Source organism: Pseudomonas sp. A1230, assembly GCF_044218825.1.
In the GTDB taxonomy this organism is placed as follows: Bacteria; Pseudomonadota; Gammaproteobacteria; order Pseudomonadales; family Pseudomonadaceae; genus Aquipseudomonas; species Aquipseudomonas iridis.
Genome location: NZ_CP162582.1, coordinates 2,043,316 through 2,100,986, shown reverse-complemented (window position 1 = coordinate 2,100,986; position 57,671 = coordinate 2,043,316). Strand labels below are relative to the sequence as shown.

The window sequence follows — 57,671 nt, the reverse complement described above, 5'->3', positions numbered from 1 at the left end:
CGGTGGTCAGAAGCAACGAGTGGCGCTGGCGCGCGCCATGTACGGGACGCCAAGCCTGGTGGTGCTGGATGAGCCCAACTCCAACCTCGACACCGTGGGCGAAGCGGCGTTGGCCAGCGCGATTGCGCAACTCAAGGCCCAGGGCACCACAGTGGTGCTGGTGACACATCGCTCTTCGGTGCTGGCTCAGGCCGACAAACTGCTGGTGCTCAACGAGGGTCGTCTGCAGGCCTTCGGCCCGAGTCAGGACGTGCTCAAGGCGCTGTCCGGCGCCGCCAATGAACAACCACGCGAGAAACCTGCGCAAGCACCGGGCGGGCTCAGCATGAGCCGGCAGTATCAGCCCACGACAAGGAATTCGGGTGTATGAGCAGCGCAAACATGAACACTGAAAACGAAGCGAGCATGGAGCACGCTTACATCGCTGAACGTCCGGAACGTGACGCGAAATTCTTCGCACGCATGGGCTGGCTTCTGGCGATTGTCGGCGCGGGCAGTTTCTTCACCTGGGCGGCATTGGCGCCGCTGGATCAAGGCATTCCGGTACAGGGCACGGTGGTCGTGTCGGGTAAACGCAAAGCCGTGCAGTCGATGAGCAGCGGGGTGGTCAGCCGGATTCTGGTACGCGAAGGCGAGATCGTTAAGCAGGGCCAGCCGCTGTTCCGCCTCGACCAGACGCAAGTCGCGGCCGATGTGCAATCGTTGCAGGCGCAATACCGCATGGCATGGGCCAGTCTGGCGCGTTGGCAGGCCGAGCGCGACAACCTCAAGCAAGTGACCTTTCCGGCGGAGTTGAGCAATGACCCGGACCCGCGCCTGGCGTTGGTTCTGGAAGGTCAGCGCCAGTTGTTCAGCAGCCGCCGCGAAGCGTTCTATCGCGAGCAGGCCGGATCGCGCGCCAGCATCGAAGGCGCCACCGCGCAACTGGCCGGCATGCGCCGCGCGCGCACCGACCTCAATGCCCAGGCCGACTCGCTGCAACAACAGTTGAGCAACCTGCAACCGCTGGCCGACAACGGTTACATCCCGCGCAACCGCTTGATGGAATATCAGCGCCAGCTCTCGCAGGTCCAGCAGCAACTGGCAGAAAACACCGGTGAAAGCGGGCGTGTCGAGCAGGGCATTCTTGAGTCGCGCCTGAAGCTGCAGCAGCACAGCGAGGAATATCAGAAGGAAGTTCGTACGCAACTGGCCGAGGCGCAGCTCAAAAGCGTCACGCTGTCAGAGCAACTGACCTCCGCCGGTTTCGACCTGCAACACAGCGAGATTGTCGCCACCGCCGACGGCGTGGCGGTCAATCTTGGCGTGCACACCGAAGGCGCCGTGGTGCGTCAGGGCGAAACCCTGCTGGAGATCGTTCCGCAAGGCACCACCCTGGAAGTGGAAGGGCACCTGCCGATCAATCTGATCGACAAGGTCGGCCCGCATCTGCCGGTGGACATCCTGTTTACCGCGTTCAACCAGAGCAAAACCCCGCGTGTGCCGGGCGAAGTCAGCCTGATTTCCGCCGACCAGATGGTCGATGAAAAAACCGGCGTGCCGTACTACGTGTTGCGCAGCAGCGTCAGCGATCAGGCCATGGAAAAACTCCACGGCCTGGTGATCAAACCGGGCATGCCGGCAGAAATGTTTGTGCGTACCGGCGAGCGATCGCTCCTCAACTATCTGTTCAAACCGCTGCTCGACCGGGCCAACTCTGCGTTGACCGAAGAATAAGGATGTTCAGCTGTATGAATAAGCTTTGCATGCTCGGGGCAGCATTGACGCTGTTCGCGAGTCACTCAGTCGTAGCGGCCATGGGGCCGTTTGAGATCTACGAACAGGCGTTGCGCAATGACCCTGTGTTCCTCGGCGCGATCAAGGAGCGGGATGCTGGCCTGGAAAACCGCGCCATTGGCCGTGCCGGGCTGCTGCCGCGAATCGGTTACACCTACAACAAGGGCCGCAACTCCTCGAAGGCAACGTCCCTTGATGAGCGTGCGCGCAATAAAACCGATGACCGCAATTACAGCAGTTACGGCTCGGCCCTGACCCTGCAACAACCCTTGCTCGATTACGAAGCCTATGCGGCGTATCGCAAGGGCGTGGCGCAGTCGCTGTTTGCCGACGAAAGCTTTCGCGGCAAGAGCCAGGAATTGCTGGTGCGCGTGCTGGATAACTACACCAAAGCCTTGTTTGCCCAGGACCAGATTGATATCGCACAGGCGAAGAAGAAGGCTTACGAGCAGCAGTTCCAGCAAAACGAACACATGTTCAAGCAGGGTGAAGGCACGCGCACCGACATTCTTGAAGCCGAGTCGCGTTATGAGCTGGCGACCGCCGAGGAGATCGAGGCACGCAACGAACAGGACGCGGCGCTGCGCGAACTGGGCGCACTGGTCGGCGTGCCGGCCGTGGATATCGGTGATCTGGCGCCGCTGGATCAGAATTTCCAGACCTTCGTACTGCAGCCAGCCAATTTCGATACCTGGCATGAGATGGCGGTCAGCAACAACCCGAACCTGGCCTCGCAACGCCAGGCTGTGGAAGTGGCGCGCTACGAGGTCGAACGCAACCGTGCCGGGCACTTGCCGAAAATCAATGCTTACGCCTCGATGCGCCAGAACGAATCGGAAAGCGGCAACACCTACAACCAGCGTTACGAAACCAACACCATCGGTCTCGAAGTGAGCGTGCCGTTGTACGCCGGTGGCGGCGTGTCGGCCTCCACCCGTCAGGCCAGCCGCACCATGGAACAGGCCGAGTACGAACTGGACGGCAAGACCCGCGAGACACTGATCGAACTGCGTCGCCAGTTCAGCGCCTGCCTGTCGGGGGTGAACAAACTGCGCGCGTATCAAAAGGCCCTGAGCTCGGCGGAAGCGTTGGTGGTGTCGACCAAGCAAAGCATCCTCGGCGGTGAACGCACCAACCTCGACGCGTTGAATGCCGAGCAACAACTGTTCACCACCCGCCGCGATCTGGCGCAGGCGCGGTACGACTATTTGATGGCGTGGACCAAGTTGCATTACTACGCCGGCACGTTGAATGAGCAGGATCTGGCGCGGGTGGATGAGGCGTTTGGACAAGGCCCAAAAACTCGATAACACCGAAGATCAAAAGATCGCAGCCTTCGGCAGCTCCTACGCAGAGCAGGAAAGTGATTAATCCAGAAATATGCATGCCCCTGTAGGAGCTGCCGGAGGCTGCGATCTTTTGATCTGGCTTTTTGGTTCGCAGCTTTCGGCAGCTCCTGAATAAAACAATAAAAGTGAGTAGTGAACATGGAAGTACGCATCAAGCCAATTTCGGTCGGCACGCTGTTGCTCGCAGTTTCTATATCCCAGGCCCACGCCCAGTACTTGGAGGCCGGTAAACCCGGTGATCCCGCCAGTTGGCGCAGCGCCGAGTTTCTGCGTGATTGGGGCCTTGCGCGCATGCAGGCCGATCAAGCCTACGCTGCCGGCATTACCGGCAAAGGTGTGAAGATCGGCGCGCTCGATTCCGGTTTCGACGCCGCCCATCCCGAATTCGCCACTGAGCGTTACCACCCGGTTCTGGCCAACGGCAGCTATGTCGACGGCTCGCCGTTCAACGTCGATGGCACCCTCAACGCCAACAACGATTCCCACGGCACCCATGTGGTCGGCACCATGGGCGCCTCGCGTGACGGCACGGGCATGCACGGCGTGGCCTATAACGCGCAAATCTTTGTCGGCAACACCAACAACAACGACAGCTTCCTGTTCGGCCCCAAGCCCGATCCGCGTTATTTCAAAGCGGTATACGACGCTTTGGCCGATGCCGGCGTGCGCGCCATCAACAACAGTTGGGGCAGTCAGCCGCCGGATGTCAGCTACCGGACTCTGGCTGATCTGCACGCTGCCTACGCGCAGCATTGGAACAAAGGCACCTGGCTCGACGCCGCTGCCGATGTTTCGCGACGCGGGGTGATCAACGTGTTCAGCGCCGGCAACAGCGGTTATCCGAATGCCAGCGTGCGTTCGGCGCTGCCGTACTTTCAGCCGGATCTCGAAGGTCACTGGCTGGCGGTCTCCGGTCTCGATCAGAGCAATCAGCAGAAGTACAACCAGTGCGGCCTCGCCAAATACTGGTGCATCACCACGCCGGGCGCGAAGATCGACAGCACCATTCCCGGTGGCGGTTACGCGATCAAGTCCGGCACATCGATGTCGGCACCGCACGCCACCGGCGCCTTGGCTCTGGTGATGGAACGCTACCCGTACATGAACAACCAGCAGGCGCTCGAAGTGCTGCTGACCACCGCCACCCAGCTCGATGGTTCGGTGACGGATGCGCCGACCGAGCGGCTCGGCTGGGGCGTGGCCAACCTGAACCGGGCGATGCGCGGGCCCGGGCAATTACTCGGGGCGTTCGACGCCAATCTGGCGGCCGGGCAGAGCGATGTCTGGAGTAACGACATCTCCGACAAAGCGCTGATCCAGCGTCAGGGCGAAGACTTCGCTGAACACGTTACCTGGCAGCAAACCCTGCAAGACAAGGGTTGGCAGAACGGCATTGCGCCCGGCGCCAGCCAGCAAGATCAGACCGACTACGCGGTGGGCATGGCCCGTGATGCCGCCGCCGCGGCGCGGGTTTATCAGGGCAGCCTGATCAAGTCCGGAGACGGACGCCTGTTTCTCACCGGGGACAATACCTATCGCGGCCCGACCACAGTCAATGGCGGCCTGCTGAGCGTCAATGGTTCGCTGGCTTCAGCAGTGACCGTCAACGATGGCGGCACCCTTGGCGGCTCCGGGCGAATCGGCTCGCTGATCGCCAACAACGGCAGCCGTGTGGCGCCGGGCAACTCCATCGGCACCTTGAATGTGGCCGGTGACGTGACCTTCGCGCCGGGTTCGACCTACGCGGTGGAGCTGTCACCGAGCCGCAGCGACCAGATTGTTGCCGGCGGCACAGCCACGGTCAGCGGCGCGACCGTCAGCCTGGCGCTGGAAAACAGCCCGACCTTGCTCAGTGCCTCCGAGGCGCAAAGCCTGCTCGGTCGCCAGTACAACATCCTGCAAGCGGCGGGTGGTGTTCAAGGCCAGTTTGGCGCCGTGGTGCCGAACTACCTGTTCATTGGCGGCAGCCTCGATTACGCCGCCAGCGCTATCCAACTCAATATTGAACGCAACGCGACCGCGTTCTCCAGCGTCGGCCAAACCCCGAATCAGCGTTCGGTGGCCACGGCTGTCGAAGGCCTGGGCGCAGGCAATTCGGTTTACGAAAGCGTGCTGCTGTCGGCAGACGCCGCGTCTGCGCAACGGGCCTTTCAGCAACTGAGCGGCGAAATCTACCCGGCCCTCGGTTCGATGCTGATCAACGACAGCCGCCAATTGCGCGATGCCGTCGGTGAGCGCCTGCACGATGCCTCCGCGACGCCAAGCAACGGCTGGATCAAGGCGCTCGGCGCGTGGGGCAGCACCGATTCGAGCCATGACACGGCGGGCTACAACACGTCGATTGGCGGTCTGTTGGCCGGTGTCGACGGCGCGCTGGACGAGCAGACCCGCATCGGTCTGGTCACTGGCTACAGCGACAGCTCGCTGAGCATGGGCTCGGGCACGCACTCGTCGGCCAAGGTCGACAGCTATCACCTCGGTGCTTACGCCGGGCATGAAATCGGCGCCTGGCGTCTGAGCACCGGCGCGGCCTACAGCTGGCATCGCGCCGATGTGAAACGCGATCTGCAGTACGGCAACGTCAGCGCCAAACAAAAAACCAAGGTTGATGCGGCGACGACTCAGGTGTTCGGTGAAGCGGCTTATCGACTGCACCTGCAACCGCTGGCGCTGGAGCCGTTCGCCAATCTGGCTTACTTGCATCTGGACACCGAAGGCTTCACCGAGAAGGGCGACGCTGCGGCGCTGAAAAGCTCGGGCGATCAGCGTGATGCAGTGCTGAGCACCCTCGGTGTGCGGGCGATCAAAACGTTCAATCTGTCGACTCGGCAAACACTGGATGTGAGCGGCCATCTGGGCTGGCAGCACAGCCTTACCGACATCGAATCTGAACAGCATCTGCGCTTTGCCAGTGGCGGCACGCCGTATAGCGTCGAGAGTTCGGCGCTGGTGCGCGATGCCGCGTTGGTCGGCGTGCAGGCCAGTCTGGCGTTGAGCAAGGACGTGCGCGTGAACCTTGATTACAACGGGCAGTTGGCTAGCCGCGAGAAGAGCCATGGCGTTGGCCTGAGCCTTAACTGGCAGTTCTGACCGAGGCCCTCAAAAACAGGCAACCCTCTGTAGGAGCTGCCGCAGGCTCGGGCCGCGATCGGACGATCTTTTGACTTTGATTTTTATAAGCAAGATCAAAAGATCGCAGCCTGCGGCAGCTCCTACAGGGGGCGCTAGCTGAACATAGACGGATTTTTCGTAACACAACTAAGGAAGGTCGCAGGATGAAAAACAATAAAACCCCCGCGCAAACGGGTGGCTGCTTTGCCCTGAAAACGTTGACTGGCGCGGTGTTGTGCGCACTCGCCACCTGGGGCACGGCACACGCCGCGCCCTATGTGGAAAACGGTCGCACGGGCGATGTCGCCAGTTGGCGCAGTGCCGAATTCAAGGCTGACTGGGGCCTGGGCGCAATCGGGGCCGAACACGCCTACGCCGCTGGTTACACCGGTAAAGGGGTAAAACTGGGGATCTTCGATCAGCCGGTGTACGCCGCACACCCGGAGTTTTCCGGCAGTAATAAAGTCGTCACTCTGGTCACCAGTGGCATCCGCGAATACACCGACCCGTATATCCCTGTCAAAGCCGGGGATGCGTTCCGTTATGATGGTTCGCCCTCGGTCGGTTCCGACGGCAAACTCGGTGCGCACGGCACCCACGTCGGCGGCATTGCGGCTGGCAGTCGTGACGGCGGGCCGATGCATGGCGTCGCGTTCGGCGCACAAATCATCAGTGCCGACAACGGCGACCCCGGCCCTGAAGACGGCATCGTCCGCGGTAACGACGGCGCCGTGTACAAGGCCGGCTGGGATGCGCTGATCGCCAGTGGTGCGCGGATCATCAACAACAGCTGGGGCATTGGCATCACCGATCGCTTCGACCTCGGTGGCCGCGATCCGGCGTATCCGCACTTCACCGTCAACGACGCACAGGTGCAATTCAACGAAATCCGCACGCTGCTCGGCACCAAACCCGGCGGCGCCTACGACGGTGCGATTGCCGCGGCACGCAGCGGCATCGTGACGATTTTCGCCGCCGGTAACGACTACAACCTGAACAACCCGGATGCCATCGCCGGCCTCGGTTACTTCGTCCCGGACATCGCGCCGAGCTGGATCACCGTCGCCGCGTTACAGCAGAATCCGGACCTGACCAGCGCCAATCCTTACATCATGAGTACGTTCTCATCGCGTTGCGGCTACACCGCAAGCTTCTGCGTTTCGGCGCCCGGCACGAAGATCTTCAGTGCGATCATCGAGGGCACCAACGCCGACAATCTGACCACCGCCTACAAAAACTACAACGGCACCTCGATGGCCGCACCGCATGTGGCCGGCTCGATGGCCGTGCTGATGGAGCGCTTCCCGTACATGTCCGGCGATCAGGTCGCCAGCGTGTTGCGCACAACCGCGACCGACCTCGGCGCGCCGGGCATCGACGCGTTGTATGGCTGGGGCATGATCAACCTGCGCAAAGGCATTGATGGCCCGGCGATGTTCGTCACCGAGCAGGACATTCCGAGCGAGTTCCGCATCGACGGCGCTTACGGCTCCGGCCAGTTTGTCGCGGATTTGCCGGGCATCGGCGCGATCATCGACCAGGGCAAGCCCACCGAGCGCGTGTGCAACGACATCACCTGTGGCCTCGATACCTGGCGCAACGACATTTCCGGCCATGGCGGTCTGACCAAGCAGGGTATCGGCACACTGGTGCTGACCGGCAACAACAGCTACAGCGGCCCGACCCTGGTCAATCAGGGCCGACTCGCTATCAACGGCTCGCTGGCCTCTGCGGTCACGGTGAATGACGGCGGCATCCTCGGCGGCAATGGCCGGATCGGCGCGTTGTCGGTGAACAGTGGCGGTACAGTGGCGCCGGGCAATTCGATCGGCACAATGAATGTCGCCGGTGACGTGAACTTCGCGTCGGGCTCGACCTACGCGGTGGAACTCTCGCCGACCAGCAGTGACCAGATCATCGCCACCGGTAAAGCCGTGATTGAAGGCGCCACAGTGACCATGGCGCTGGAAAACAGCCCGACACTGCTGACCACGGGCGAAGTGAAAAGCCTGCTCGGCACGCAGTACAACATCCTGCAAGCGGCGGGCGGTATCGAAGGACGCTTCGGCCAGGTATTGCCGGATTACGCGTTTCTTGGCGGGACGCTCGCTTACTCGGCGAACGGCATTCAACTGGCGGTGGGGCGTAATGACGCTTCGTTCGCCAGCGTGGGTCTGACGCCGAACCAGCGCGCCGTGGGTGCCGCTGCCGAGCGCCTGGGCGCGGGCAATGCGCTGTTCGAAACCCTGCTGGTGTCACCGACTGCCGCCGTAGCGCAGCAAGCGTTCCAACAGTTGTCCGGAGAAATTCACCCGGCCATCGGCACGATGCTGATCAACGACAGCCGTTACCTGCGCGATGCCGTCGGCGAACGTCTGCGCGAACGTGATCTGTTCGACGCCGCAGCGCCGACGGATGACCGCAGCAACGCTTGGGTCAAGGTGCTGGGCGCGTGGGGCAAGAGCGATGGCGGGCATGAAAATGCCGATTCCAACAGCTCCATCGGTGGCTTGCTGGCCGGCGTTGACGGCTTGATTGCTGAAGATACTCGTCTGGGTTTCGTTACCGGTTATAGCGACAGTTCACTGAGCATGGGCAGCGGCACGCATTCGTCGGCATCCGTCGACAGCTACCACTTGGGCGCGTACCTGGGGCATGAAATCGACGCACTGCGTCTGACCGTGGGCGGCGCTTATAGCTGGCACCGTATCGACGTGAAACGTGATCTGCAATTCGCTGATGTCAGCGGCAAGCAGAAAGTCAAACGCGATGCGAGCACCGCGCAATTGTTCACTGAAGCGGCGTATGACCTGGGCTTGCAACCGATGAACCTGGAGCCGTTCGCCAACCTGGCTTACGTGCACCTCAACAGCGACAGCTTCACCGAGAAGGGTGACGCCGCGGCGCTGAAGGGCGGTGAAGACAATCGCGAGGCGGTGCTGTCGACCCTCGGCGTTCGTGCCAAGCGCACGTTTGCCTTGTCCGACAAGCATCAGCTGGAACTGGGCGCGACCCTGGGCTGGCAGCACAACCTGAGCAGCGTCGATGCTGAAAACCATTTGGCGTTCGCCAATGGCAACAGCGCGTTCAACGTGCAGAGCGTGTCGCTGGATCGTGATGCTGCGGTGGTCGGGGTGCGCGCCGGTCTGGCGCTCAACCGCGATGTGCGGGTTAACCTGGATTACAACGGGCTGATCGGCTCGAACGAGAAAGACCACGGCGTAGGTCTGACGCTCGACTGGCAGTTCTGATTTCAAGGAAGAGAGAGCACAACACATGGGACTGTTTGATTACAAAAATGCCGATGGCAAAGCGTTGTACAGCGATGCCATCGCTCTGACGCTGTATGCCTACACCCCGACCGGCAAGCCATTGCCGGCCGGGGGGTGGGCACCGGTTACAGCGACGGCGCTGGGCTATCAAGGCAAGGTCGGGCCGCAAGGCACGTTTTTCGGCGAGAAGGACGGCTTCACCAGCGCCGAGGCCGAAGTGCTCGGCAAGTACGACGCGGCCGGCAAGCTGATCGGCATCGGTATTGCGTTTCGTGGCACCGGGGGGCTGGGTTACAGCGACACCTTCGGCGACATGAAAAACAATCTGCTGGCCGCCATCGGGCCTTCGGACTACGCCAATCAATACGCGAAAAATGCCTTCGATAACTTGCTCAAGGCTGTCGCGGCGTTCTCCATCGCCCATGGCATTGGCGCCAAGGACGTGTTGATCAGCGGCCACAGCCTCGGCGGGCTCGGGGTCAACAGCGTGGCCGAACTGAGCGCCGGCAACTGGGGCGGGTTCTTCAAGGACGCCAACTACATCGCCTTCGCCTCGCCGAGCCAGAGCAGCACTGGCAACAACGTGCTGAACATCGGTTACGAGAACGATCCGGTGTTCCGCGTGCTCGATGGCACCACGTTCAGCAGCGCATCGATGGGCAAGCACGACAAGCCGCACGAATCGACCACTGACAACATCGTCAACTTCACCGACAACTATGCGTCGACCGCGCAGAACCTGGTGCCTTTAAGCATCGTCAATCCGATGAACTGGTCGGCCCACGGTTCCCTGGGGTATGCCGACGGCTTGAATCGGGTGATCGATTCGAAGTTCTACGGCCTGACCCACAAGGACTCGACGATCATCGTCTCCAACCTTGAGGAGTCGTCCCGGGGTAAAACCTGGGTCGAGGATCTGGGCCGCAGTGGCGAGCCGCACACCGGCAGCACCTTCATCATCGGCACCCAGAGCAACGACTGGCTCAAGGGCGGGGCGGGTAACGACTTTCTTGAGGGCCTGGGCGGTGATGATCGTTTTCGCGATGACGGCGGCTTCAACATCCTGCTCGGCGGCCAGGGCCACAACACCTTCGAGCTGCAGAAGCCGTTGCAAAACTTCAGCTTCGCCAACGACGGTGACGGCACGCTGTATGTGCGCGACGCCTACGGCGGCATCAGCATGACCCGCGACATTGGCGCGCTGGTGAGCAAGGAGTCGGGGTCGTGGTGGGGCAGCAAGGAGATCACCTGGGGCGTCACGGCCAAGGGTTTGACCAATGGCAGCGAGCTGACCCAGTACAACCATTCGCTTAGCGGCGATGGCTACGGCAACGCGCTGCACGCCACGGCCGAGGGTGACTGGCTGTTTGGCCTGGGTGGCGACGACACGCTGATCAGCGACAAGGGTCATGTGACCTTCGTCGGTGGCGGGGGGAACGATGTGATGAGCGCGGTGGGTGGCAACAATACCTTCCTGTTCAGCGGCGCGTTCGGTTTCGATGCCATCAATGGTTATCAGGGCAGCGACAAACTGCTGTTCATGGGGGTCGAAGGCGCGGGGCAGGGTTACGACTACAAGCAGCATGCGTCGCAGGCAGGCGGCGATACCGTGCTGAAGATTGGCGAGTTTGCCGTGACGCTGGTTGGGGTAGGAATGGCTAACCTGTCGGACGCAAGTTTCGTCTTCGCCTAGGTCCAAATGTGGGAGCGAGCCTGCTCGCGAAAGCGGTGTGTCAGCAATACAAATGTTGACTGACACTGCTTCTTCGCGAGCAGGCTCGCTCCCACAGTAAAAGCAGCAAGTAGTTTTGAAATACTCCGCGGCGTTCCGCGAGGGGCGCCCCGGCTGTGAGCTATCTCTGACAATTCCAACAAAAAGAGAGGCAATGGCAATGGGTGTGTATGACTACAAAAACTTCGGTACAGCCGATTCCAAGGCGTTGTTCAGTGACGCCATGGCCATCACGCTGTATTCCTATCACAACCTCGATAACGGCTTTGCCAGCGGTTATCAGCACAACGGTTTCGGCCTCGGCCTGCCGGCCACGCTGGTGACCGCGCTGATTGGCGGCACCGATTCGCAAGGTGTCATCCCCGGTATCCCGTGGAATCCCGATTCAGAAAAACTTGCCCTCGAAGCGGTGCAAAAGGCCGGTTGGACGCCGATCACCGCCTCGCAATTGGGCTACGACGGCAAGACTGACGCGCGCGGAACCTTCTTTGGCGAGAAGGCCGGTTACACCAGTGCCCAGGTGGAAATCCTCGGAAAGTACGACGCCCAAGGCCATCTCACTGAACTGGGCATTGCCTTTCGCGGCACCAGCGGCCCGCGAGAAAACCTGATCCTCGACTCCATCGGCGACGTTATCAACGACCTGCTGGCGGCCTTCGGCCCCAAGGACTACGCGAAGAATTACGTCGGTGAAGCCTTCGGCAATCTGCTCAATGACGTGGTCGCGTTCGCCACGGCAAACGGCCTTAGCGGCAAAGACGTGCTGGTCAGCGGTCACAGCCTCGGTGGATTGGCCGTCAACAGCATGGCGGACTTGAGCGGCAGCAAGTGGGGTGGCTTCTTCAGTGACTCCAACTACATCGCCTATGCCTCGCCAACCCAGAGCAGCACCGACAAGGTGCTCAACGTTGGCTACGAAAATGACCCGGTGTTCCGCGCGCTCGATGGCTCGACCTTCACCGGCGCTTCGATTGGCGTACACGATGCGCCCAAGGAATCAGCCACCGACAACATCGTCAGCTTCAACGATCACTACGCCTCTAACGCCTGGAATGTGCTGCCGTATTCGATCCTGAATATTCCAGTCTGGATCTCGCACTTGCCGACTGCGTATGGCGAGGGCATGAACCGGGTGATCGAGTCGAAGTTCTACGACCTGACCAGCAAGGACTCGACGATCATCGTCGCCAACCTGTCGGACCCGGCGCGGGCCAACACCTGGGTGCAGGACCTCAACCGCAACGCCGAAACCCACAAGGGCAGCACGTTCATCATCGGCAGCGACGGCAACGACCTGATCCAGGGCGGCAGTGGTCATGACTACCTCGAAGGTCGCGCCGGTAACGACACCTTTCGTGATGGCGGCGGCTACAACGTCATCCTCGGCGGGCAGGGCAGTAACACTCTCGACTTGCAGAAATCGGTAAACACCTTCGATTTCGCCAATGACGGTGCGGGCAATCTATACATCCGCGATGGCAATGGCGGGATCAGCATTACCCGCGACATCGGCAGCATCGTCACCAAGGAGCCGGGCTTTCTCTGGGGGCTATTCAAGGACGATGTGACCCACAGCGTCACGGCCAGCGGTTTGAAGGCTGGCAGCAATGTGACGGCGTACGAATCCAGTGTGAAGGGCACCCACGGCGCCGATACGCTCAAGGCGCATGCCAGCGGTGAGTGGTTGTTCGGGCTCGATGGCAACGATCATCTGATTGGCGGCGCGGGCAACGACGTGTTTGTCGGTGGCACGGGCAATGACCTGATGACGTCGGGTGGCGGGGCGGACACGTTCCTGTTCAACGGCGCGTTCGGACAGGATCGGGTGGTGGGGTTTACCGCCAACGACAAACTGGTGTTTCTTGGGGTGCAGGGTGTTTTGCCGAGTGATGACTTCCGTGCTCATGCTTCAACGGTGGGGCAGGATACGGTGCTGTCGTTTGGTAATGACTCGGTGACGTTGGTGGGGGTGTCGCTGAACAGCCTGAGTGGCGATGGCATTGTGATCGCCTGATGTTGATGAGGCGTCTGTAAGGACGCTTTCGCGAGCAGGCTCGCTCCCACTGCGGATTTGCGTCGAACACAAAATATGTGGCCGACCAGTAACCGTGTGGGAGCGAGCATGCTCGCGAAGAACGATAACGCGGTATCAGAAGTGACTCGATGGCCATTACCTGACTCTCAACCTGTGCAGAACAGGAAAAGCGGCCTAAAGCCAGCACGTGCGCACACGTTCTATAGCTAGCCGCCACTGAGCACAGGAGATTCAAACGTGAAAGGTTTCAAAGGGTATGTCGGGATTGTGGGATTGGCGCTGCTATCGGCCAACGCCTGGGCCGATCTGCCTCAAAGCTCGATTCTGAGCCGTTACGGCATCACCACCGATGAATTGCCGAGCCCGGCGAAAACCGAAGTGGTAGAGCCGGTCGAAGAGAAAAGCCGCTTTCAGATCCAGCCCGAACAGCCATTCGTGACCATTCGCCTGGGTGACGGCAAACAGCCGCAGACCACCGGCAACCTGAGTATTGACCGCATGGCTCAGCAGGATCAGGAACGTTGCCAGCGTTTGCAGGGCGAACTGGCCCGGCGTGGTGGGCAATATTTGCGTTGCGACGACACCATCCCCGGCATGACCGTGGATCAATAACACCGCGAATCCCCTGTAGGAGCTGCCGGAGGCTGCGATCTTTTGATCTTGATCTTAAAAAAAGATCAAAAGATCGCAGCCTTCGGCAGCTCCTACACAGGTCGTGTTTCGTCAGTCTTCTTCGCGCACGGTAGCCACTTCAGCGGCGCGTACTTTCACCTTGGCGCCGGAAATGTCCTCGAACTCATAGAAGCCGTCCTCGGTTTCGGTCTTCGGCATGTCCTTGGTCAAATACTGGGTGCCGTTTTGCAGGGTGACCACGGTCGGGCTTGCGCAGCCGGCCAGTGTCAGCAAGGTCGCTACCGCGAGGGGGATGCCCAGAGTCTTGATTTTCATACCCATCTCTAATTCCTTAATCCATGTGATTCCGAACGATGTCGGTGTTCTAACGCGGTTGGTGCCATTCAACCAGAAAAAGTTCGATAGGCCGGCGAAAAAATGCCATTGATCCTTTTCCGTTTGCGCCGGGCGGGGCAGAGCTGGTATCTGTACGCATAACCAGTATTCGCTCCCCGTGGCCCAGAATTCCCGTGACTGCCAATCCACTCGACGATCCGTTCTATTACCTCAACAACTTCCGGCAAGTGCTTGAATGGCTTGAGCTTCGCTATGCCGATGTGATGTGTGAAGCAGAGCATGCGTTCATGCGTGACTTCAAGGCGTTGCCGCGTGCTTCGCAGGGTTTGCTGGTGCGGTTGGTGATGCGCAAGGGTGCACATTTTCGTGCCGGCAAACTCAACTACCCGGAAATCGGTGACATCGGCCAAGCGGCGCATCCGCTGCTGGAGCAGGGCTGGATCGACGAGCATGCAGCGCTGGCGATCACAGAGCTGTTCGACGTACTGCTCAAAGCCGAAATCCTGCAAGCCTTCGGCGCTTTCATCGAACAACCCAAGGGGCGCAAGGACGATTGGCTGCCAGCATTGGCCGAGCAGTTCACTGATCCGCGCACGCTGCGTGACTGGGCGCCGGCGCTGCAGGATCGCCTGTTCAGCCTGACCATCATGGACCTGTGCGACCGCTTGCGATTGATGTTCTTCGGCAACCTGTATCAGGACTGGTCGGAGTTCGTGCTGGCCGACCTTGGCATCTTCACCTATGAAAAAGTCGAGTTCTGCGCCGATTCCCGTGGTTTGCGCAGCCGTGAAGACGTCGATGCCTGCCTGTTTCTGCACCAATGCCAACTGCGTTTCGAGGCGGGTGAGCCGCTGGAAACCATTGTTGAACAGGTCAGCGCCTTGCATTTCGACAACCCGTGGCTGGAGCGTCGACGCGCCAAGGTGTTGTTTCAGATCGGCCAGTATTGCGAGCGCATCAGCGAGTTTGCCCTGGCCCTGGACATTTACCGGACGTGCGCCTATCCCGGCGCACGATTGCGCATGATTCGGGTCTTGGAGCGTTGTGGCGAATACGGCTTGGCGCTGGAACTCGGCACGCTGGCCGAACAGGCGCCGCAAAGCGCCACCGAACAGCAAGGCCTGCAACGCATCCTGCCCCGCCTGCGGCGCAAACTCGGCGGCCCGCCGTTGAAACGGCTGGCGCCGCGACCGGTGGAGCGTCTCGATCTGCATTTGCCGCGCATCGATCCGGCGCGGTCTGTGGAGTTTCATGTGCAGGCGCATCTGCACGACGACGAGGGCCCGGTGCATTACGTGGAAAACAGCCTGATCAACTCGTTGTTCGGTCTGTTGTGCTGGCCGGCGATTTTCGCGCCGCTGCCGGGGGCGTTCTTTCACCCATTCCAGCGCGGCCCGGTTGATCTGCTCAACGAAGACTTTCAGCAACGCCGCGCCGAGCTGTTTCAGGCCTGTCTCACCGAGCTGGACGACGGTCGTTATGCCGATACCATCCGCCAGCGATTCGTCGCCAAGTGGGGTGTGCAGTCGCCGTTCGTGTTCTGGGGCGCGTTGAATGAAACGCTGCTGGAGCAAGCACTGGCCTGTTTGCCCGCGGCTCACCTCAAACACTGGTTCAGCCGCTTGCTGCTCGACATCAAGGCCAACCGCGCCGGGATGCCCGACCTCATCCAGTTCTGGCCGCAGCACAAAACCTACCGGATGATCGAAGTCAAAGGCCCGGGTGACCGCTTGCAGGACAACCAGTTGCGTTGGCTGGAGTTCTGCCATGAACATCAGATGCCAGTGGCCGTGTGTTACGTGCAATGGGCGGAGCAGAGCGCTTGAGCTACAGCATTGCGGTGCGGGCGCTGTGCGAGTTCACCGCCAAGACTGGCGATCTCGACTTGCGCTTCACGCCCTCACCGACGGCACTCGAAGGCATTGCCGGCCATCGCACGGTGGCCTCGCGGCGCAGTGACAACTACCAGAGCGAAGTGGCGCTGGAAGGCACGTTCCGCCAACTGAAGGTCAAGGGCAGGGCGGATGGCTACGATCCGGCGCAGAACTGCCTGGAGGAAGTCAAAACCTACCGGGGCGACCTGAGCAAGCAACCGGCCAATCATCGGCAGTTGCACTGGGCGCAGGCGAAGGTCTATGGCTGGCTGATGTGTCGCAAACTTGATCTTGCGCAGATCAACGTGGCGCTGGTGTATTTCGACATCGTCAGCGAGAAGGAAACCTGTCTGGTCGAAGCATTCAGCGTCGAGGCCTTGCAGGTTTTTTTCGAGCAGCAATGCAGCCTGTTTCTGTACTGGGCCGAACAGGAAATGGCCCACCGCGAGGCGCGCAATCTGGCCGCGCAGCAACTGGCCTTTCCCCACGCAGACTTCCGTCCCGGTCAACGCCATCTGGCCGAATCGGTGTTCAAGGCGATCAGCACCGGTCGCTGTCTGATGGCGCAGGCCCCGACCGGGATCGGCAAAACCCTCGGCACGCTGTTTCCAATGCTCAAGGCTCTGGCGCCGCAGCAACTGGACAAGGTGTTCTTCCTCACCGCCAAGACACCCGGGCGCAAACTGGCGCTGGACGCCAGCCAGGTGTTGTTCGACCAATCGCCAACCTTGCCGTTGCGCGTATTGGAGATGGTCGCGCGGGACAAAGCCTGCGAACACCCGGACAAGGCATGCCACGGCGAATCCTGCCCGTTGGCCCAAGGCTTTTATGATCGCTTGCCCGCTGCCCGTGAAGCGGCCAGTCGCATCAACCTGCTCGATCAAGCCGCGATGCGTGAAGTCGCCGCGCAGCATACGGTGTGTCCGTATTACCTGAGTCAGGAGATGGCGCGCTGGGCTGACGTGTTGGTCGCCGACTACAACTATTACTTCGATTTCAGCGCATTGCTGTTCGGCCTGGCGCAGCTCAATCAGTGGAAAGTCGCCGTGCTGGCAGACGAGGCACACAACCTCGTCGAGCGCGGCCGGCAGATGTACAGCGCCAGTCTCGATCAGGCCACGCTGGGCAGTGTGCGCAAAACCGCACCCGCACCGCTGAAGAATTCGCTGCAACGAGTCAATCGCGAATGGAACGCGCTGCATGCGCCGCAACTGGCGGCTTATCAGGCTTACGACAAAGCCCCGGAAAAGCTCTTGCAGGCGATTTCCCTGTGTTGCGCAGCGATTGGCGATTACCTCAATGACCATCCGCAAGGTCTCGACAGCGGTTTGCAGAACTTCTATTTCGACTTGCTGCAATTTGGCCGGGTGGCGGAGCTGTACGACGAGCATTACCTGTTCGACATCAGCAAGCGCGACCTCGACCGCAAACGTCCGCTGTCGCAACTGTGTTTGCGCAATGTGGTCCCGGCGGCGTTCATCGGTCCGCGTCTGAAGGCTGCGCGCAGCAGCGTGCTGTTTTCCGCGACCCTGAGCCCGCGCAACTATTACGCCGACTTGCTCGGTACGCCCGCCGACACCGTGTGTATCGACGTCGAATCGCCGTTCAGCGCCGAGCAGTTGCAGGTGCAGATCGTCAGTCGCATCTCGACGCGCTTCAACCATCGCCAGGCATCGCTTGAGCCGATCGTCGAGCTGATCGCCCGCCAGTTCAGCGAACGGCCGGGCAACTACCTGGCGTTCTTCAGCAGTTTCGATTACCTGCAACAAGTGGCAACTTTGCTGGCCGAACGGCACCCGCACATCACCCTTTGGCAGCAATCGCGGGGCATGGTCGAAGGGGCGCGACAGGCGTTTCTCGACCAGTTCACCGCCGACAGCCAGGGCGTCGGCTTTGCGGTGCTGGGCGGTGCGTTTGGTGAAGGCATCGATTTGCCAGGCGCACGCTTGATCGGCGCATTCATCGCCACCCTTGGGCTGGCGCAGCTCAACCCGGTCAATGAACAACTGAAACGGCGCATGGCGGCGATCTTTGGCGCCGGCTACGACTACACCTATCTCTATCCCGGCGTGCAGAAAGTGGTGCAGGCCGCCGGCCGGGTGATTCGCACACGCGAAGATCGCGGGGTTGTGATGCTGATCGACGACCGCTTTGCCGAGAGCCGCGTCCAGCAACTGCTGCCGCGCTGGTGGGCGATCAATAATGAGGCGCCGGCTTCCCAATTCCCCGGATTGCCGCATACTTCCGCTCATGACAACGGCTGGTGAGTGTGATGAGCGATAACAACAAGTGCGCAGCGATCGAAGAGATGCGTTTCAGGCTTCTGATCGATGCGGTCGTCGACTACGCGATCTACATGATCGACCCCGACGGCATCATCACCAGTTGGAACTCCGGCGCCAAACGCTTCAAGGGTTATGAAGAGGCGGAAATTCTCGGTCAGCACTTTTCGCGGTTCTATACAGCCGATGATCGCGCAGCCGGATTGCCGCAACGGGCACTTGATACGGCGATCCGCGAAGGGCGATTCGAAGGCGAAGGCTGGCGCGTGCGCAAGGACGGCACCAACTTCTGGTCCCATGTGGTGATCGACCCGATCATTGACCCCAATGGCAAACTGCTGGGTTTCGCCAAGATCACTCGTGACCTCACCGACCGCAAGATGGCCGAGGAAACCCTCAAGCAAAGTGAACAGCAGTTTCGTTTGCTGGTGCAGGGTGTAACCGACTATGCGATCTACATGCTCAGCCCCGAAGGTCGGGTGAGCAACTGGAACCAGGGCGCCCAGCGGATCAAAGGTTATCTGCCGGAAGAAATCATCGGTCAGCATTTTTCCATTTTCTATACCCCCGAGGACCGCGAGCGCGGCGAGCCGCAGCGGGCGCTGGCGATAGCCACCGAAACAGGCCGCTTCGAGAGTCGAAGCTGGCGTGTGCGCAAGGACGGTACGCAATTTCTGGCGCACGTGGTGGTCGATGCGATTCGCGGTGAAACCGGCACGTTGCTCGGTTTTGCCAAAATCACCCGCGACGTGACCGAAGCCCATCAGGCCCAGCAGTCGCTGGAAAAGACCCGCGAGGCGCTGGCCCAGGCGCAGAAAATGCAGGCCATTGGTCAGCTCAGTGGCGGCATAGCGCATGACTTCAACAACCTGCTGACGGTGATTCTCGGCAATCTGGAAATCGTCCAGAAACGCATTGGCGACGACCCGAAAATCATCCGCCTGTTGGAAAACGCCACTCAAGGCGCAATGCGCGGCGTGTCACTGACCCAGCGCATGCTGGCATTCGCCCGGCGTCAGGAGCTCAAGACCGAATCGGTAGACATACCGCAACTGGTGCAAGGCATTACCGGCCTGCTTCGCAGCTCGCTGGGGCCGGGCATTCGCATCGATACAGATTTCCCCGAAGACCTGGAACCGGTGTTGGCGGACGTCAACCAACTCGAATTGGCGCTGCTCAACCTGGCTACCAACGCGCGCGACGCCATGCCCGAGGGCGGCAGCGTGACCATTGCTGCGCAACGCGAAGTCGTGCTTGAACTCGGTCATACGGAATTGGCGGCGGGGCGTTACATTTGCCTGAGCATGACTGACACCGGCGACGGCATGGACGCGCAGACGCTCGCTTCGGCCCGCGACCCGTTTTTCACCACCAAAGGCGTGGGCAAAGGCACTGGTCTGGGTTTGTCAATGGTGCATGGCTTCATTGAACAGCTCGGCGGCCGCTTTATCCTCAAAAGTGAAAAGGCCAACGGTACTACCGCCGAACTGTGGATTCCGGTAGCCGGCGAGGGCACAACGGCGAAGGCCTTGTTCCCGCCGGCCGCTCCGATCGTTGTACCGCGGCTAAGCGTGTTGGTGGTGGACGACGACTCGTTGGTGCTGACCAGCACCAGTCTGCTGCTCGAAGACCTCGGTCACCGCGTGGTCAGCGCAACCTCCGGCACTGAGGCGCTGGCGTTGTTCGACCGAGGCGAGGTCATCGACCTGATGATTACCGACATGGCCATGCCGCACATGAGCGGCGCGCAACTGGCCCACGCGGTGCGGGTGCTGAAACCTGATCTGCCGATCGTTCTGGCCACCGGTTACGCCGAGCGCCTGGAAGGCTTTGCCGCGCAGTTGCCGCGCCTGCCGAAACCGTTCACGCAGTTGAATCTTGTGGAGATCATTGCCCTGTCGATGAAATGAGCTTCGGGGATATTCGGCTGAACTAGTGTGAGGCAGGGGGTTTCTAAGTTTTTTACCTGCCCCGGAGCCCGCGTCTCGTGTCTCGCATATTGACCCACCCGACCGCTGAAGAAATCCAGACCGAACATGACGCCAAGATGTTCGGCTCACCCAAGGAACGTCTGGACTTCTATCGGCGCGAAATCCAGTACGAAACCAGCATCCTCGCCAATCGCACCGATGCCTATCTGGCGGCGCAATCGTTCCTGGTGATTGCCTTTGCTTCGTGCATGTCCAACCTCAACCCGGAATGGGGCAAGTTGTTTACCTTGGTGGTGCCACCGTTTCTGGCGCTGTTGGGGCTGCTCAGCTCGCTCAACGCCTGGCCTGGGATTCGCGCGGCGTACGACATCATCGACCACTGGCACTTCAAGCAGAGCCATTTGCTGCACAGCGAGCCTTTGATGGGCCTGGCGTATGACGAATCACCCCTGTTCAGCGAGACGGAGTCGAGCCACAAGGGCTACCGTAAATCGCTGTTGTTCTCGGTGCGCACGCCGTGGATTTTTGCCACGTTCTGGGTGATGTTGGGCAGTTATGCGGTGTTTATTCAGGTAACGAATCCTGGGGGCTAGGTTTTGGCTACCAGAGTCGAAGATCAACAGCCCCTCACCCCAGCCCTCTGACTCGGGAAGAGGGTTAGGGTGAGGGGCTTTTCAGCTTACTCCGCCGTCTCCAACTCCCGACGCAACCCCTGCGAATTCTGCACCGACATCGGAATCGGCGGGAAATCCTCGTTCAGCACGCACAGATGCTCAATCGCATCGGCAAACTTCACATCGGCTTTTCGGCGTAAAGCCCGATAGTGCTCAAACTGTTCGAGATCCAGTTGCCCGCTTTCGAGTAACTGATAAGCCGCGCGATTCAACGCGTGTGCTTCTTCGAACAATTGACGATTGCGTTCCAGGGCCAAAGCCCTGCAAGCCTTGATTTGCGCAGGAGTCGAGCATTCTTTCATGACCGTAACCTTAAATATCGGGATTCCTTTTCAGGGCGCGATGCCGCAGGGGAACCGAACCTGCCGTACCCCGTCGCAGGGTGCGGCAGGGAGTTAAGGTTGTGACCGTCGGCAGTTGCAGAGCGATCCATTTTTTTCATCACAACGTTCAGCAGTTATTGCCGGGAGCGCTTTTTGCGCTGTTCATATCGCGCAAGGATCGGTTGCGTACTGATGCCATGCAGCAAAATGCTCAGCGCCACCACCGACAGCGTCAGGTCGGTACACAGCGTGGCCACCGAATCGCTCAGCCCATGATTCAAGGCATAAAACAGATAGAACAGGCTGCCGATCCCGCGTATGCCGAACCAGCCGATCAGCAACCGTTGCTGTCCCTGCAGCAAAGAACCCCACGGCATCAGCGCAACGCAAAGCGGGCGAATCAGGCAGAACAACACGCCGCCAACCAGTAACGCGCGCCAGTCCCAGTGTGCAATCAGCACAACACCCAACAGTGTGACGAGAAACACTTCCATCGCCCGTTCGACCAGGCCCCCGAACGACAACATGTCACCCATCATGATCCCGGCAGCAACCTGACTGTCTTCCATCCGTTCGGTATCGCCATGCACGGCATGCTGCGGTTCCGCATTCAGGTGACCGACTACCGGTTGCACCAGATGCTCGGCGGGCGGCTGGCTGGCACCGGTGGATTGAACTTCCACCTGACGCAGGCCCAGTCCCGCAGCAAATACCGACAGAAAGCCATAGCCACCGATGGCTTCGGCCACGACATAGGCCAGCGCGATCAATGCCAGCGCCAGATAGTCATTGGGGCTCAGGGTGCTGTCTTCGTTGTGGATGCGTAATGACAATGTCACGCGGCCGATGCCACGGCCCATCCAATAACCGGTCAGCAACCCGGCGGGTACAGCCCATAACACGCTGCGCAAGATCCAGTCCTGCCATAGTCCCGTGTTGCTATCGGCCTGCAGTAATACCAACCCGAGGATTACGAAAGGAAAGGCGATACCGTCATTCAGCCCGGCCTCGCCGGACAGGCCGAAGCGTACGCTGTCGACGTCCCTCGCGTCGTTGACCTGGACCAGCGCCGCGAGCACCGGGTCGGTCGGCGCCAGAATCGCGCCGATCAGCAACGAGGGCCCCCATGCGAGTTGCAAGCCCCAATGCAGCAACAGGCAGACGCCAGCGATGGTCAGCACCATCACCGGGCCGGCCAGGCCGAACGCGATCCGCCAACGCTTGTCACTTAGCGGCAGGCGCAGTTTCAATCCGCAGACAAACAACGAAAAGAGCACCGCGACTTCCGTCAGGTGCTCCATCCACAACGAGGCGTCATCCAGCGACAGTTTCAGCAGATCCAGGCCACTGGGGCCAATTGCAACACCCAGCAGCAAGCACACTGCCGAAGTGGTCACCGGCATCCAGCGCAAATAGGAGGAGGTCAGCGCCAGGGTCAGCAACACGGCGCCGAGCACGGCCACCCACACGGTAAAACTCATGATTCATCTCTCGTACTGGCCGGACCGGGCGTCGTGTTCATTTTTCCCGCCGAATTCCCTGTAGGAGCTGCCGCAGGCTGCGATCTATTGATCTGGTCTTCTAGAGTCAAAAGATCGCAGCCTGCGGCAGCTCCTACACGGGACGGGGCGGCACTGATCAGGGGCGAATGTCAGAGCATCGGTTTACCGCCGGTCACGCCATAGCGTTGGCCGGTGATGTAGCTGGCTTCGTCGGATGCCAGCAGAACGTAGATCGGCGCAACTTCCACCGGCTGGCCGGGACGCCCCAGCGGGGTATTGCCACCGAAGTTCTGCACTTCTTCATCAGGCATGGTCGAGACGATCAGAGGCGTCCAGATTGGCCCCGGCGCCACACAGTTCACGCGAATTTCCTTGGGCCCGAGCATCTGCGCCAGACCACCGGTGAAGTTGGCGATCGCACCTTTGGTGGTGGCGTAAGCCAGCAGGCTCGGCTTCGGCATGTCCGAATTGACTGAGCTGGTATTGATGATCGACGCACCGGGGCGCATGTGTTTGATCGCTGCCTGACACAGGCGGAAAATCGCCGTGATGTTGACGTCGAAGGTCATCACCCATTCGTCATCGGGGATGTCTTCGAAGTTTTCGTGGGTCATCTGGAACGCGGCATTGTTGACCAGCACGTCGATGCGGCCGAAGTGTTCAATGGTTTGATCGACCAGTTCCTGGCAATGGGACTTTTGCGCGAGGTCGCCCGACAGCAACAGGCATTGGCGACCGGCCTGTTCGACCCAGCGTGCGGTTTCCTTCGCGTCTTCGTGTTCATTGAGGTAAGCGACGACAACGTCAGCGCCTTCACGGGCAAAGGCAATGGCCACAGCGCGGCCGATACCGCTGTCGCCGCCAGTGATCAGGGCGATCTTGCCGGCCAGTCGGCCCGAGCCAACGTAACTTTGCTCGCCGCAATCAGGATACGGCTCCATTTTGCGTTGCGAACCGGGAACGGATTGGGCCTGCGCAGGGAAGGGTGGTTTTGGATAATCGGTCATCGTGGGTCTCCGAGTCTCATGGCGGGTATGGCCGGTTGACCCGGCAGGTTTGCCATGAGTTCGATCGGATTTGCGCTGACGGTTCTACATTGAGCAAAACCCAAGTCCCCCTGTAGGAGCTGTCGAGTGAAACGAGGCTGCGATCTTTTGATCTGTTTTTTAAGAGCAAGATCAAAACATCGCAGCGTGCCGCAGCTTCTATAGTTGCGGGTTACAGACCAAGCGCCGACAGTCCCGGATGATCATCCGGGCGACGGCCCAGCGGCCAGTGGAACTTGCGCTCGCTTTCCTGAATCGGCAGGTCGTTGATGCAGGCATAGCGCTGGAACATCAGACCGTTGTCGTCGAACTCCCAGTTCTCGTTCCCGTAGGAGCGGAACCAGTTGCCGGAATCGTCATGCCATTCGTAGGCATAGCGCACCGCAATGCGCGTGTCCGAGTAGGCCCAGAGTTCCTTGATCAGCCGGTAGTCCAGCTCTTTCGCCCATTTACGGGTGAGGAAGGCTTTGGCCTCTTCCCGGTTGTTGGCGAACTCGGCGCGGTTGCGCCATTTCGTCTCGAGGGTGTAGGCCAGCGAGACCCTCTCGGGATCACGGGAATTCCAGCCGTCTTCGGCCAGGCGAACTTTCTCGATGGCCGATTGAAGGTTGAAGGGTGGCAATGGCGGACGTACCTGAGCTGCAGTAGACATGATCAGTCTCCCGATAGATTCAACGTTTAAACAACTTGTCTGGCCTATTAAGGCGTTACAGGTCCAATAACTTGCGCGCCATGCATTGCGCATTATCGGCGGCACTGTGATCACCCATCACAAGCGCTACGGTAATGGCGCCGTCAATCAGGATCAGCAGCTGTTTGGCCAGCAACTGCGGATCCCTGGCGCCATGTTCGGTACACAGCTCGCACACGTAGTCGAGCAGCTTCTGTTTGTGTTCCCTGGCGACCAGACGCACCGGATCTTGCGCGTCGCTGGTCTCGCCGCTGGTGTTGATGAAGGCGCAGCCGCGAAAGCCCTCCGAGGCGAACCAGCCCTTGAGCACGGTAAACAGGTTGAGCAGGCGATCGGCCGGCGTTTCGGCCTGATCGACAGCGCTCCGGTACCAATGCATCCAGCGCACGTCGCGGCGTTGCAGGGCGGCAGCCACCAACTCATCTTTATTGGTGAAGTAGCGGTAGATGCTCTTTCTGGAGACGCCGGCGGTTTTCACCAGAAGATCCATGCCCGTGGCGGCGATGCCACTTCTATAGATCAGCTTTTCGGTGACATCCAGAATGATGTCGCGAGTTGAGGTGTCGGTGATTTCGTTCATGTGGCGAACAGTAGAACGGTCGTTCTTCATTGGCAAGTTATTTTCTAAAGTCAAAGCATCGCAGCCTTCGGCAGCGCCTGCACGGGGATTGTGAACACCTTGTAGGCGCTGCCGAAGGCTGCGATCTTTCGATCTCTTTACAGACCCTCACAAGACCCGCAGGGATCGATGGTGTAAGCTCTCGGGTTCTTCGGATTCGACCCATTGCGAGCCCTATGCCGTTGCTCTTCAAACGCTCTCTGCTGCCTAAACTGCGCAGCTTTCCGCTGACCGCCGAGGCCGTGACCATTTTGTCCGGCGCCGCCGAATTCCGCCGTTGCCTGCTGGAGAAAATCGCTACGGCGACCCAGCGCATCTATGTCGTCGCGCTGTATTTGCAGCAAGACGAAGCCGGTCAGGAAATCCTCGATGCCTTGCACGCCGCCAAACTCGCGCGTCCCGAGCTGGAAATTGCCGTGGTGGTCGACTGGCTGCGCGCCCAGCGCGGGCTGATCGGTGCCGGCAAGCAGCCGGGTAATTCGGCGTGGTATCAGGAAATGACCCGCACCCACCAGAGCGAAGTGCCGGTCTACGGTGTACCGGTGCAAACCCGCGAACTGTTCGGCGTGCTGCATTTGAAGGGCTTCGTGATCGACGATTGCGTGGTCTACAGCGGCGCCAGCCTTAACAACGTTTACCTGCACAAGTTCGACAAGTACCGTTTCGACCGCTATCACGTCCTGCAGAGCCCTGAGCTGGCGGACTCGATGCATCACCTGGTCAAGCATGGCCTGATCGAATCCAAAGCGGTGCATCGCCTCGACCTGCCGAATCTGCCGACCACCCGCAGCCTGCGTAACGACATTGGCGATCTGCGCAGCCGCCTCAAGCACGCGGCGTACGACACCAGTGCCGGCAGCACCGCCAGAGTAGGTTTGTCGGTCAGTCCATTGCTGGGCGTGGGCAAGAACAACCCGCTGAACCGGGCGATTCTCGAATTGATCGCCAGTGCGCAAAAGCAGCTGACCATTTGCACGCCTTACTTCAACCTGCCGCTAGGGGTGATCCGCGAGATCAACCGCGCGCTGGCCCGTGGCGTGAAGATCGACATCGTGGTTGGCGACAAGACCGCCAACGACTTCTACATCCCGCCGAGCGAGCCGTTCAGGGTGATCTCAGCGCTGCCGTACCTGTACGAGATCAGCCTGCGCCGCTTCGCCAAACGCCATCAGCGCAGCATCGACAGCGGTCAGTTGAATCTGCACCTGTGGCGTGACGGCGACAACACCTATCACCTCAAGGGCATGTGGATCGATCAGCGCTACACGCTGCTGACCGGCAACAACCTTAATCCACGGGCGTTCCGCCTGGACCTGGAAAATGCGTTGTTGATCGATGATCCCAAAGGCGAGTGGGTGGACCCGCGAGCGCAGGAGCTGGAGGCGATCTTCCGCCATACCTCGCGGATTTCCAGCTTCCACGATCTGGAGACCTTGCCGGAATACCCGGCCGGGGTGGCGAAGTTTCTCAAGCGCGTGAGTCGGGTGCGGATTGAGCGGTTGCTTTACCGGATTCTGTAAATTGATCCGGATGATGCGGCGAGCCTGCTGACGTCATCGCTGGCAAGCCAGCTCCCACAGGTCTGGCCGATGTTCACAAAATCCGTGAGCACTGCAAAACCCTGTGGGAGCTGGCTTGCCAGCGATGAGGCCCTGAAAAACCTTACAACACTCAGTTCAGCCCCAACTTCCCACGCAACGTGGAAAGATCTTCCGCCAAGGTATTCACCGGTCCGACCAGCGCCTTGCGGTCGTTATCCTTGACCTTGTCATACGTCTCAAACCCGCCATCCTGGGTCTTGTACCTGGCCAGCACCTTGTTGACGGTGGCGAAGTTCTTGTCGACTTTCGCTATGAAAGCCTTGTCCTGCTGCTCGATCTGCGGACGGAACAAATCGACGATTTTCTTCGCGCCATCGATGTTGCCCTGGAAGTCATACAGGTCGGTGTGGCTGTAGCGATCTTCCTCACCGGAAATCTTTGTCGCGGCCACTTCTTCCAGCAGCGCAGCAGCACCGCCCACCACTTTTTCCGGCGGGAAGGTCAGGCCCGCCACGCGGGTTTGCAGGTCTTGTACGTCTTTGTTCAAGCCATCCGCCAATGCATCGAGGCCCTGGGTGCTCTTCTGTGCGAATAGCGAATATTCGATGCGGTGGAAACCGGTGAAATCTTCAGCCTTCACGCCTTTCTCGTGATCATCGACGCGAGAATCGATGGACGCATCGAGGTCACTGAACAGCTCGGCAATCGGCTCGATCGACTCGTAGAAAACGCGGGTCGGTGCGTAGAGTTTTTGCGCGGTCGCCAGGTCGCCTTTCTTCACGGCGTCGGTGAATTGCTGGGTGTGGCTGGCCAGTTCATCGAGTTGTTCGGTGACGTAAATCTTGTAGTCCGACACCGGCCCGACCAGATCCAGCGGTGCTGTTGCGGCGAATGCCGACAGCGGGGTGTTGAGCAATCCGAGGGTCAGCAATAACGCGAGTGGCGTCTTTTTCATGGGGGCGGCTCCAGTGTTGAAGTTGTTTTATGCGGCTGTTTTGGGTTGTGTGGCGTTGAGCAGCGAGCGCCCGATAAAGTCCTTGTCGCCCGTCACACCCGGCAGGGTGAAGAAGTAACCGCCGCCGACCGGTTTGAGGTATTCCTCCAGCGGTTCGCCGTTGAGGCGGGTCTGCACGGTGATGAAGCCTTTTTCCAGATCAGCCTGGTAACAGATGAACAGCAGGCCCATGTCGAGTTGGCCGTTCTTGTTGACGCCATTGGAATAGTTGAACGGTCGACGCAGGATCAGGTTGGCCTGGCTGGCGGCGGTGCGCGGGTTGGCCAGGCGAATGTGCGCGTCGAGCCTTGTCAGCTTGCCTTCCGGGTCTTTGCTGTAATCCGGCACCTCGCTTTCGTGGTGACCTCCCATCGGCGCGCCGGTGTTCTTGGTCCGACCGAAAATGCTTTCCTGCTCCTGCAACGGCGTGCGATCCCAGCGTTCGACGAAGTTGCGGATGATCCGTACCGCTTGATAACTGCCGTGCGCCGCCCAGGCCGGTTCGTCGCTGCCCGGTTGCACCCATACCAGGCGATCCATGGCTTTATCGTCGTTGGAATCGGGGTTGGCCGAGCCATCACGGAAACCCAGGAAGTTACGCGCCGATTGCGCCGGCACACCGGGCTTGGCCGGGGCTTGCGGCGGCACGCTGCCTTCCTGTTTCCAGCGCACCAGCAACAGGTCCGGCAGGTTCTTGACGATGTCGCGCAGGGCGTGGATGTTGGTGTCGGCGGTGTTGGCGCAGAACTGCAGACTCAGGTCGCCATGGCAGCAATCGGCCTCCAGCGCATCGTTGGGGAAGCCGACCATGCGTTGCAGACGTTTGGGTTTGGCGTCCGCCAGGCCGAAGCGCTCATCGAACAGCGATTCGCCCACCGACACGGTGATGGTCAGGTTGTCCGGGGTGACCACCGGGCCGAGAATGCCGGAGTCTGGCGGCGGCAGTTTCGGATCGATCTGCGCGACCGGTCCGCCCTTCATCAGGAAGGCGATGCGCTCGTTGAGCGTGCGGAACAGTCGCTCGAGATCTTCGCGATCGCTGGCCAACACATCGAACGCCACCAACATGCCCGACGCCGGGCGAGGGGTGACGATGCCGGTTTGATGCACACCGTGGAAATCGTGACGGTCTTCGGTCTTGTCGCTGCTCGGTGCTTCGGTGACTTGCGCAGGTGCAGCCGCCATAACCGGGCAGCTCAGGGCTGATCCGGCCAGCGCGACACCGGCAGCGCCCATGCCCATCAGGACACGGCGGCGTTGCAGGTTGAGTTTTTCAGAGTCTTTCATCGGTACGGGTCTTCTGCTTACAGGCCGGAAAGGCCAAGGGCTGGATCGATGCCATCAAGTGCGTCGGCCAGAGCCTGAGCCTTGTCGGCAATCTGCTTGCGTTGCGCGCCGCTGATGGCGTCGTAGCTGGCGTAGCCGTCCTTGACCTTGTAGCTGTTCAGTTCGTTGTCGAAGTCGGCCAGCGTCTGGTCGATTTTCGGCAACAGATCCGCCGCCGACTTGCTCAGCATCGGCCGCAGCAGATCGACCACTTTGTGGGCGGTTTGCAGATTGGCGGCGAAACCGTTGAGGTCGCTGTGGCTGTAGCGTTCTTCTTCACCGCTGGCGGCACGCACGTCGGCGAGGGTGTTGAGGTTGCGCACGACGATGTTGACTAGTTGCTCCGGCGGCAACGATTGCGCGAGCAGTTGATTTTTCAGCGTGGTGACGTCGCTCACCAGACGCTGGGCGACGGCGGCGAGATCATCGAGTTGGCGTTGCTGGAACAGCGCGTATTCGATGCGGTGGAAACCGACGAACGCCGGGTCCTGCTCGCGCTTCTCAAAGTAATCGGCGCGCGCATTGATGCGGTTGTCCAGTTCGGCCAGTCGCTGAGCCGCCGGGGCCAAGCGCTGATACGCCGCCCGCGCCGGCAGGTACAACGCCTGCGCCTGACTCAAGTCACCGCTGGCAATCGCCTGATTGAGCGCGGTCGTGGTTTTGATCAGCGCGCTGCCCTGGCTGGCCAGATACACTCGGAATTCCGACAGCGGCCCGATGAACGCCACCAGCGACGGCTTGGCTTTGGCGGCGGCGTCAGAAGCGGCGGTCGGTGTCACATGCAGGGTGCCGCGCGGGTTGCTCAGCAGGCCGCAAGTGATGGCGTAGTCACCGGGTTGCAGGTTGGCATTGATCACCTGACTCAGGCCCGGGGCGATGTTTTCACGCTCTTCGACCACCAACACGCCGTCGAGGATTTCCCATTCCACCGCCCGTTCGGAGCGGTTGACGATACGGAAACTGGCGCGACCGGCCGGGATTGTCAGGGCGTTCGGCTCGCAATTGCCCGGATGAATGTTGACCACCACTTCATCGTGGTTGTGCTGACGCTTGGCCGCGGCCATTTTCGAGGCGTACCAGAACAGGCCACCGGCGGCGATCATCACGATCACCGAACCGGCCAGCGCCCAACGCAAGGCACGGGGAGGCGAGGCCTGAGGAGTTTTAGGCTTTGACATGAGTGCCCTTATTGGCTGGAAGCAGAAGACGATTGCGCGACAGGCTTGGGCGCGGGCAGGAAGAACATCACCAGCGCCAGCAGCAGATAGATCAGGTACGCGCCAAGGGTGCTGACCGTCGGCGCATCCTGATAACCGAACATGCCGGCCAGCACCGAGCCCAGCGGGCCATCCATCGGCAGTGTCGCGCTGAAATCGAAGAGCACGGTTTGCAGGTGATTCCAAACGCCGGCTTCATGCAGGGCTTGCACCGAGTTGGCGAGAATCCCCGCGGCCACGACCAGAATGAACAACCCGGTCCACTTGAAAAATGCCGAGAGGTTGAGGCGCATGCTGCCGCTGTAGATGAGGAAGCCAACGATGATCGCCAGAATCAGGCCGAGCAGGGCGCCAATCGGCGCGCCCGGGCCTTCGCTCTGCTGGAACACTGCGAGCAAAAAGAACACGGTTTCCAGGCCCTCTCGCGCCACGGCGAAGAAGACCATGGCGATCAGCGCAATCACCTGATGTCTGGACGAGGTCAGCGCCTGATCCAGCGAGGCGTGCAGCGAATGCTTGATCGACCGCGCGACCTTGCGCATCCAGAACACCATCGAGCTGAGAATCGCCACGGCCGCCAACCCGACCACGCCTTCGAACAGTTCCTGCTGCTTTTGCGGGAATTCGGCGCTGACCAGTTCCAGGCCACCGCCGACCAGCAATGCCAGGGCTGCCGCGAGAAAAACACCGATCCACACGGCGGGCATCCATTCGCCGCGGCCGGTCTGTTGCAGGTAGCTGGCGATAATGCCAACGATCAACGCGGCTTCAATGCCTTCGCGCAGCATGATTAGAAAGGGAACGAGCATTCGGTATCCGCGGTGATTTAGATAGGAAGCTAAGTTGTAACATAATGACACTCATTCCCATATGACAATCATTGACAAGAACCTGAACACAAGCTGAACAACATGACGTTATGTTCAGCACAAAACCCTGTGGGAGCGGGCTTGCCCGCGATTGCAATGGAACAGCTGGCATTTCTGTTGACTGACAGGACGCCATCGCGGGCAAGCCCGCTCCCACAGGGTTTGCATTGTTTTCGGGCCAGCAACGCGCGGGTGGCTGCGGTAAGATGCCCGTCACTCAAAAACAACAAGGTCTGCCGCGTTCCATGTCGGAAAAAGACACCATCGCCGTGCAACTGGTGCGTGAAGCGCTGCTGCAAAGTTGTGCCCCGGGCGTGGCCAGGGAAGAACTGTTGAACAAGGTCGGCATTGCCCCGGCCTTGCTGGAAACCGGCGAGGGCCGGGTGCCGGCATCGCAATATGCAAAGCTCTGGCGTCTGTTGGCTCGGCGGGGGGATGACGAGTTCTTCGGCATGGACCCGCGCAAGCTCAAGTCCGGCAGTCTGGAGTTCCTTTGCCGCAGCGCCATGGCACAACCAACGCTGGCGGCCGGTTTGAGCACGGGCCTGAGTTTCCTGTCGTTGATGCTTGAGCGCCTGCCGGCGCAACTGGTGCATCAGCAGAGTCTTGCGGAAATTGTCCTGCTTGAAGACGATCCCGAACCACGTCGCGCGTTTACCTACTTCACCTATTGGATGATCGTCCACGGCGTGGCCTGCTGGCTGGCGGGGCGGCGGATTCCGATCCTGGCCATCGAACTGCGCTGCCCGGCGCCGGACTTTACCGATGACTACCGGGTGATGTTCTCGGACAACCTGCGCTTTGATCGACCACGCACGCGGATGATCTTTTCCGCCGATTGCCTCGATCTGCCGATCAAACGTTCCGCCGAGGAGCTCAAGCGCTTCCTGGCTCACGCGCCAGCCAACATTCTGGTCAAGTACCGCGACCCGCAGAGCCTGGCCAGCCGGATCAAACACGATTTGCGTCAGTTGCCTGCCGAGCAGTGGCCGGAAACCGAAGCGTTGGCCCAGCAGCTGTGCATGTCGGCCTCGACGTTGCGCCGTCGTCTGGCCGAGGAAGGGCAGACGTATCAGGGCCTCAAGGACAGCGTGCGCAAGGAATTGGCGATTGTCTGGCTGGCCGAGCCTTCGATCAGCTTTGTCGAGATCGCCAGCCGTTTGGGGTTTGCCGATGCGAGTTCGTTCTACAAGGCGTTTCGCAAGTGGTCGGGGTCAAATCCGGGGCATTACCGGACGTTGATCCTTAACGAAGCCGTCTGATCCGAACTCCATGCTGGCTGATCTGGCCCCTTCGCGAGCAGGCTCGCTCCCACAGGGTGAACGCATTTCAAATGTGGGAGCGAGCCTGCTCGCGAAGGCGGCAATCCTGGCGGCACATCTCTTGAACCCTGGCCAAACCAGTCAGCCACTTTGATGGCTTTGACCATTGCCCCAAGCCCCTTACAGCGCGACTATCCCTCTGTTGTTTACGGTTCCCAGCCTAATAAAAACACAGAGGGATTCTGGCAATGCGCGACTACTTGTCTGCCACCGAACAGTTCAACTATCAGCACACTGTGGATGCCGCGCTCAGCGGCTCGCTTGAGGCGCTCAACGCCTGCGTCGAATGCTGCGACCGCCATGCATTGCCGGGGCGCATCGCGCTGTTCTGGGAAGGTCGCGATGGCGCCAGCGCGACGTACACTTTCAGCGACTTGCAGGACAAAGCCGCGCGATTCGCCAATTTCCTCCTCGCCCAAGGCGTGCGCAAGGGTGACAAGGTTGCCGGCCTGCTGCCACGCAATATCGAATTGCTCATCACCGTTTTCGCCACCTGGCGCATCGGCGCGGTCTATCAACCGCTGTTCACCGCGTTCGGCCCGAAGGCCCTCGAACATCGACTGAACAGCTCCGGCGCCAAAGTCGTGGTGACCGACGCCGTCAACCGGCCGAAACTCACTGAAGTTGCCGACTGCCCGACGCTGGTCACGGTCGGCGGCGCCAAGGGCCAGGGCATTGTCCGTGGCGATTTCAGTTTCTGGGCTGAACTGGCCAATTACTCCAACGTCTGCGAACCCGTGCTGCTGAGTGGCGAAGACCCGTTCCTGCTGATGTTTACCTCGGGCACCACCGGCCCGGCGAAAGCCCTGTCGGTACCGCTCAAGGCGATCGTCGCGTTCCAGAGTTACACCCGTGATGCGGTGGATCTGCGCCCGGAAGATGCATTCTGGAACGTCGCCGATCCGGGCTGGGCCTATGGCATCTATTTCGGCGTCACCGGCCCGTTGGCAATGGGGCATCCGATCACTTTCTACGATGGCCCGTTCACCCTCGAAAGCACCTGCCGGGTGATCAACAAGTACGGAATCACCAACCTCACCGGTTCGCCGACTGCTTATCGTCTGCTGATTGCCGGCGGTAACGAGTTCGCGAGGTCGATCAAGGGCAAGCTGCGGATCGTCAGCAGCGCGGGCGAACCGCTGAACCCGGAAGTGATCCGCTGGTTCGCTGACAACCTTGATGTGGTCATCCACGACCATTACGGCCAGACCGAACTGGGCATGGTGCTGTGTAACCACCACGGCCTCGACCATGTGGTTCACGTTGGCGCCGCCGGTTTCGCCTCGCCGGGTCATCGCATTGTGGTGCTCGACGAGCAGCACCAGGAACTGGGCGTCGGTCAGCCGGGCATCCTCGCCATCGACCGTGCCAACTCGCCGATGTGCTGGTTTGGCGGCTATGAAGGCGCACCGACCAAAGCCTTCGTCGGCGATTACTACCTGAGTGGCGACACCGTGGAGTGGAATCCGGATGGCAGCATCAGTTTCGTCGGCCGCAGCGACGACGTGATTACCACATCTGGCTACCGCGTAGGCCCATTCGACGTCGAAAGCGCGTTGATCGAGCATCCGGCCGTGGTCGAGGCCGCGGTGGTCGGCAAGCCCGATCCGGAGCGCACCGAACTGGTCAAAGCCTTCGTGGTGCTCAGCGCGCATTACCGCGCGGCACCAGAGTTGGCCGAAGAACTTCGCCAGCACGTACGCAAACGTCTGGCCGCGCATTCGTACCCGCGTGAAATCGAATTTGTCAGCGAATTGCCCAAGACCCCGAGCGGCAAATTGCAGCGCTTTATCTTGCGCAACCAGGAAATCGCCAAGGCTCAAGAGGCCGCGGCGCACAACGTTTCAGCTTGAATCGAAGGAAACAGTCATGCAGATCGAGAACAAGGTTTTTATCGTCACTGGCGGCGCTTCCGGCCTGGGTGCAGCCACCGCTGAATTGCTGGTGAGTGCCGGCGCCAAAGTGATGCTGGTGGACATGAACGCCGAAGCGGTTGCCGCGCAGGCCCAACGCCTGGGTGCGCAAAGCGTCGTCGCCGACATCAGTAATGAAGCCGCCGCCGAAGCCGCCATACAAGCGACCGTCACTGCATTCGGCAGCCTCAATGGTCTGGTCAACTGCGCCGGCATCGTCCGTGGCGAGAAGATCCTTGGCAAGAACGGCCCGCACGTATTGTCCAGTTTTGCCCAGGTGATCAACGTCAACCTGATCGGCAGCTTCAACATGTTGCGCCTGGCCGCTGCGGCGATTGCCGAGAGCGAGGCCAATGCCGATGGCGAGCGCGGCGTGATCATCAACACCGCCTCGGTAGCGGCGTTCGACGGCCAGATTGGTCAGGCCGCGTATGCAGCGTCAAAAGGCGCCATCGCCAGCCTGACCCTGCCGGCCGCCCGTGAACTGGCGCGCTTCGGCATCCGCGTGATGACCATCGCCCCGGGCATTTTTGAAACGCCGATGATGGCCGGCATGACCCCGGAAGTCCGCGACTCGCTGGCGGCCGGCGTACCGTTCCCGCCGCGTCTGGGCAAGCCTGCCGAGTACGCCGCGCTGGTTCGGCATATCATCGAAAACAGCATGCTCAACGGTGAGGTGATCCGTCTCGACGGCGCCTTGCGCATGGCCGCCAGGTAAGGAGGATTTGTCATGACTATTTCCAACGATCCGATTGTTATCGTCAGCGCCGTTCGCACCCCGATGGGCGGCTTTCAGGGTGAACTGAAAAGCCTCACCGCGCCGCAACTCGGCGCCGCCGCCATCAAGGCCGCGGTTGAACGCGCCGGTGTCGCCAGCGATGCAGTCGATGAAGTGCTGTTCGGTTGCGTATTGCCTGCGGGCCTCGGCCAGGCCCCTGCGCGGCAAGCAGCGCTGGGCGCCGGGCTGGATAAATCGACCCGTTGCACCACCGTCAACAAGATGTGCGGCTCGGGTATGGAAACCACCATCCTGGCCCACGACATGCTGGTCGCGGGCAGCGCCGATGTGGTGATCGCCGGCGGCATGGAAAGCATGTCCAACTCGCCGTATCTGCTGGATCGTGCCCGTGCCGGTTACCGCATGGGCCACGGCCGGGTGCTGGATTCGATGTTCCTCGACGGTCTCGAAGACGCCTACGACAAGGGGCGCCTGATGGGCACGTTCGCCGAGGAATGCGCCGACACCAATGAATTCAGCCGTGAAGCGCAGGACGCTTTCGCCATCGCCTCGACCACGCGCGCGCAACAGGCGATCAAGGACGGCCGCTTCAAGGACGAAATCGTCCCGCTGACCGTGACCGTCGGCAAAGAGCAGGTGCTGATCAGCAATGACGAACAGCCGCCAAAAGCCAAACTGGACAAGGTCGCTTCGCTGAAACCGGCGTTCCGCGAAGGCGGGACGGTGACGGCGGCGAACTCCAGTTCGATTTCTGACGGCGCAGCGGCGCTGGTGCTGATGCGTCAGTCGCAGGCGCAGAAACTTGGTTTGAAACCGCTGGCGGTCATTCACGGTCACTCGGCGTTCGCTGATACCCCGGGCCTGTTCCCGGTGGCACCGATCGGGGCGATCAACAAACTGGTGAAGAAGACCGGCTGGTCGCTGGCCGAGGTTGACCTGTTTGAAGTCAACGAGGCGTTTGCCGTGGTTGCGATGGCGGCGATGAAGCATCTCGATATCCCGCACGAGAAGCTGAATATCCACGGCGGTGCTTGTGCGCTGGGCCATCCGATCGGTGCGTCGGGTGCGCGGATTCTGGTGACGTTGCTCTCGGCGTTGCGCCAGAACAATCTGAAACGCGGCATCGCGGCCATCTGCATTGGTGGCGGTGAAGCAACGGCCATGGCCGTGGAATGCGTTTACTGAAGTTGACACCTGACCCTGTGGGAGCGGGCTTGCCCGCGATGGCGGTGGGTCATACAGCCAATATTTTGATTGACACGGCCTCATCGCGGGCAAGCCCGCTCCCACAGGGTTTTGCGTAGCAAACCGGATTTAAGGACTCACCATGATCCCCAACGAAGACCAACAACAGATCCGCGACATGGCCCGGCAGTTTGCCGAGGAACGGCTGAAACCGTTCGCCGCCGAGTGGGATCGCGAGCACCGCTTTCCCAAGGAAGCCATTGGCGAGATGGCCGAGCTGGGCTTTTTCGGCATGCTCGTGCCGGAGCAGTGGGGCGGTTGCGACACCGGTTACCTGGCCTACGCCATGGCGCTGGAAGAAATCGCCGCCGGCGACGGTGCCTGCTCGACGATCATGAGCGTGCACAACTCGGTAGGCTGCGTGCCGATCCTCAAGTTCGGCAACGACGATCAGCGCGAGCGTTTTCTCAAGCCATTGGCCAGCGGCGCCATGCTTGGGGCTTTTGCACTGACCGAACCGCAGGCTGGTTCCGACGCCAGCAGCCTGAAGACCCGCGCACGCCTGGAAGGCGATCATTACGTGCTGAACGGCTGCAAACAGTTCATCACCTCCGGGCAAAACGCCGGGATCGTGATCGTCTTTGCTGTGACCGATCCAGGTGCCGGCAAACGCGGGATCAGCGCGTTTATCGTGCCGACCGACTCGCCGGGCTACAAAGTTGCCCGCGTCGAAGACAAGCTCGGCCAGCACGCCTCGGACACATGCCAGATTCTTTTCGAAGACGTCAAAGTGCCGGTCGCCAACCGGTTGGGTGAGGAGGGCGAGGGTTACAAAATCGCCTTGGCCAACCTCGAAGGTGGCCGCGTCGGTATCGCCTCGCAATCGGTGGGGATGGCCCGCGCAGCATTCGAAGCGGCGCGCGATTACGCCCGTGACCGCGACACGTTCGGCAAGCCGATCATCGAACACCAGGCCGTTGCGTTTCGCCTCGCCGACATGGCGACGCAAATCGCCGTCGCCCGGCAAATGGTGCATTACGCCGCGGCGCTGCGTGACAGCGGTCAACCGGCGCTGGTTGAAGCGTCCATGGCCAAACTGTTCGCCTCGGAGATGGCCGAGAAAGTCTGCTCGATGGCCTTGCAGACGCTCGGCGGTTACGGTTATCTCAACGATTTCCCGCTGGAGCGCATCTACCGCGACGTGCGCGTCTGCCAGATCTACGAAGGCACCAGCGATATTCAGCGCATGGTTATTTCGCGCAATCTTTGACCAGGAATTTTATCCATGACTTACGAAACGATTCTGCTGGAAAACCACGGCCGTGTTGGCTTGATCACTCTCAACCGGCCACAGGCGCTGAACGCGCTGAACGCGCAACTGGTCAGCGAAGTGAACCAGGCACTTGATGCGCTGGAAGCGGATGCCAATATCGGCTGCATCGTCATCACCGGCTCGAAAAAGGCTTTCGCTGCCGGCGCCGACATCAAGGAAATGGCCGAGCTGACCTATCCGCAGATTTATATGGACGACCTGTTCAGCGACAGTGATCGCGTGGCCAACCGCCGCAAGCCGATCATCGCTGCAGTCAACGGCTTTGCTTTGGGCGGTGGCTGTGAGCTGGCGTTGATGTGCGACTTTATCCTGGCCGGCGACAACGCCAAATTCGGCCAGCCGGAAATCAACCTCGGCGTGCTGCCGGGCATGGGCGGCACACAACGTCTGACTCGCGCTGTGGGCAAAGCCAAAGCCATGGAAATGTGCCTGAGCGGACGTTTGATCGACGCGGTTGAGGCTGAGCGTTGCGGCATCGTCGCGCGGATCGTGCCGAGTGATGAATTGCTCGATGAAGCGCTGAAAGTAGCAGCAGTGATCGCCAGTAAGTCGCTGCCGATTGCGATGATGGTCAAGGAAAGTGTGAACCGTGCGTTTGAGGTCAATTTGACGGAGGGTGTGCGGTTTGAGCGCCGGGTGTTCCATGCGGCGTTTGCCACTCAGGATCAGAAGGAAGGGATGGCGGCGTTTGTGGCCAAGCGGACGCCCGAGTTCAAGGGTCAGTAATTCGCGAACTTGACTGGCCTCATCGCCAGCAGGCTGGCTCCCACAGGCGATTTGTGTAGAGCGCCGATCCAATGTGGGAGCCAGATCAAAAGATCGCAGCCTGCGGCAGCTCCTACACGGGAATATGTGTTTCCTTGTAGGAGCTGCCGCAGGCTGCGATCTTTTGCTTTTAGAGCTGGTAGTTCTTCAATTCCCGAGCAATCACCATCCGCTGAATCTCGCTCGACCCTTCATAAATCTGGGTAATCCGCGCATCGCGGTAATACTTCTCGACCGGATAATCTTCCAGATACCCATACCCGCCATGAATCTGAATCGCCGACGAGCAAACCTTCTCGGCCATCTCGGACGCAAACAGCTTGGCCTGTGACGCCTCCGACAAACACGGTTTACCCGCCGTGCGCAGACGCGCCGCATGCAAAATCATCAACCGCGCCGCGTTCAATTGCATGTGCATGTCGGCCAGCAGATTGGCGATGCTCTGGTGTTCGTTGATCGGCTTGCCGAACTGCACCCGATCCCGCGAATAAGCCAACGCCGCTTCGAACGCCGCGCGGGCAATCCCTAACGCTTGCGCGGCAATGCCGATGCGTCCGCCCTCAAGGTTGGATAAGGCAATCGCCAGACCTTTGCCGCGCTCGCCAAGCAGGTTGGCCTCGGGAATGCTGCAGTTGTTCAGCGTCACCGCACAGGTGTCGGAAGCGCGGATGCCCATTTTGTGTTCGGTGCGATCGACGATGAAGCCCGGTGTATCGGTGGGCACCAGAAACGCCGAAATACCTTTCTTGCCCAGATCCGGATCGGTCACCGCAAACACGATCGCCAGTTTTGCCCGTTTGCCGTTGCTGACAAATTGCTTGGCACCGTTGATCACCCACTGGCCATCGCGCAGTTCGGCGCGAGTGCGCAGGTTGTGCGCTTCGGAACCGGCCTGCGGTTCGGTCAGGCAGAAGCAGCCGATCACCGCGCCACTGGCCAGATCCGCCAGCCAGGTCTGTTTCTGCTCGTCGCTGCCGTAGTTCATCACCGGGCCGCAGCCGACCGAGTTGTGGATGCTCATGAACGCACCAGTGGCGCCATCGCCGGCAGAAATTTCTTCCACGGCCAGCGCATAAGCGACGTAGTCGACGTAGGTCCCGCCCCATTCCTCAGGCACGACCATGCCCAGCAGACCCAACTCGCCCATCTTCGCCACGAGGGCGTTGTCGATCCAGCCAGCCTTTTCCCAGGCTTGCGCATGAGGTGCGATTTCGCCGCGGGCAAAGTCCCGGGCCATGTCGCGGATCATCACTTGTTCTTCAGTCAGTTCGAGATCGTGCATGGCTCAGCTCCCGCTCTCAGCAAAACCGTGGAAGAAACTCGCCACATGCGCAGCGTCCAGCGCGGCGAGGTTCGGCGGGTTCCAGCGAGGTGTCTTGTCTTTGTCGATCAGCAGGGCGCGCACGCCTTCGATCAGGTCACCGCGGGCGAACCATTGACGATCCAGATGCAGTTCGAGGGCGAAGCACTGTTCCAGGCTCAAGTGCCGGCCACGACCGAGCATTTCCAGCGTAACGGCCATGGCCAGCGGTGAGCGGGTTTCCAGCAGATCAGCCGTGGTGGTCGCCCATTCATGGCTGTTGGCAACGGTGACGGCGCGCAGTTGCTCGACCATGCTTGGCACGTCCGGCAGCGCGAAGAAGTGGTCGATGGCCGGACGCAAGGCTTCGAGTGGCGCATCGGGCAGGGTTTGCACAGCGTGTTTGGCCAACAGGTTTTGCAGCGACTTGAGCGGTGTGTCCTGCCATTCCATCTGATCGAGTTTTTCATCGAGGATGGCCAGTTTGCTGCTGTCCAGATACCAGTCGGCGAGCCCGCAATACAACGCATCGGCAGCGCGGATCTGCACGCCGCTGACGCCCAGGTATATCCCCAGCTCGCCGGGAATGCGCGGCAGGAAATAGCTGCCACCGACGTCCGGGAAATAACCGATGGCCACTTCCGGCATCGCCAGACGGCTCTTTTCGGTGACCACGCGCAGATCGGCGCCTTGCACCAGACCCATACCGCCACCGAGGACGAATCCGTCCATCAGCGCCAGCACCGGTTTGCGGTAGTGGTGAATCGTCAGGTCGAGGGCGTATTCCTCGACGAAAAAATCTTCGTGCAGCGTGTCGCCGCTCTTGTAACTGTCGTAAAGCGAACGAATGTCGCCGCCAGCGCAGAAGGCTTTGTCACCGGCACCGCGCAGGACAACGGCGTGCACATCGGCGTCGCTCGCCCAGGCGTCGAGCCGCTGTTGCAGCAGGCGAACCATGTCGAGGGTAATGGCGTTGAGGCCGGTAGGGCGGTTGAGGGTCAGGTGACCGATGTGGTTGCGAACCTCGGCCAGCACTTCGTTTTGCGTGGCATCCATGGACAGAGTCCGCGGGGATGAAGCCTGAGCAGTCATCACTAACTCCCTGCTTTTATTGTCTTTATTCGAGAAGCTCGCGCGCGAGCGTTAACGGATCGTAACAGTGCAAATTTGCCCTGTACAACGAGGATATCTGCAGGGGCTGTGTGCATTTTTACATCAGGTGATGGAATGCAATGACAGTGTAGGAGCCTTCGGCAGCGCCTACACAGAAGTGTGGGGATTCAGGATGGGCGGGTGAAAACTTCACCAATGCTGCGCCGTTTGGCATGCAGTTCACTGGCGTGGATCAATTGCTCCAGGTCTTCAGGCGTGATGTCGATGAACGCCTCCATGTCAGCCAGCGCCAGTTTCAGGTCTTGAGCAGTGATCGCCTGGCTATCGACCGGGGCAACCACCGGCGCAGGTTCGGCGGGGCGTTTTGGGTAACGGATGCGCGTCAGGTTGTTGTAGGCCAAGGCACTGGCCAACATGCACGCAGCCCCCAGCATCACTGGCTCCATGGCTTTCCAGTCCATGGCGATGGTCGCGGGATCGGCCAGCACCAACGTCAACGCCAACGCGCCGGCTGGTGGGTGCAGGCAACGCAACCAGCACATCATCATCAACGCGATGCCCGCCGCCAGACACGCGCTGCCGAGTGTTCGGCCGAGCACATGGGCGACCAGCAATGCCACGACGCCGGCACACAGATAGCCGCCCAGAATCGACCAGGGCTGGGCGAGGGCGCCGGACGATACGGCGAACAGCAGCACCGCTGACGCGCCCAACGGGCCGATCAGGTGATAAGCGACTTCATGCCCGAATACCTGGGCGCACAACCACACGCTGAACAGCGTGCCCAGTGCCATGCCGATAGCGGCGCGGCTCCATTCGGTCGGGCGAGTGTTGATGGCGGCGGGCAACCAGCGAGCGAGCATGTGAAACCGATCCTTGCAAAAATCCGGGCAAAAAAAAGGACTTGTCCGGCAAATCCGGAAAGCCCTCGAAGTGTTCCAACATTGGGGGAGGAACGCGCACAGTGTGCCGATCAATCTCGATGCTGACAAATTCATATTAATGCAGTTTTAGTGCATTAATTTTGCATTGAAGCGACCCTGCGTCCGCTGACAAAACACAGATAGCCGCCCAGCGCCGCGAGACCACTGAGGGCGTAAAACATGCTCGGTGCCGGTGTGTGCATCAGCAGGAACCCGCACATTACCGGGCTTACAGCACCGCCCAGTGCCGCCAGATTCTGTGCACCGTAGTAGCTGCCGCGCAGTTCTTCCGGGGCCAAGGTGTCGACGAAGAGAAAATCCGCCGGGTAAATGATCATCTCGCCCAGAGTGAAGATGAACATCGCCACGCACCAGCCGACGAGGCTGTCGGCGACACTGAAGCCGATCAGCCCGACGATGAACAGCGCGGTGCCCCCGGCAATCCAGTACCGCAGGTGCTCGCGCTTGAGGAACCGGCCGATCTGAAATTGCAGCAGGATCACTGTGATCGCGTTGCAGGCGAGCAGGGCGGCCATGGTGTCCAGCGTCTGCTGCTGAGTGTGGGTCACCAGCAGGTACTGCGACAGGTACAAGGTGAAACGCCCGTGGACCAACGTACTGAGCAGGCAGCCCAGAGTGAACAGGACCATCGTGCGGTCGTTTTTCAGGATGATCAGGGTATTCAGAAAGCTTTGCGGCTGGCCGAGCGGCGATATCGGGCTCACCTTCCTGGCGACGCCGAGCAGCAGGAACACACTGGCGCAGGCGATCGCACCGGCGACGATAAACGGCGCGCCAGGCTGAATGCCGGCGATCACCACGCCGATCATCGGGCCGACGGCGTAACCGATGTTGGTCAGCGTGTAGTTCAGGGAAAACGCCTTGACCCGCTGACCGATGGGCAGGTTCTCGCTGAGGATCGCCTTGGAGCAGATCAGGAACAGCGCCGAGGCGGTTTCGCTGATGATCAGCACCAGCGTGACCAGATACAGATTCTGCGCGAAGGTCAGCAGGATCAGTCCGATGCCGCTCGAGAGCATGGTAAGGATCAGCAACTGGCGCTTGTCCAGTCGATCGATGATGTAACCGCCATACAGCGACAGCAGCGTGGCACTGAACACCGCGATGCCCAGTAGCAGACCGACGTCTTGAGGGTTGAGGCCGAGTTTGTTGCTGAGGAACAAGGTCAGCAATGGGCTGATCAGGGCACGGCTGACGACAACTGTCAGCGAGCTGATCATCAGCCGGCGGATCAGGGGCGAGTAGGTGGCCACGAAGAGGTCAATGTCCTTATTTCAGATGCACAAGCGGGCGTCGCCATCCTCGCCGGGTCGCAGTCACCGGTCAACCTGACACAACAAAATCCCCTCTGTAGGAGCTGCCGAAGGCTGCGATCTTTTGATCTTGATTGTTAAGAAACAGGATCAAAAGATCGCAGCCTCGGCAGCTCCTACACAGAGCTCAGAGGTCGCAATAACCGGTCAGGCGACGTCGGACGCGCGCGACCATTGCTGCAGCGAGATTGGCAACTTGCGCGACTCGCCACGGCCCATCGGGAAGTACTGGAAGCCATTGCGCGCCAGGCGTTCGGCGTCGTACAGGTTGCGACCGTCGAAGATCACCGGGGTGTTGAGGCGCTGCTTGATCAAGTCGAAATCCGGCGCCTTGAACTGCTGCCACTCGGTGCAGATGATCAGCGCGTCGGCGCCGGGCAATACCGACTCAGGCGTGCCCATCAACATCAGTTTTGCTTCGTCCGGGTAGAGGTTTTGGGTTTCCTGCATGGCTTCGGGGTCGAACGCGCGCACGCTGGCGCCGGCGGCCCACAGTTCTTCCAGCAAGACCCGGCTCGGCGCATCGCGCATGTCGTCGGTGTTGGGCTTGAAGGCCAGGCCCCACAGGGCGAAAGTCCTGCCGCGCAGGTCGCCTTTGTAGAACGCGTTGATACGCTCGAACAGCTTGTGCTTCTGCCGCTGATTGATCGCTTCGACCGCTTGCAGCAAATCGCTGGAGCAGTGCGCCTGTTCGGCACTGTGGATCAAGGCGCGCATGTCCTTGGGAAAGCACGAACCGCCATAACCACAACCCGGGTAGATGAAGTGATAGCCGATGCGCGTGTCGGCGCCGATGCCCTGGCGCACCGATTCGATGTCGGCGCCCAGGTGTTCGGCCAGCTCGGCGATCTGGTTGATGAAACTGATCTTGGTCGCCAGCATGCAGTTGGCCGCGTACTTGGTCAGCTCGGCGCTACGCAAGTCCATGAACATGATGCGGTCATGGTTGCGATTGAACGGCGCGTACAGATCGCGCATCACGTCACGCACCTCATCGCCCTCGCAACCGATGACGATGCGATCCGGACGCCGGCAATCAGCGACGGCGGAACCTTCCTTGAGAAACTCCGGGTTGGAGACGATATCGAAATGCAGCAAACGACCCACCTTGATCAAGGCCTTTTCGATGTGCGTGCGCAAGGTGTCGCCCGTGCCCACCGGCACCGTGGATTTCTCCACCAGAATCAGCGGATGTTCACGGTGACGGGCAATCGCATCGCCGACCGAGAGCACGTAGCGCAAATCCGCCGAGCCGTCTTCACGCGACGGCGTACCCACCGCAATGAACGCCACACGTCCGTGCTGCACGGCAAGTTTTTCGTCGCTGGTGAACAACAGGCGTTTCGAATCCAGACCCTCGCGCACCAGGCTGGCCAGCCCCGGTTCGAAGATGCTGACGTGGCCCTGACTCAGCAAGTTGACCTTGTTCTGGTCGACGTCCATACACACCACGTCATGCCCGACTTCGGCCAGCACAGCCGCTTGCACCAGACCGACGTAACCACTGCCAAATACCGTGATTTTCATGAAGCACTCCTGAATGCGGACGCACGAACCAGATGAGTGTTGATCTGTTGTTGACCGCGATCAGGGTAGGCAAGGGCATGTTTCAATTCGTCTATCGCGCCTGCAACGTCCGCCCGGTTGTCTGAAAAACGCGGAAGTTCAAGGGCTTGGGATACCGGTCGGAGAATGCCTGATTGACTTTTAAGCCCTTGGCCGGCAGGTTGTGAGCCTTTTCCGGCAACCGGTCGCATTCAGGTTTTGCCGTTTTTTTGTCATGTTGTAATGAACTGTTTTCCATTCAAGGCCGTTTCGTTTGATTGACTTGTCCAGTACCCCATCTTCCCCGTCCAACACTAATCCGCTAACGCTTTATCTGGCACGCCTGGCGCCTTCCAGCCAACTGACCATGCGCTACGTCTTGCAGGACGCCGCCGACCGTCTGGGTTTCGAGGACATGAATCTCGAAGACATTCCATGGCACGGCTTGCAACCTGAAGATGTCGTTGCACTGGTGGCGGCTTTGCGTGAGGACAACTACGCGCCCAATACGTCTTCGCTTTATGTAAATGCCGTGCGCGGGGTGATGAACGAAGCCTGGCGCATGAGCCTGATCACTCAGGATCACCTGTTGAAAATGCGTTCGGTCAAAGGCATTGCCGGCACGCGGTTATCGCAGGGGCGCAATCTCAAACGCACACTGATTCACGAATTGATGGAAGTCTGCGCCGCCGACCCGCGCCCGCAGGGCTTGCGTGACGCCGCAGTGATTGCGCTGCTGTACGGCACCGGCATGCGCAAATCCGAGTCGGTGGATCTGGATTTGAATCAGGTCGATTTCACTGAGCGCAGCCTGACCGTCATCGGCAAAGGCAATAAACAACTGATCAAGTACGCTCCGGCGTGGGCGTTCGCGAAGCTCGATGCGTGGCTGGAACTGCGTCGCTCACAGCTCAAGGAAGGTGAAAGCGATGACGGGTTTCTGTTCAATCGCATCCGTCGTGGCAGCCACATCACCCGCGAACGCATCACCAAACACGCGATCTATTACATCGCCCGCCAGCGCGGCACACAGGTCGGGGTGAAGATCATGCCCCACGACTTCCGGCGGTCGTTCATCACCCGGGTGATCGAAGAGCATGATCTGTCGATTGCGCAGAAGCTGGCGCATCACAGCAACATCCAGACCACCGCCAACTACGATGTGCGTGACGACAACGAGCGGCGGCGGGCAGTGGATCGCTTCGATCTCTGATCAGGAGGCGGGAGGGCAACCGCGCGACCCACTGGCGGCCTGAGTGATTTGCGCGGCAAGACGTTTGACGTTGTTTTGCTGCGCCGTCACCAGTTCGTCGATGCTTGGTCCGGACGGCGTTTGCAGGACGGAACGGCAGGTCAGCAGTGCGCTGTCAGCCGCGCCGAGTGGCCGCAAACGCCATTTGACGTCGATCAAACCGTACTGGCCGGGGATCGAATCGAAGCGCTGCACGTCGACGCGCACCGAGAGTTTCTGCTGGCCGCTGGCGCTGCTCAACTGGTCGACCAAGGCAGTGCGCAGTTCATCCGCGAGCGTCGCGCCCCACCATTCAGTCTCCAGTATCGCCAGGCCACTGTTGCCTTGACGGATGACGATTTGCGCGCGATCGACCTGCGGCGGCACGGTGATGCCTTCAATGGCGATCTCCGATCCGCTTCGGCCAGAACCCGGTTGTGCGGGCACCAGCGTGTGAAAGCTGATCGGATCGCTGCGACAAGCACCAAGCAGCACAAATGCAGCGAGCACGGTGATCTTCAACGGTAAAGCCATGGTTCAGCTCCTGTGCTCAATTGCGTGGCGGTCCTTTCAGGTCCATCGGCCCGGCGTTTTCGGGACGACCGCGAATCAACGATTCCGGATGACGACCCAGGTAGTCCGAGAACTCACGCAGGGAGCGCGACATGCGAGAGAGCTCGTCGAGGGTCTCATTGATTTTTTCCCGCTGCGGTGAGTCATCGGCCAGCGTGGAGTTGGCGGACTGCAGGGTTTTGCTGACGTCGGCGAGGGTGCTCTGTACGCCCGGCAAGGTTTTCGCATTGAACTGGCTCAGGCCTTTGCGCAACTCGACAAGATTGCCGTCAAGGTTACTGGCGATCCGTTCCACCGGCAGTTTGTTGATTTTGTCGACCATCGCTTCGAGTTTTTCCTGCAACTGTTCGAGGCTGCCTGGCACGGTCGGTATGACCACGGGACGAGCCGTTGGATCGAAGACGACTTTTTCGGCTTTAGGGAAGAAGTCCAGCGCCACGTACAGTTGGCCCGTCAGCAGGTTGCCGCTGCGGGCCTGTGCGCGCAGGCCGTTGTCGATAAAGGTGCCCATCAGGCGTATTCCGGCGGCTTCGTCGTTGGGGTCATGATTGAACGCCGTGAGCATTTTTTTGTATGCCTGGCCGAGGCGCTGCGGGTAAATGACGATGCCGACGTTCAGCGGGAAGCTGCGTTTTTTCGCGTCGAAATCCAGATTGATCGCCACCACCCGGCCTATTTCCATGCCGAGGAACTCCACCGGTGCGCCAACCTTGAGGCCGCGCAGGGACTGGTCGAAGCGCAAGCTCAGGTATTGCGCCTTGCCGTTGGGTGGGGCGAGGGCGGTCAACTGATCTTCGAACAGCTCGAAGTCTTTGTCATCGGCCGCTGCTACATCGTTGGGACTGTAATCCGGCGCACGGAAGGCGATGCCGCCGACCAGCATCGACGACAACGACTCGGTCTTGACCTGAAAACCGTTGGCGCCAACGCTGACGTCGATGCCGCTGGCGTTCCAGAACCGGGTGTTTTCGGTGACGAAGGCATCGTTGGGCGAATGAACGAAGATTTCGATATCGACGCCTTTGCCGTCCTGGGCGAGGGTGTAGGCGACCACTTGGCCAACCGGGATCTTGCGGTAGTAAACCGGCGAACCGATGTCCAGCGAGCCGAGATCCTGGGTGTGTAACATGAAGCGCTTGCCCGGTTCGCCGTAGGTGATCGGCGGCGGGTTCTCCAGACCCTTGAACTGCTTGGCGCGGTTATTGGCTTGGCCGATGTCGGCGCCGATATAGTCGCCGGAGAGCAGGGTGTCGATACCGGACACGCCGCCAGCGCCAATGCGTGGGCGTACCACCCAGTACTGCGAGTCTTCGCGGGTAAAGCTTTCGGCCTGCTTGGCCAGTTTGATGGTGGCGTTGACGCTTTTCTGGTCATCGCTCAATTCGACATCGGTGACCCGGCCGATGACCACGTTGCGGTATTTGACTTCGGTCTTGTTTGCCACCAGACCGCTGCCGGTCTTGAAGTTGACGGTGATGGTCGGCCCTTCCTGCATCAGGTTGTGCACCACCAGCGAAATGCCCACCAGCACCGCGATAATCGGCACGACCCATACCAGCGACAGGCTGAAGCGTCGGGTTTTTATGGGCGCCTGGCCCGGTGCTGGCGGCTCGCTGGTGGCTGACGACTTCATCCGTGTCCTCCTCTGATAATTGGGCACTGAGCGTCAGGAACGCAAAAGCACTTCATCAATATAGAAGTGCTTGGCGATAGAGCAAATTACTGACGATGTTGCCGGTGATCGTTCCCACGCTCCTGTGTGGGAGCGATCAAATCAAGCAAGATCAAAAGATCGCAGCCTTCGGCAGCTCCTACATGGGATCGTGTGTTAGCCGAGCATCTCGCGCAACCGATACCAGAACATGCCCAGTGCCAGCAGGGGCGAACGCAGGGCCGGGCCGCCGGGGAAGGTCATGTGCGGCACACCGCTGAACACGTCCATGCCCTGACTGTGGCCGGCATCAATCGCCTCGCCGAGCAGTTTTGCGCACCAGTGAGTCACGTTCAGGCCATGACCGGAGTAACCCTGGGCGTAGAACACGTTCGGGTGCTGTTTTAGGCGCCCGACCTGAGGAAAACGGTTGGCAGTGATGCCGATCTTGCCGCCCCACTGATAATCAATGCGCACATCGGCCAGTTGCGGGAAGACCTTGAGCATCTTCGGGCGCATGTAGGCGGCGATGTCTGCCGGATCTCGCCCGGAGTAATGGCAGGCACCGCCGAACAACAAGCGCCGGTCCGCCGAGAGCCGGTAGTAATCAAGTCCGACCTTCTGATCACACAGGGCCAGATTGTGCGGGATCAGTTGCGCGGCGCGTGCTTCGGACAACGGCTCGGTGGCAATGATGTAGCTTCCGGCGGGCAACACTTTGCCGCTCAGCTGAGGTTCGAGTTCATCCAGGTGCGCGTTGCAACCGAGCACCAGGCTGCCGGCACGCACGGTGCCAGTGGCGCAACGCACCTGAGCCGTCGAGCCATGGATGATTTCCAGTACCGGGCTCTGCTCGAATATTTTCACGCCAAGTGACGCCGCCAGTCGCGCTTCACCTTGCACCAGATCCAATGGATGCAGATGCCCAGAGCCCATGTCGATCAGACCGCCCGCGTAACCCTCGGCATTCACCACTTGCTGGCGAATCTGCTCGGGCCAGACCAGTCGGGTTTCATGGGCGTAGCCGAGTTCGGCGAGGCTGACTTGTTCTTCCTTGAACGCGGCGAATTGCGCCGGCGTATTCGCCAGCTCACAGAAGCCCCAACGCATATCGCATTCGATGCCGTTGTCTGTAATGCGCTGGCGCACCAGGTCCACCGAATCGATCCCGGCACGCTGCAAATAGCGCACACCTTCCTGACCCACATACTTGGCGAAACCTTCGACCTCGTGGCCAATCCCGCGGATCAATTGGCCGCCATTGCGGCCGCTGGCGCCCCAGCCAATCCGCCGCGCCTCGATCAACACCACCGACAGCCCGCGCTGAGCCAGCTCGATGGCGGTGTTGACCCCGGTAAACCCGCCGCCGATCACGCAGACATCGACGCTCAGATCGCCGTCCAGGACAGGGTAGGGAGTGGTCGCCCGAGCCGAGGCTGCGTAGTAGGAGCGGGCGTGTTCTTGGGTGTACTGATTCATTTGTTCGACTTCACTTTGCTCCAGGACCGGGTCATCAAGCGCATGATTGCCTGGGGCGGGGTAGAGGAGATGTAGAGCTTGTCGAGCACCGCTTGAGACGGATAAACCTCAGGGTTGTTGACCAGCTCCTGATCCATGTATTGCTTGGCGGCCGGGTTCGGGTTGGCATAACCGACCGAACCGCTGACCTTGGCGATCACTTGCGGATCGAGCAGGTAATTAATGAACGCGTGGGCTTCTTTGGTATTGCCGGCGTCGGCCGGAATCGCCAAAAGGTCGAACCACAGGTTGGCGCCTTCTTTCGGGATCGCGTAGGCGATGTTCACGCCGTTCTTGGCTTCCTTGGCGCGATTGGCCGCCTGGAACACGTCGCCGGAATAACCGAAGGCCACGCAGATGTCGCCGTTGGCCAGGTCCGACACGTATTTCGACGAGTGGAAGTAGGTGATGTACGGGCGGATGCTCAGCAGTTTGGCTTCGGCTTTCTTATAGTCTTCCGGGTTCTCACTGCGCGGGTCCAGGCCCATATAGTTGAGGATGGCCGGGAAGACTTCGTCGGCAGAGTCCATCATCGACACGCCGCACTGGCTGAGTTTCTTCAGGTTCTCCGGTTCAAACAGCACGGCCCACGAATCGATGTGATCGATGCCCAGCACTTGCTTGACCTTGTCGACGTTGTAGCCGATGCCGTTGGTGCCCCAAAGGTATGGCACGGAGTGCTCGTTGCCCGGGTCGTTTTTCTCCAGCAGTTCGAGCAGTTTCGGGTCGAGGTTTTTCCAGTTGGGCAGTTGCGCGCGGTCCAGTTTGAGGAACGCCCCGGCTTTTACCTGACGGGCGAGAAAGTGGTTGGACGGCACCACCACGTCATAGCCGGTGCGGCCGGCGAGGAGTTTGCCTTCGAGGGTTTCGTTGGAGTCGAAAACGTCGTAGATCACCTTGATCCCGGTTTGGCTCTGGAAGTCGGCGAGGGTGGTTTCACCGATGTAGTCGGTCCAGTTGTAGACGCTGACCTGTGGCTGGGCGTGGGCTACGGCGCTGAACAGAACGCTCAGACTGAGCGGGATCAGGGATTTCAATAGACGCATATCGACACCTCTTCTTGGATTTGTTTGGTTCCCTGTGGGAGCGGGCTTGCCCGCGATGAGGGTGGTGGCTTCAGCAACATTGTTGGATGTGCCAAAGCCATCGCGGGCAAGCCCGCTCCCACAGGGTCAGGTGGTGTTACTTAAACGCTCATCATCAGGAACTCACGCTCCCACGAGCTGATCACGCGCTTGAAGTTTTCATGCTCGGCACGTTTCACCGCGACATAGCCACGGACGAACTTGCTGCCCAGGTACTCGGCGACGGTGGCGCACTCTTCCATTTGCGTCAGCGCTTCTTCGATGGTGATCGGCAGGCGCAGGTTGCGGCGCTCGTAAGCGCGACCTTCGACGCCCGCGCTCGGCTCGATCTTCTCGACCATGCCGAGGTAACCGCAGAGCAGACTCGCGGCAATCGCCAGATACGGGTTGGCGTCGGCGCCCGGCAAGCGGTTTTCCACGCGCATCGCCTCAGGGCTGGACGTCGGCACACGCAAGCCGACGGTGCGGTTTTCTTCGCCCCATTCGACGTTCACCGGCGCCGAGGTGTCCGGGAGGAAGCGGCGGAACGAGTTCACGTTGGGCGCAAACATCGGCAGGACTTTCGGGATGTACTTCTGCAAACCGCCGATGTAGTGCAGGAACAGTTCGCTCATCTGCCCGTCAGCGGTGGCGAAGACGGGTTTGCCGGTGGCGATGTCCACCACGCTCTGGTGAATGTGCATGGCGCTACCCGGCTCGTCGCCCACCGGCTTGGCCATGAACGTCGCCGCGACGTTGTGCTTGAGCGATGCCTCACGCATGGTGCGTTTGAACACGGTGATCTGGTCGGCCAGATCCAGCGCGTCGCCGTGACGGAAGTTGATTTCCATCTGCGCCGGGCCGTCTTCGTGGATCAGTGTGTCGAGGTCCAGACCTTGCAGTTCGCACCAGTCGTAGACGTCTTCGAACAGCGGATCGAATTCGTTGGCGGCATCGATGGAAAATGACTGACGACCACTTTCAGCACGGCCCGAGCGGCCCAGTGGTGCCTTGAGCGGCAGGTCCGGGTCTTCGCAGCGCTGAGTCAGATAGAACTCCATTTCCGGCGCGACGATCGGCTTCCAGCCTTTATCGGTGTACAGCTGCAAGACTTTCTTCAACACGTTGCGTGGCGACAGTTCGATCGGGTTGCCGAATTTATCGAAGGTGTCGTGGATGACGATGGCTGTCGGCTCGATCGCCCATGGAATCACGTAGACCGCATCCGCCACAGGCTTGCAGACCATGTCGATGTCGGCCGGGTCGAGCAGGTCGTAGTAGATGTCGTCGTCGACAAAGTCCCCGGTTACCGTTTGCAGCAGCACACTTTCCGGCAGGCGCATGCCTCGCTCATGCAGGAACTTGTTGGTCGGTGCGATTTTGCCGCGGGCAATGCCGGTCAGGTCGCTGACCACACATTCAACTTCGGTAATCTTGTGATCTTTCAGCCAAGTGAACAGCTGATCGAAAGGGGCATTCATAAAGACCTCGTTATTGGTTTTATTGACGCCGGGGAGGGCGGGTTTCATCTTCCGCCCCTTCCCCTGTAGCGCGTTGACGACTATCTTGGGCGAGCCTTGCAGTTCCATCTATCCACTTTAAACACACCAAAGCGCACCAAGAGAGTGCGCAAGGTCACCCCATGACAACGTGCAATTCGCTCCAGGTTCAAGCGTTCAATACCGCCGATGTGGCCGAGCAAGTCCGCGCCACGCCGGGCTGGGTTCAGCATTACCAACAGATGTCGCCAGGCCATTTCGCCGGACAGATTCGCTATCTGGATCTGCAGGGTGTCGAGGTCTACGAAGAGCAGATGAACACCCGGGTCGAGCAAAATTTCAGCGCGCCATCGGGTGCTTTGGCGTTCTGTTTTGATCGCAGTGACAACGCGCTGTACCTGCTCAATGAAGAGAGCCGCAACATCTGGATCACCCCGGAGAACTACCAGGAAATTGCCGTGGTGTTCGGCCCCGAATTCGTCCGTCAGCACGGTCTGGATGTGGCCAAACTTGAAGGCCTGTTCATGGCGCCGCTCAATGGCGGGCAGAACGCCTTGTTCAGTCGCTGGTTAAGCTCGACTCTCACGAAGTTGACGCAACCCATTGATCTGGTTGAAAAAGAGGCGCTGACTCAACAGTTGCTTGAGGACTGTCTGTTCATCCTCGATAACGCTCGAGTGCATCTGGATCGCGGCGGTTTGCAGCGCCGGACCGAGGAGCGAATGATCATGAAGCGCATCGGAGAATGGGCGGCGGATTCACCCGAAGAGACGCTGAATCTGCTGGAGCTTTCGCACGTGGCGGGTGTTCCGCTGCGGCAGTTGCAGCAAGCCTTCAAGCACTTCACCGGGATGACGCCAAGCCATTGGTTGCGACTGCGCCGGTTGAACAGTGCGCACCGCGAGTTGCTCAAGCGCAGGCCGACGGAAACCACGGTTGCCGAGGTCGCGATGCATTGGTCGTTTTGGCACCTGGGGCGGTTTTCCAGCAGCTACCGAGCGTTGTTCAAAGAGCTCCCGAGCGAGACCCTCAAGCGCTCACACATGGCCTGACCCGTAAAAAGACCTTTGTCTCATTCGCGAAGTTAATTAGAATCAGTCTCATTTGAATCTAACTTCGCGCAGGGTCTCTTGAGATGATTGAAGCAGCGGCGCCCTCGGAGCAGAACCTGCACGACCTGTATCGGGATCACCGCGGCTGGCTGGAAACCTGGCTGCGTCGACGGATGGGCAACGCCTGGGATGCGGCAGATCTGAGTCAGGACACCTTCATGCGCGTGCTGTCCAGTGCGCAACCCCTGGCCGATATTCAGGAACCGCGAGCCTATCTGCTGACCGTGGGCAAACGTCTGTTAAGCAATTTCTACACCCGCCGCCAACTCGAAAAAGCCTATCTACAAGCACTGGCGCAATTGCCGGAGGAGAGCGTGCCTTCGCCAGAGCAGCGCTGGCTGCTGCTGGAAACCCTGCAAGCGCTGGACGAGTTGCTCGATGGTTTGCCGCGGCCGGTGCGCCGGGCGTTTTTGTGGAGTCAGCTCGAAGGGCTGGGTTATCGCGAGATTGCCGAGCGCTTGCAGGTTTCTGAGCGCACGGTCAAACGCTACATGGCGCAGGCATACGAGCATTGTTTGCTGGTGGATTTGTGATGCGTGTTGCCCCCAGCGACGAAACGCGTGATGTGGCCCGCGCTGCTGCGCAATGGCTGGCGTTGCTGGAGTCGGGCGAGGCCACGGATGATGATCACACGCGCCTGCAACACTGGCGCAGCAGCGATCACCGCCATGAAAACGCCTGGCAGAAGATTCAGCTGTTGCGCCGACGCTTTTGCGGCCTGCCTTTGGCTTTGGCCATGGCCACCCTGGATCGCCCGGATCCAGAACGTCGTGCAGCGCTGAAACGCGCGCTCGGTCTGGCGGCGCTGGTGCCGGCGGCGTGGCTGATCAGTCGGCAATTGCCGCTGGACGCCTGGCGGGCCGATCTGCACACCGGCACCGGTGAACACAGTCAATTACAGCTGGCGGATGGCAGTTCGTTGCAGTTGAACACGGACAGCGCGGTCAACATCGATCTGGTTGCCCGTCAATTGACGCTTGTGCGAGGCGAGATGGCGCTCAAGGTTCCCGGCGACTCAGCCTTGATGATCAACGCACCTTACGGGCGGATCAGCGTCAGTCGCAGCGAAGTCTGCCTGCGCCTCAGCGAACGTGAATGCCGCGTTTCGGTGGTCAGCGGCGCGGTGCAGTTGCAGCCGCTGCAAGGGCCGGCGCTGATGTTGAGTCAGGGCCAGCAGGTCAGTCTGCAAGCGTCCGGCGCCGGGCGTGTCGCAGCGTTCGATGCCTTGATGCCGGGCTGGCGTGAAGGTGTGTTGATGGCGCAGAACCAACCACTGGGGGATTTCCTGCGGGAGTTGAGCCGTTATCGTTCCGGGCTGTTGCGCTGGGATCCGGCACTGGAGTCCTTGCGCATCACCGGCAGTTTCCGCCTCGACAACACTGATCAAGTCCTTTCATTACTGGCGGCGAGTCTGCCAATCGACGTCCATACGCGCACCCGTTTCTGGGTTTCTCTCGTCCCGCGGAAAAACTTTAGCTGAAGGCTGTCCCTTTTTTTCGCCTCGCTGGTCATTTCAGGCAAGTGAACAAAATCGAGAGCTTTTTCCAATGCCCGCAGTATTCCCAAGTCGTTTGCGTCCGTTGTTGCAATTGAGTCTGCTGCTGAGCCTGAGTGCCAGCCCCTTGTTGATGTCGACCAGTTGGGCCGATGGCGCAGAGCGCCGCAGCTATCAGGTACCGGCCGGTAATCTGAGCACGGCGTTGACGCGCTTTGCCGGTTTGGCCGGGGTCAATCTGTCGGTAGACCCGGCACTGGTCAGCGGGCGTAACAGCGCAGGGCTGTCCGGCGAATACGGGGTGGAGGAGGGCTTCACTCGCTTGTTGCTGGGCAGTGGTTTGCAGTTGCAGCCAGTGGGCGGCAATGCCTACATCCTGGTTCCGGCGGCGGACGGCAGCAGTCTGGAACTGGCGCCGACCTCGATTCTCGGCGCCACCGGCTCGTCGGATGCCGACGTGTTTGCCGGCGGCCAGGTCGCACGGCGTGGTTCGCAAGGGCTGTTGGGGTCCAAGGACTTCATGGAAACTCCGTTCAGCATGACCACTTATACCAGCGAAGCGGTCAAGAACCAGCAGGCCCGGACCCTGGGGGATCTGATCGCCAGTGATCCTTCGGTGCGCGCGACCAACCCGGCAGGGGGGCGTTACGAGCAATTCACCATCCGCGGCTTCAGTCTGTTCAACAGTGACGTTGCCTATAACGGGCTCTACGGCGTATTGCCAACGTACACGATCGACATGGAAATGGCCGACCGCGTCGACATCATCAAAGGCCCGAGCCAACTGATTAACGGCATTTCGCCTCGGGGCAGTGTTGGCGGCGGGATCAACGTGGTGCCCAAGCATGCTACCGACAAGCCAATTACTTCGTTGACGACCAGTTACGCCTCCAACAATCAACTTGGGGGGGCAGTGGACGTCGGTCGACGTTTCGGCGAGGACAACCAATTCGGCCTGCGTTTCAACGGCGTCAAACAGTCTGGCGACACTGAATGGGATCACCAGCGTATCGATCGCGATATGGCGGTACTTGGCCTGGACTTTCGTGGCGATCGTCTGCGCCTGTCGACCGACATCGGTCATACCGAGCGCGATACTGACGCCCCGCAAGAACGTGTTCAGGTGGCGGCCAACGCGAAGGTTCCAAACGCCAACGACGTGCGAAACAACTACGCGCAGCCCTGGAGCCAGGCGCGAACCAAGGACACCTTTGGCACCGTCAACGGTGAGTTCGATGTCAGCGATTCGGTGTTGGTGTACGGCGGTGTCGGCGCGCGTAAAAGCAACCATGACTTCCTGCGCCATGCCGTTTCCGTCACCAACGACGCTGGCGATTTCAGCGTGCAGCCACGGGATTTCACCCGCGACGAGAACGTTCGTACGGCCACGGCTGGCGTGCGTAACTGGTTCCATACCGGCCCGGTCAGCCATGAGGTCAACCTGGCCGCCAGCTATTTCTACATGGACTTCGAAAACGGCGGCGCCCGCTATGCGGCAGGACGCAGCAACCTTTACGACCCGGTGACAACTGCCAAGCCCGGCACACCGACGCGTCAAGATGCCAAGGTCTATACCGAAAACCGCTTCAGCGGCGTGGCGTTGTCCGACACGCTGGGCTTCTTTGATGATCGCCTGTTGCTGACCCTCGGCGCGCGCTGGCAGCGGGTCAAGGTCGACGACTGGAGCGACGATGTGAAGGGCGACACCGCTTACGACGAGGAAAAGATTTCGCCTTCGGGGGGCATTCTGTTCAAGGCCACCGACAAATTGTCGCTGTACGCCAATTACATGGAAGGCCTGAGTCAGGGCAAGATCGCGCCTTCGACCTCGGTGAACGAGGATGAAATCTTCCCGCCGTTCATCAGCCGCCAGGTCGAGGTCGGCGCTAAATACGACGCCGGCGCTTACGCCTTGACCGCTGCGGTGTTCCGGATCAAACAGCCAGCCTACGAAACCAACGCCACGACGCGGGTGTTCGGCCCGAACGGCAAACGGCAGAACAATGGGGTGGAGCTGAGTATGTTCGGTGAGCCGCTGAAAGGTTTCCGGCTGCTCGGCGGTGTGATGTATGTCGACAGCGAATTGACCCACACCACCAACGGCACTTTCGATGGCAACCGCGCGCCGGCCACGCCGAAATACAACGTCAACCTGGGGGCCGAATGGGACGTGCCGACTGTGCAGGGGTTGACGCTGACCGGGCGCGGAATCTATTCCAGCTCGCAGTATCTGGATCAGTCCAACGAGAAGGAAATCGACTCCTGGGAGCGCTTCGACGTAGGCACGCGTTACGCGTTCAAAGTCGATGACAAAAACATTACCCTGCGTGCCAACATCGAGAACGTGATGGATAAACGCTATTGGAGTTCGGCGGGCGCTTCGGACGACAGCGAGCCGGGTTTGACGCTGTCGACGCCGCGGACTTATCTGTTGTCAGCGACAGTCGATTTTTGACGGTGAGGTGGGAAGGGCGGCGGTATCATTTTGTTGATAACGTCGCCAAACGTCTTTAAGTGCTGTCGATGTGACGTTAACTGCACTCAGCGTGCACTCAAAGTTGACGGGCGGGCGGTTTAGAACTATTTCAAGGGCAGATCCGCCTCACACGTCGCGAAGAACAAATGCCGCTGGCAATGGTGGAACTCCTTCGCGCAATGCTTCCCACAAATGCAAGGAGGCGCTGGTGTGATAACGCTTTCGGGAACGAATCAGGTATGCAGAGCGATGCAAGCCGGGTGCAGAAATCGGGCGAGCCCCATCAAGCATGTTCAAGCTGAGCGCCGCCATGGTGTTCATGACAGCGGTCACATTGTTGTAGCGCGTAGCCTCTGCCAAATCAGACAAAACATCTGACTCAAGATAAACGCACGGCTTAAGTCGGGCCTTGGCAAAGGCTGCGTCTAGTTGCCGTCGCATCATGTA

Annotated in this window: 46 protein-coding genes (2 of these 46 only partly in view); 24 read left to right on the top strand and 22 right to left on the bottom strand. The window is 60.2% G+C overall.

Translation table 11 applies throughout. The features are described 5' to 3' along the window. The 8 genes from AB4P97_RS09985 to AB4P97_RS09950 form a co-directional block, all read left to right on the top strand. Nucleotides 1-370: the 3' end of a type I secretion system permease/ATPase gene (locus tag AB4P97_RS09985; protein ID WP_047301172.1), read on the top strand. 1,409 nt of this gene lie to the left of the window's left edge; the window shows 370 of its 1,779 coding nt (coding positions 1,410-1,779); the start codon falls outside the window, past its left edge; its stop codon occupies nt 368-370. After that, the gene (locus tag AB4P97_RS09980) at nt 367-1,716 is read left to right on the top strand and encodes an HlyD family type I secretion periplasmic adaptor subunit (RefSeq protein ID WP_395602578.1); all 1,350 of its coding nucleotides are present in this window, start codon (nt 367-369) and stop codon (nt 1,714-1,716) included. Before AB4P97_RS09985 ends, AB4P97_RS09980 begins: the two co-directional genes overlap by 4 nt. Nucleotides 1,717-1,718: 2 nt before the next feature. Next, the gene (locus AB4P97_RS09975) at nt 1,719-3,086 is read left to right on the top strand and encodes a TolC family outer membrane protein (protein WP_042559254.1); all 1,368 of its coding nucleotides are present in this window, start codon (nt 1,719-1,721) and stop codon (nt 3,084-3,086) included. 177 nt (nt 3,087-3,263) lie between these two features. Further along, complete coding sequence (locus AB4P97_RS09970) at nt 3,264-6,215, top strand: autotransporter domain-containing protein (RefSeq protein WP_395602577.1); 2,952 nt, start codon at nt 3,264-3,266, stop codon at nt 6,213-6,215. Between the two features lie 185 nt (nt 6,216-6,400). Continuing rightward, nucleotides 6,401-9,487: an autotransporter domain-containing protein gene (locus AB4P97_RS09965; RefSeq protein WP_395602576.1), complete on the top strand. Its 3,087-nt coding sequence runs from the start codon at nt 6,401-6,403 to the stop codon at nt 9,485-9,487. A 25-nt stretch (nt 9,488-9,512) separates the two neighbouring features. Then, the gene (locus AB4P97_RS09960; RefSeq protein WP_395602575.1) at nt 9,513-11,201 is read left to right on the top strand and encodes a polyurethanase; all 1,689 of its coding nucleotides are present in this window, start codon (nt 9,513-9,515) and stop codon (nt 11,199-11,201) included. Nucleotides 11,202-11,400: 199 nt separating this feature from the next. Continuing rightward, complete coding sequence (locus tag AB4P97_RS09955) at nt 11,401-13,254, top strand: polyurethanase (protein WP_395602931.1); 1,854 nt, start codon at nt 11,401-11,403, stop codon at nt 13,252-13,254. A 258-nt stretch (nt 13,255-13,512) separates the two neighbouring features. After that, nucleotides 13,513-13,887 carry a hypothetical protein gene (locus tag AB4P97_RS09950; protein WP_395602574.1) on the top strand — a complete coding sequence of 125 codons (375 nt, stop codon included), beginning with the start codon at nt 13,513-13,515 and terminating at the stop codon, nt 13,885-13,887. A 111-nt stretch (nt 13,888-13,998) separates the two neighbouring features. Here the strand turns inward: AB4P97_RS09950 and AB4P97_RS09945 are convergent, their stop codons facing one another. Then, nucleotides 13,999-14,223, bottom strand: a complete 225-nt coding sequence (locus AB4P97_RS09945) for a YgdI/YgdR family lipoprotein (RefSeq protein WP_042562092.1) — start codon at nt 14,221-14,223, stop codon at nt 13,999-14,001. 194 nt (nt 14,224-14,417) lie between these two features. Here AB4P97_RS09945 and AB4P97_RS09940 point away from each other — a divergent pair, with 194 nt between their 5' ends. From AB4P97_RS09940 to AB4P97_RS09925, 4 genes are all read left to right on the top strand, one after another. Then, entirely contained in the window at nt 14,418-16,070 is a 1,653-nt protein-coding gene (locus AB4P97_RS09940) for a VRR-NUC domain-containing protein (RefSeq protein WP_395602573.1), read from the top strand. Beyond that, nucleotides 16,067-18,385 carry an ATP-dependent DNA helicase gene (locus AB4P97_RS09935; RefSeq protein WP_395602572.1) on the top strand — a complete coding sequence of 773 codons (2,319 nt, stop codon included), beginning with the start codon at nt 16,067-16,069 and terminating at the stop codon, nt 18,383-18,385. Before AB4P97_RS09940 ends, AB4P97_RS09935 begins: the two co-directional genes overlap by 4 nt. Before the next feature lie 5 nt (nt 18,386-18,390). Beyond that, nucleotides 18,391-20,310, top strand: a complete 1,920-nt coding sequence (locus AB4P97_RS09930) for a PAS domain S-box protein (protein ID WP_395602571.1) — start codon at nt 18,391-18,393, stop codon at nt 20,308-20,310. Between the two features lie 77 nt (nt 20,311-20,387). Further along, nucleotides 20,388-20,924, top strand: coding sequence for a hypothetical protein (locus AB4P97_RS09925; RefSeq protein WP_210624533.1), 537 nt, complete (start codon nt 20,388-20,390; stop codon nt 20,922-20,924). Between the two features lie 86 nt (nt 20,925-21,010). On the opposite strand, the gene AB4P97_RS09920 is transcribed toward AB4P97_RS09925, so the two are convergent. From AB4P97_RS09920 to AB4P97_RS09900, 5 genes are all read right to left on the bottom strand, one after another. Then, nucleotides 21,011-21,307, bottom strand: a complete 297-nt coding sequence (locus AB4P97_RS09920) for a hypothetical protein (protein WP_047301153.1) — start codon at nt 21,305-21,307, stop codon at nt 21,011-21,013. Between the two features lie 155 nt (nt 21,308-21,462). Further along, nucleotides 21,463-22,809 (bottom strand): sodium:proton antiporter, encoded by a 1,347-nt coding sequence (locus tag AB4P97_RS09915; RefSeq protein WP_115148098.1) that lies wholly within the window; start codon nt 22,807-22,809, stop codon nt 21,463-21,465. A gap of 170 nt (nt 22,810-22,979) precedes the next feature. Next, nucleotides 22,980-23,837 (bottom strand): SDR family oxidoreductase, encoded by an 858-nt coding sequence (locus AB4P97_RS09910; protein ID WP_042559243.1) that lies wholly within the window; start codon nt 23,835-23,837, stop codon nt 22,980-22,982. A gap of 211 nt (nt 23,838-24,048) precedes the next feature. Next, on the bottom strand, nt 24,049-24,528 hold the full coding sequence (locus AB4P97_RS09905) for a nuclear transport factor 2 family protein (protein ID WP_042559242.1): 480 nt from the start codon (nt 24,526-24,528) through the stop codon (nt 24,049-24,051). A gap of 55 nt (nt 24,529-24,583) precedes the next feature. Further along, nucleotides 24,584-25,147, bottom strand: coding sequence for a TetR/AcrR family transcriptional regulator (locus tag AB4P97_RS09900; protein ID WP_395602570.1), 564 nt, complete (start codon nt 25,145-25,147; stop codon nt 24,584-24,586). A 215-nt stretch (nt 25,148-25,362) separates the two neighbouring features. On the opposite strand from AB4P97_RS09900, the gene pssA reads away from it, so the two are divergent. Further along, entirely contained in the window at nt 25,363-26,706 is a 1,344-nt protein-coding gene (pssA, locus tag AB4P97_RS09895; RefSeq protein ID WP_047301145.1) for a CDP-diacylglycerol--serine O-phosphatidyltransferase, read from the top strand. Nucleotides 26,707-26,857: 151 nt separating this feature from the next. On the opposite strand, the gene efeO (AB4P97_RS09890) is transcribed toward pssA, so the two are convergent. Genes efeO (AB4P97_RS09890) through efeU form a run of 4 tightly spaced genes read right to left on the bottom strand, consistent with a single transcriptional unit; the run spans nt 26,858 to nt 31,073 of the window. Then, complete coding sequence (gene efeO / locus AB4P97_RS09890) at nt 26,858-27,682, bottom strand: iron uptake system protein EfeO (protein ID WP_042559239.1); 825 nt, start codon at nt 27,680-27,682, stop codon at nt 26,858-26,860. 27 nt (nt 27,683-27,709) lie between these two features. Beyond that, on the bottom strand, nt 27,710-29,008 hold the full coding sequence (efeB, locus tag AB4P97_RS09885; RefSeq protein WP_042559238.1) for an iron uptake transporter deferrochelatase/peroxidase subunit: 1,299 nt from the start codon (nt 29,006-29,008) through the stop codon (nt 27,710-27,712). 17 nt (nt 29,009-29,025) lie between these two features. Further along, nucleotides 29,026-30,225 carry an iron uptake system protein EfeO gene (gene efeO, locus AB4P97_RS09880; RefSeq protein ID WP_395602569.1) on the bottom strand — a complete coding sequence of 400 codons (1,200 nt, stop codon included), beginning with the start codon at nt 30,223-30,225 and terminating at the stop codon, nt 29,026-29,028. An 8-nt stretch (nt 30,226-30,233) separates the two neighbouring features. Next, complete coding sequence (efeU, locus tag AB4P97_RS09875; RefSeq protein WP_047301137.1) at nt 30,234-31,073, bottom strand: iron uptake transporter permease EfeU; 840 nt, start codon at nt 31,071-31,073, stop codon at nt 30,234-30,236. Between the two features lie 305 nt (nt 31,074-31,378). Between efeU and AB4P97_RS09870 the strand changes: the two genes are divergently transcribed. The 6 genes from AB4P97_RS09870 (at nt 31,379) to AB4P97_RS09845 (ending at nt 38,351) form a co-directional block, all read left to right on the top strand. Beyond that, nucleotides 31,379-32,395: an AraC family transcriptional regulator gene (locus tag AB4P97_RS09870; protein ID WP_115148135.1), complete on the top strand. Its 1,017-nt coding sequence runs from the start codon at nt 31,379-31,381 to the stop codon at nt 32,393-32,395. 248 nt (nt 32,396-32,643) lie between these two features. Next, on the top strand, nt 32,644-34,308 hold the full coding sequence (locus tag AB4P97_RS09865; protein WP_395602568.1) for an AMP-binding protein: 1,665 nt from the start codon (nt 32,644-32,646) through the stop codon (nt 34,306-34,308). Between the two features lie 16 nt (nt 34,309-34,324). Next, nucleotides 34,325-35,086 (top strand): SDR family NAD(P)-dependent oxidoreductase, encoded by a 762-nt coding sequence (locus AB4P97_RS09860; protein WP_042559234.1) that lies wholly within the window; start codon nt 34,325-34,327, stop codon nt 35,084-35,086. 12 nt (nt 35,087-35,098) lie between these two features. Continuing rightward, entirely contained in the window at nt 35,099-36,292 is a 1,194-nt protein-coding gene (locus AB4P97_RS09855; RefSeq protein ID WP_042559233.1) for an acetyl-CoA C-acyltransferase, read from the top strand. Between the two features lie 142 nt (nt 36,293-36,434). Beyond that, on the top strand, nt 36,435-37,562 hold the full coding sequence (locus AB4P97_RS09850) for an acyl-CoA dehydrogenase (RefSeq protein WP_042559232.1): 1,128 nt from the start codon (nt 36,435-36,437) through the stop codon (nt 37,560-37,562). Nucleotides 37,563-37,577: 15 nt separating this feature from the next. Continuing rightward, nucleotides 37,578-38,351, top strand: coding sequence for an enoyl-CoA hydratase (locus AB4P97_RS09845; RefSeq protein WP_395602567.1), 774 nt, complete (start codon nt 37,578-37,580; stop codon nt 38,349-38,351). A 169-nt stretch (nt 38,352-38,520) separates the two neighbouring features. On the opposite strand, the gene AB4P97_RS09840 is transcribed toward AB4P97_RS09845, so the two are convergent. The 6 genes from AB4P97_RS09840 to AB4P97_RS09815 form a co-directional block, all read right to left on the bottom strand. Further along, entirely contained in the window at nt 38,521-39,672 is a 1,152-nt protein-coding gene (locus AB4P97_RS09840) for an acyl-CoA dehydrogenase family protein (RefSeq protein ID WP_395602566.1), read from the bottom strand. A gap of 3 nt (nt 39,673-39,675) precedes the next feature. Next, entirely contained in the window at nt 39,676-40,782 is a 1,107-nt protein-coding gene (locus AB4P97_RS09835; protein WP_395602565.1) for an enoyl-CoA hydratase/isomerase family protein, read from the bottom strand. Between the two features lie 188 nt (nt 40,783-40,970). Beyond that, nucleotides 40,971-41,666 (bottom strand): HPP family protein, encoded by a 696-nt coding sequence (locus AB4P97_RS09830; protein ID WP_273878378.1) that lies wholly within the window; start codon nt 41,664-41,666, stop codon nt 40,971-40,973. A 155-nt stretch (nt 41,667-41,821) separates the two neighbouring features. Beyond that, a complete protein-coding gene (locus AB4P97_RS09825) occupies nt 41,822-43,000 on the bottom strand; it encodes an MFS transporter (RefSeq protein WP_395602564.1) in 1,179 nt (392 codons plus the stop codon). A 207-nt stretch (nt 43,001-43,207) separates the two neighbouring features. After that, nucleotides 43,208-44,587, bottom strand: a complete 1,380-nt coding sequence (locus tag AB4P97_RS09820; protein WP_395602563.1) for a UDP-glucose dehydrogenase family protein — start codon at nt 44,585-44,587, stop codon at nt 43,208-43,210. Nucleotides 44,588-44,678: 91 nt separating this feature from the next. Next, nucleotides 44,679-44,864 (bottom strand): hypothetical protein, encoded by a 186-nt coding sequence (locus AB4P97_RS09815; protein WP_395602562.1) that lies wholly within the window; start codon nt 44,862-44,864, stop codon nt 44,679-44,681. Between the two features lie 108 nt (nt 44,865-44,972). Between AB4P97_RS09815 and xerC the strand changes: the two genes are divergently transcribed. Continuing rightward, the gene (xerC, locus tag AB4P97_RS09810; protein WP_234451832.1) at nt 44,973-45,818 is read left to right on the top strand and encodes a tyrosine recombinase XerC; all 846 of its coding nucleotides are present in this window, start codon (nt 44,973-44,975) and stop codon (nt 45,816-45,818) included. Here the strand turns inward: xerC and AB4P97_RS09805 are convergent, their stop codons facing one another. The 5 genes from AB4P97_RS09805 to AB4P97_RS09785 form a co-directional block, all read right to left on the bottom strand. Then, a complete protein-coding gene (locus tag AB4P97_RS09805; protein WP_339473546.1) occupies nt 45,819-46,370 on the bottom strand; it encodes a PqiC family protein in 552 nt (183 codons plus the stop codon). It lies immediately after the preceding gene. Nucleotides 46,371-46,386: 16 nt separating this feature from the next. Further along, the gene (locus tag AB4P97_RS09800) at nt 46,387-48,042 is read right to left on the bottom strand and encodes an intermembrane transport protein PqiB (protein WP_115148086.1); all 1,656 of its coding nucleotides are present in this window, start codon (nt 48,040-48,042) and stop codon (nt 46,387-46,389) included. 195 nt (nt 48,043-48,237) lie between these two features. Next, nucleotides 48,238-49,539 carry an NAD(P)/FAD-dependent oxidoreductase gene (locus AB4P97_RS09795; RefSeq protein WP_395602561.1) on the bottom strand — a complete coding sequence of 434 codons (1,302 nt, stop codon included), beginning with the start codon at nt 49,537-49,539 and terminating at the stop codon, nt 48,238-48,240. Next, nucleotides 49,536-50,624 (bottom strand): polyamine ABC transporter substrate-binding protein, encoded by a 1,089-nt coding sequence (locus AB4P97_RS09790; RefSeq protein WP_042559221.1) that lies wholly within the window; start codon nt 50,622-50,624, stop codon nt 49,536-49,538. The genes AB4P97_RS09795 and AB4P97_RS09790 overlap by 4 nt, the downstream gene beginning before the upstream one ends. Before the next feature lie 140 nt (nt 50,625-50,764). Beyond that, nucleotides 50,765-52,123 (bottom strand): glutamine synthetase family protein, encoded by a 1,359-nt coding sequence (locus AB4P97_RS09785; protein ID WP_395602560.1) that lies wholly within the window; start codon nt 52,121-52,123, stop codon nt 50,765-50,767. A gap of 161 nt (nt 52,124-52,284) precedes the next feature. On the opposite strand from AB4P97_RS09785, the gene AB4P97_RS09780 reads away from it, so the two are divergent. The 4 genes from AB4P97_RS09780 (at nt 52,285) to AB4P97_RS09765 (ending at nt 57,203) form a co-directional block, all read left to right on the top strand. Beyond that, nucleotides 52,285-53,193, top strand: coding sequence for a helix-turn-helix domain-containing protein (locus AB4P97_RS09780; RefSeq protein WP_042559151.1), 909 nt, complete (start codon nt 52,285-52,287; stop codon nt 53,191-53,193). Nucleotides 53,194-53,276: 83 nt separating this feature from the next. Beyond that, a complete protein-coding gene (locus tag AB4P97_RS09775; RefSeq protein WP_042559152.1) occupies nt 53,277-53,786 on the top strand; it encodes a sigma-70 family RNA polymerase sigma factor in 510 nt (169 codons plus the stop codon). Continuing rightward, entirely contained in the window at nt 53,786-54,733 is a 948-nt protein-coding gene (locus AB4P97_RS09770) for a FecR domain-containing protein (RefSeq protein WP_395602559.1), read from the top strand. The genes AB4P97_RS09775 and AB4P97_RS09770 overlap by 1 nt, the downstream gene beginning before the upstream one ends. 67 nt (nt 54,734-54,800) lie before the next feature. Beyond that, nucleotides 54,801-57,203: a TonB-dependent siderophore receptor gene (locus tag AB4P97_RS09765; RefSeq protein WP_395602558.1), complete on the top strand. Its 2,403-nt coding sequence runs from the start codon at nt 54,801-54,803 to the stop codon at nt 57,201-57,203. Nucleotides 57,204-57,350: 147 nt separating this feature from the next. Here AB4P97_RS09765 and AB4P97_RS09760 read toward each other — a convergent pair whose 3' ends face one another. Continuing rightward, on the bottom strand, nt 57,351-57,671 hold the 3' end of the coding sequence (locus tag AB4P97_RS09760) for a LysR family transcriptional regulator (RefSeq protein ID WP_230679682.1). Its footprint extends 576 nt past the window's final position; the window shows 321 of its 897 coding nt (coding positions 577-897); its start codon lies beyond the right edge, outside the window; it ends in the stop codon at nt 57,351-57,353.

Bases quoted from the DNA above. Each gene is read 5' to 3' on its own strand.
- efeU (WP_047301137.1), bottom strand. From the start codon at position 31,073: ATGCTCGTTCCCTTTCTAATCATGCTGCGCGAAGGCATTGAAGCCGCG.
- AB4P97_RS09855 (WP_042559233.1), top strand. From the start codon at position 35,099: ATGACTATTTCCAACGATCCGATTGTTATCGTCAGCGCCGTTCGCACC.
- AB4P97_RS09765 (WP_395602558.1), top strand. From the start codon at position 54,801: ATGCCCGCAGTATTCCCAAGTCGTTTGCGTCCGTTGTTGCAATTGAGT.
- pssA (WP_047301145.1), top strand. From the start codon at position 25,363: ATGCCGTTGCTCTTCAAACGCTCTCTGCTGCCTAAACTGCGCAGCTTT.
- AB4P97_RS09900 (WP_395602570.1), bottom strand. From the start codon at position 25,147: ATGAACGAAATCACCGACACCTCAACTCGCGACATCATTCTGGATGTC.
- AB4P97_RS09790 (WP_042559221.1), bottom strand. From the start codon at position 50,624: ATGCGTCTATTGAAATCCCTGATCCCGCTCAGTCTGAGCGTTCTGTTC.
- AB4P97_RS09920 (WP_047301153.1), bottom strand. From the start codon at position 21,307: ATGAAAGAATGCTCGACTCCTGCGCAAATCAAGGCTTGCAGGGCTTTG.
- AB4P97_RS09970 (WP_395602577.1), top strand. From the start codon at position 3,264: ATGGAAGTACGCATCAAGCCAATTTCGGTCGGCACGCTGTTGCTCGCA.
- xerC (WP_234451832.1), top strand. From the start codon at position 44,973: ATGCGCTACGTCTTGCAGGACGCCGCCGACCGTCTGGGTTTCGAGGAC.
- AB4P97_RS09870 (WP_115148135.1), top strand. From the start codon at position 31,379: ATGTCGGAAAAAGACACCATCGCCGTGCAACTGGTGCGTGAAGCGCTG.
- AB4P97_RS09830 (WP_273878378.1), bottom strand. From the start codon at position 41,666: ATGCTCGCTCGCTGGTTGCCCGCCGCCATCAACACTCGCCCGACCGAA.
- AB4P97_RS09965 (WP_395602576.1), top strand. From the start codon at position 6,401: ATGAAAAACAATAAAACCCCCGCGCAAACGGGTGGCTGCTTTGCCCTG.
- AB4P97_RS09980 (WP_395602578.1), top strand. From the start codon at position 367: ATGAGCAGCGCAAACATGAACACTGAAAACGAAGCGAGCATGGAGCAC.
- AB4P97_RS09945 (WP_042562092.1), bottom strand. From the start codon at position 14,223: ATGAAAATCAAGACTCTGGGCATCCCCCTCGCGGTAGCGACCTTGCTG.
- AB4P97_RS09785 (WP_395602560.1), bottom strand. From the start codon at position 52,123: ATGAATGCCCCTTTCGATCAGCTGTTCACTTGGCTGAAAGATCACAAG.
- AB4P97_RS09835 (WP_395602565.1), bottom strand. From the start codon at position 40,782: ATGACTGCTCAGGCTTCATCCCCGCGGACTCTGTCCATGGATGCCACG.
- AB4P97_RS09955 (WP_395602931.1), top strand. From the start codon at position 11,401: ATGGGTGTGTATGACTACAAAAACTTCGGTACAGCCGATTCCAAGGCG.
- AB4P97_RS09905 (WP_042559242.1), bottom strand. From the start codon at position 24,528: ATGTCTACTGCAGCTCAGGTACGTCCGCCATTGCCACCCTTCAACCTT.
- efeO (WP_395602569.1), bottom strand. From the start codon at position 30,225: ATGTCAAAGCCTAAAACTCCTCAGGCCTCGCCTCCCCGTGCCTTGCGT.
- AB4P97_RS09975 (WP_042559254.1), top strand. From the start codon at position 1,719: ATGTTCAGCTGTATGAATAAGCTTTGCATGCTCGGGGCAGCATTGACG.
- AB4P97_RS09795 (WP_395602561.1), bottom strand. From the start codon at position 49,539: ATGAATCAGTACACCCAAGAACACGCCCGCTCCTACTACGCAGCCTCG.
- AB4P97_RS09805 (WP_339473546.1), bottom strand. From the start codon at position 46,370: ATGGCTTTACCGTTGAAGATCACCGTGCTCGCTGCATTTGTGCTGCTT.
- AB4P97_RS09850 (WP_042559232.1), top strand. From the start codon at position 36,435: ATGATCCCCAACGAAGACCAACAACAGATCCGCGACATGGCCCGGCAG.
- AB4P97_RS09910 (WP_042559243.1), bottom strand. From the start codon at position 23,837: ATGACCGATTATCCAAAACCACCCTTCCCTGCGCAGGCCCAATCCGTT.
- AB4P97_RS09775 (WP_042559152.1), top strand. From the start codon at position 53,277: ATGATTGAAGCAGCGGCGCCCTCGGAGCAGAACCTGCACGACCTGTAT.
- AB4P97_RS09780 (WP_042559151.1), top strand. From the start codon at position 52,285: ATGACAACGTGCAATTCGCTCCAGGTTCAAGCGTTCAATACCGCCGAT.
- AB4P97_RS09800 (WP_115148086.1), bottom strand. From the start codon at position 48,042: ATGAAGTCGTCAGCCACCAGCGAGCCGCCAGCACCGGGCCAGGCGCCC.
- efeO (WP_042559239.1), bottom strand. From the start codon at position 27,682: ATGAAAAAGACGCCACTCGCGTTATTGCTGACCCTCGGATTGCTCAAC.
- AB4P97_RS09840 (WP_395602566.1), bottom strand. From the start codon at position 39,672: ATGCACGATCTCGAACTGACTGAAGAACAAGTGATGATCCGCGACATG.
- AB4P97_RS09930 (WP_395602571.1), top strand. From the start codon at position 18,391: ATGAGCGATAACAACAAGTGCGCAGCGATCGAAGAGATGCGTTTCAGG.
- AB4P97_RS09815 (WP_395602562.1), bottom strand. From the start codon at position 44,864: ATGGAAAACAGTTCATTACAACATGACAAAAAAACGGCAAAACCTGAA.
- AB4P97_RS09915 (WP_115148098.1), bottom strand. From the start codon at position 22,809: ATGAGTTTTACCGTGTGGGTGGCCGTGCTCGGCGCCGTGTTGCTGACC.
- AB4P97_RS09960 (WP_395602575.1), top strand. From the start codon at position 9,513: ATGGGACTGTTTGATTACAAAAATGCCGATGGCAAAGCGTTGTACAGC.
- AB4P97_RS09865 (WP_395602568.1), top strand. From the start codon at position 32,644: ATGCGCGACTACTTGTCTGCCACCGAACAGTTCAACTATCAGCACACT.
- AB4P97_RS09770 (WP_395602559.1), top strand. From the start codon at position 53,786: ATGCGTGTTGCCCCCAGCGACGAAACGCGTGATGTGGCCCGCGCTGCT.
- AB4P97_RS09820 (WP_395602563.1), bottom strand. From the start codon at position 44,587: ATGAAAATCACGGTATTTGGCAGTGGTTACGTCGGTCTGGTGCAAGCG.
- AB4P97_RS09845 (WP_395602567.1), top strand. From the start codon at position 37,578: ATGACTTACGAAACGATTCTGCTGGAAAACCACGGCCGTGTTGGCTTG.
- AB4P97_RS09860 (WP_042559234.1), top strand. From the start codon at position 34,325: ATGCAGATCGAGAACAAGGTTTTTATCGTCACTGGCGGCGCTTCCGGC.
- efeB (WP_042559238.1), bottom strand. From the start codon at position 29,008: ATGAAAGACTCTGAAAAACTCAACCTGCAACGCCGCCGTGTCCTGATG.